This is a genomic window from Streptomyces sp. PA03-3a (assembly GCF_033792735.1).
GTDB lineage: Bacteria > Actinomycetota > Actinomycetes > Streptomycetales > Streptomycetaceae > Actinacidiphila.
In genome coordinates this window covers 55,997-111,635 of the sequence record NZ_JARAVM010000024.1, presented here as the reverse complement: position 1 = coordinate 111,635, position 55,639 = coordinate 55,997, and the positions used below count along the sequence as shown (strand labels likewise).

Here is a 55,639-nt window from a genome sequence, read left to right as displayed (position 1 = left end):
AGCCGGGTGAGCAAGCGCACGCCCGGGCCCGGGCGATCGCCCGCCCCGCGCGGGACACCGGCGCTAACCTGAGCGGCGCCGCGCCGACCGCAGGAGGCAACCGATGGCCGCGTCCGACCGCTCCGCCCTGCTGCTGGCCAGGCTGCTCGCCACCACGGGCACCGCGCACTTCGTGGCGCCCCGGCCCTTCGACGCGATCGTCCCGCGCGTCCTGCCCGGCGAGCCCCGCACCTGGACCTACATCAGCGGCGCGGTGGAGCTGGCACTCGCCGCGGGCATCGCCCTGCCCCGCACCCGCCGGGCGAGCGCCCTGCTGGCGGCCGGCTTCTTCACCGCCGTGCTCCCCGCCAACGTGAAGATGGCCCGCGACTGGCGCGAGCGGCCCGCACCCCTGCGAACGGCGGCCTACGCCCGGCTGCCGCTGCAGGCGCCGCTCGTGCTGTGGGCCCTGAAGGTGAGCCGCGACAACCGCCCCTGACCGGCCCGCGGGGCGATGTCGGTGCCTCGTTCTACTCTCGGACGGTGACCTCGTCCAGGAGCCCGTCCGTCGCCGTCGTCGCCGATCCCCTGGGGACCGGCGGGCGGCTGCAGGCGCTGCGCGAGGACGGCACCGCCGACGGGCCCCCGCAGGCCGTCGGCGACCTCGCGGCGGCCGTCGCCGAGCGCGAGGCCCGGCAGGCGCCCCGCTGGGTGTGGGCGGCGACCGACGAGATCTATCCGCCCCTGCTGGAACGGGTCCCGGTACGTCCGGCACGCTGCCACGACCTCAAGCTCGTCGAGGCACTGCTGCTGGGGTCCGAGGAACGCTGGGGCCTGCCCCGTTCGCTGGGCGCCGCCTGGGCCCGGCCGCGCGGGCTCCCCGTGCCGGAGGACGCGCGTGAAGGCGGCCCCGACGACCAGCCGGTGCTCTTCGCCGCCGACCGCCACCATCTGCCGACGGGCACCGACCCGCTTGAGGCTGTGGTCGCCGTCCACGCCGACCAGCAGCGTCGCATCGCCCTGTCCGAACATCCCGACCGGCTGCGCCTGCTGTGCGCCGCCGAGTCCGCCGGCGCCCTGGCCGCCGCCGAGATGACCTGGGACGGCCTGCCCTGGAGCGCCGCCGCCCACGACGCGGTGCTCATCGGGCTGCTGGGCCCCCGTCCGGCAGGCGGCATCCGCCCCAAGGTGCTCTCGGAGCTGGCCACCGGCATCCAGGAGGCCCTGGGCCGCCCGGTCAACCCCGACTCGCCCGCCCAGCTCCTGCCCGCCTTCGAGCGCGTGGGCGTGAAGATCGACTCCACCCGCTCCCATGTGCTGCGGGAGGTCGGGCACCCGGCCGCGGCGCTGCTGCTGCGCTACAAGGAGCTCTCCCGCATCCACAGCGCCCACGGCTGGGCGTGGCGCGAACAGTGGGCTCCCACCGGGCGGTTCCACCCCGAATACGTCGTCGGCGGTGTCGTCTCCGGCCGCTGGGCCACCCGCGGCGGCGGCGCCCTGCAGATCCCCCGGCAGATCCGCGCCGCCGTGGTCGCGGACCCCGGGCACCGGCTGGTCATCGCCGACGCGGGCCAGCTGGAACCCCGCGTCCTCGCCGCCCTCTCCGGTGATCCCGGGCTGATGGCGGCCGCCGCCGAGGGCGACCTCTACGCCGCCCTCGCGCGCACCGCGTTCGGCGGCGACCGCGCCCGGGCCAAACTCGGTCTGCTGGGTGCCATGTACGGCCAGACCAGCGGGGAGGTGGGGCCGCTGCTCGAGGTGCTGCGCCGCCGTTTCCCGGCCGCCATGCGCCTGGTGGAGTCCGCCGCCCGCACCGGGGAGGGCGGCGGCGTCGTCCGGTCCCACCTGGGGCGTACCTCACCGCCTCCGTCCGCCGACCGGCAGGACCTCACCGACGCGCAGGCCCGCTCCTGGGGGCGCTTCACCCGCAACTTCGTCATCCAGGCCACGGCCGCCGAATGGGCGCTGGCGGTGCTGGCCTCCCTGCGCCGCCGACTGGCGGCGCTCGGCGGAGGGCCGCGTCTGGTGTTCTTCCTGCACGACGAGGTCATCGTGCACACACCCCGGGAGCTGGCCCCCGAGGTGGAGCGCGCCGTCGCCGAGTCCGCGGAGGAGGCCCGGCGCCTGCTCTTCGGCCCGACGCCGGTGCCCTTCCCGCTGCAGACCCATGTCGTCGAGTGCTACGCGGACGCCAAATGAGCGGCGCGCGGTCAGTCCGTCACGAGGACGACCTCCAGGGTGCGCGGCCCGTGCACACCCTCGACGCGGTCCAGCTCGATGTCGCTGGTGGCCGAGGGCCCGGAGATCCACGTCAACGGCCGGACGGGATCGAGCCGTTCCAGTGCCTGCGGCACCGAGTCCACGACCTGTTCCGGGACGCGCACGACGACGACGTGGTGGTCCGGGACGAGGGTGATCCTGCGCCGCCCCTGGTCGGGCCCGGCGTCCAGCACGATGGTGCCGGTCTCGGCGATCGCCACCGCGCAGCCGGTGACGACGCTGTCGACGGCGTCGAGTTCGCGGGCCGTCAGCCCGGCCGAGTCGGGCACCTGTTCCACATCCTGCGCCGCCGAGAGCCACCGCTCCGGAAGGCCGGGCGGTACGACGACCCGCCGGGCGCCGCGCGCGGCCAGCAGGCCCGCGAGGCGGCCGGGGAGTTCGGCGCCGGTGGCGCGGTGGACGATCGCACGGTAGTCGGCGAGGTTCTCGCCCAGCAGATCCGCCGTCTGTGCGGCGTCCCGTTGTCCGTGGACGCGCAGATAGCCGCGGTCCACCGCGCCGCGTGCCGGCGCCGTTGCGTGCGGCGCGTCGGCCAGGGCGCGGCGGATCCGCCCCAGGACCTGGTCACGGGTGCTCACTTGGTGCCCTCCCTGCTCTCGGTGCCGGTGCCGGTGCCGGTGCCGGTGCCGGTGCCGGTACTGGTCTCCGCTGCGCCCGTCCCCCGGGTGCGCTGCCACCAGTCCCGGAAGGACTCCGCAGGCACCGCCGGGACCTCCCGGGTGTCGGTCCACGCCTTTCCGGGCCCCGGCAGCCGCCGCGGGTGGAACCTGCGGGTCCGCGCGGCCAGCCGCTGGCCGGCGCGCAGCGCCGCCGGGTGGTCCAGGGTCCAGCGCGCGGCGCGCATGGCCGCCCGCTCCGCCGCGTGGCCCTTGGCGGGCCGGAGCGTCACCCTGTTGCCCGCCCGGGTCACCTCACCGCCCTGCACCACGCGTTCCCGCAGGTGGACGAGGACCTCCGGGATGTCGATGGCGACCGGGCACACCTCGTAGCAGGCGCCGCACAGGGACGAGGCGTACGGCAGCGAGGCGTCGAGCGCGGTGTCCGTGCCGCGGAGCTGCGGGGTGAGGATGGCGCCGATCGGCCCCGGGTAGGCGGAGCCGTACGCGTGCCCGCCCGCCCGCTCGTACACCGGGCAGACGTTGAGGCAGGCCGAGCAGCGGATGCAGCGCAGGGCCTGCCGGCCCACCTCGTCGGCGAGGGTGTCGGTGCGGCCGTTGTCGACCAGGACGAGATGGAAGGCACGCGGCCCGTCCTCGTCGGTGGTCCCGGTCCAGGTGCTCGTGTACGGGTTCATCCGCTCGGCCGTGGAGGAGCGCGGCAGGAGCTGCAGGAACACCTCGAGGTCCTGCCAGCTCGGCAGCACCTTCTCGATGCCGACCACCGAGATCAGGGTCTCGGGCAGCGTCAGGCACATGCGGCCGTTGCCCTCGGACTCGACCACGACCAGGGTGCCGGTCTCGGCGATCATGAAGTTGGCGCCCGAGATGCCGACCTTGGCGCGCAGGAACTTCTCCCGGAGGTGGAGCCGTGCGGCCTCGGCCAGTTCGGCGGGGGAGTCCGACAGCCCCTCGGGCGCGGGACGGCCCCAGCGGCCCATGGCGTCGGTGAAGATGTCGCGGATCTCGGAGCGGTTGCGGTGGATCGCGGGCACCAGGATGTGACTCGGCAGGTCGTCGCCGAGCTGCACGATCAGCTCGGCGAGGTCCGTCTCGTAGGCGGCGATCCCGGCCTCCGCGAGCGCGTCGTTGAGGCCGATCTCCTGCGTCGCCATGGACTTGACCTTGACGACCTCGGTCTCGCCGGTGGCGCGCACCAGGTCCGTCACGATGCGGTTGGCCTCGTCCGCGTCGGCGGCCCAGTGGACGGTGCCGCCCGCGGTGGTGACCGCCTCCTCCAGCCGCACCAGGTAGTGGTCGAGATGGCGCAGCACATCGTCCTTGATCTGCTTGCCCGCCGCGCGCAGCTGCTGCCAGTCGTCGAGTTCGGCGACGGCGCGGGCCCGCTTGTCCCGGATGGTGTGGGTGGCGTGCCGCAGGTTGCCGCGCAGCGTCGTGTTGCGCACGGCCTCGCCGGCGGCGACGGGGAAGGCGGGCATGCCCAGGTAGGTGCCGCTCATCGGATGCCTCCGTAGGGCTGCTCCTCGGTCGACGCGAGGATCTCGGCGAGGTGGACCGGCCGGACCTCGGAGCCGAGCCGGGCGAGGGTACCGCCGATGTGCATCAGGCAGGAGTTGTCCACGGTGCACACGGCTCGTGCGCCGGTGGAGGTGATGTTGCGGGCCTTGTCCGCGCCCATGGCGGCGGAGACGGCCGCGTTCTTGACGGCGAAGGTGCCGCCGAACCCGCAGCACTCCTCGGCGCCGGGCAGCTCGACCAGCTCCAGCCCCTTTACATGGCTGAGCAGCTCCTGCGGGCGGCGACCCAGCCCCAGCATCCTCAGGCCATGACAGGTCGGATGATAGGTGACGGGATGGGGGAAGTAGGCGCCGACGTCCGTCACCTTGAGCACATCGGTGAGGAACTCGGTCAGCTCGTAGGTGCGCGGCACCACGGACGCGGCGACGGCGGCGAGGCCCTCCCCGCGCCCTTCCGCGCGGGCCCGCTCGCCGATCCGGGGGTAGTTGTCACGCACCATCGCGGCGCAGGAACCGGACGGGGTGACGATGTAGTCGTAGCCCTCGAAGGCCTTGGCGTACCGCTCCACCAGAGGCTCCGTCTCGTGGCGGTATCCGGTGTTGAACTGCGGCTGGCCGCAGCAGGTCTGTGCGGCGGGGAAGTCCACGGTCACCCCCAGCCGCTCCAGCAGGGTCACGACGGCCTTCCCCGTATCCGGGTACAGCGTGTCGTTCACGCAAGTGACGAACAGTGCTACGCGCATGCGGCCTCCTCACGGTCGGCACGGCCACCCGTGGGCTCATACTGCCGTATGTTCCCCGCGCCATGGGGCAGAGATCGGATGTCTGCGCGTCGCAGAAGGTGCCATTGACGAGCCATGTCGGGGTGTCCTAACGTCCCTGCCATCGATTGAAACCTTTCATATCAGACCCGAGAGGCCAGGGCCGACCGTGCAGCGCGTCTGTTTCCTGTTGAAGGTCCGCAAGGACCGGCTCGCCGAGTACCGTGAGCGCCACGCCGCCGTCTGGCCCGAGATGCTGGACGCCCTCTCCGCCACCGGCTGGCACAACTACTCGCTCTTCCTCCGCGAGGACGGCCTGCTCGTCGGCTACCTGGAGACCGAGGACTTCGCCGCCGCCCAGGAGGCCATGGCGGCGACCGATGTCAACGCCCGCTGGCAGGCCGAGATGGCCGACTTCTTCGAGGCGCTTGACGGGGCCCGGCCCGACGAGGCCATGCGGCCCCTCACCGAGGTCTTCCACCTGGCGTGACGGCGCGGCCCCGGCCCGCGCGGACGATCCGCCCCGCCCCAAAGGCCGCGATTCCACTCCGCCGCCCTTGTTCGGTCACCCGGACGCGGCGGTCGGACCTCCGATCAGCGTCTCCGACGGCACCCCTCGGGCCCGGCGACACCACCCCAGGTCATCCGCTCGACAGGGAACAGCCATGCCGGGCCCGGAGGCCAGCGGCTTTCTTGCAGGACCGCGACACATAACGGAAAACGGGTCCTAGGGTCGGAGCCGTGAGACGGCGGAGTCCCCTGTATATGTGTTCTGACCTGTGCTCTCTTTCGTTGTCAGTGGGGGCTGTTAGGTTCCGCAGCATGACGGCGACAGTGGTGACGGAGCGGGGGTCCGGGGGTGCCCGGTACACCTATCGGCTGCGTGTGTCGTCCAGCGAGTGCCGGGCTGGAGGCGGAGTGAGCGCGCTGCCGGTGGGTGTGGAACGAGTGCGTGGCGGTGTTCCGCAGGGTCCACGGCCTGAACAGGACCGCTGAGGAGAAGATCACGTGCGGCCCCGCGCAGCTCGACGAGATGCTGACCGAGGCGCGGCGGTCGATGGCGTGGCTGCGGGAGGGCAGTTCGGTGCCGCAGCAGCAGGTCATCCGGACTTCGCGAAGTCCCGTGCCAAAGCCTTGAAGGACATCGCGGCGCGGCCGCCGATGAGGGAGCGGGCCGGGATGCCCCGGATCAAGCGCAAGCGCGAGGCCGCCCCGTCGCTGACACCGCCCGGGGTTTCCGGCTCAAGGACGGACGCCTGCACGTGGCCGGTGGGATCGTGCTGTCGGTGGTGTGGTCCCATGACCTGCCGTCCGCACCATCCTCGGTGCGGGTGTACCGCGACGGCCTCGGCCACTGGTACGCCTCGTTCGTCGTTGCCGTCGAAAAACAGCCGCTGCCCGCCACCGGCGCAGTGATCGGTATCGACTGGGGCGTGCGTGAGACCGCGACCACCACCAGCGACGCCCACGACCTCCCGCACTATCAGAAGATGATGGCCCGTCGGCGTACCCCGAGGAACAAGCCCGACACCGGCGGTTACCGTGAGGCGCGCCGGGCCGCCGCGAAGGTGTCGAAGAAGATCGCCCGTCGGCGGCAGGACACCGCCCGCAAGTGGGCCGAGCGCGTCGTGCGCGATCACGATGCGATCGCGGTGGAGGACTTCCGGCCGAAGTTCCTCGCGAAGACCACCATGGCGCGCAAGGCGGCGGACGCCGCGATCGGCGCCACGAAGACGGCCTTGATCGAGATGGGTCGCAAGCATGGGCGGGACGTGCGCGTGGTGCATCCCGCGCACACCACCATGGACTGCGCGTCGTGCGGAGCGGGAACCAAGCACGCACGTCCGCTGTCGGAACGTACCTACACCTGCACCGCGTGCGGAGCCGTGTCCCCCAGGGACAAGGACTCCGCCCGCGTGATGCTGGTCCGGGCTGGTCTCGACCCGGCTGGTGCCGATCGTGTAAGCGCTGGTGGACCGCTGGTCCTCAGCCCACGTGAGCCAGGAATCCCCGTCCTCTAGGGCGGGGAGGATGTCAAGTATGCGTAGCATGAACCCGCGGCCTGCGGCGGGCCGGCGGCAGGAGGTAGGGCGGAGCTCGTGACACGCATGGTGGGGATCAAGGACGTCGCCCGGCAGGCAGGTGTTTCGGTCGGCACGGTGTCGAACGTGATCAACCGGCCCGACATGGTCTCCGAGGACACGCGTGCCCGCGTGCTGTCGGTCATCGAGCAACTCGGGTACGTGCGAAGTGAGTCCGCCCGGCAGTTGAGGGCGGGCCGCAGCAGGATCATCGCGCTGCTCGTGCTCGACATGGCCAACCCGTTCTTCGTGGACGTCGCCTCGGGGGCCGAGCGGGCCGCCCGGGAGACCGGACTGGGGGTGATGCTCTGCAACAGCGGTGAGAGCCCCTCGGAAGAGGCCGACTACCTCGGGCTCTTCGCCGAGCAGCGGGTACGCGGCGTCCTGGTGACGCCCGCGGACACCAGCGGCCGGAACATCGCCTCCTTCCGGCGGCACGGCATCCCCTTCGTCTTCGTCGACCGCGTCGTGCCGAGCGCCGAGGCCTGCTCGGTGTCCGTGGACGACATCGAGGGCGGCCGCCTCGCCGTCGACCACCTCATCGAGCGCGGCCACGAGCGCATCGTCTACGTCAGCGGTCCGATGCACCTCGCCCAGTGCCAGGACCGGCGCGCCGGCGCCCTGGAGGCGCTCGCCGCCGCCGGGCTCCCCGCGGACTCCCTGGCGCACATCGAGGCCGAGCGGCTCGACGTCCCCTCCGGACGCGACGCCGGCGCCCGTCTGCTGGGGATGGCCAACCGCCCGACCGCCGTCTTCTGCGCCAACGACCTGCTCGCGCTGGGCGTGCTCCAGGCGCTGTACGCCGCCGGCATCGCGGTGCCCGAGGAGATCGCGCTGGTCGGCTACGACGACATCGAGTTCGCGGCGGCCGCTGCGGTGCCGCTCACCTCCGTACGGCAGCCCGCGTACCGGATGGGCCGCGCGGCGGCCGATCTGCTCATCGAGGAGACCGGGGACGCGGCCGAGGAGCACGAGCACCGGCGCATCGTCTTCCAGCCCGAACTCGTCGTCCGCGCCTCCACCCTGGGCAAGAGCAGCCGCGCCGTCCGCTGAGCCCTCCGGGCAGCCCCGTCGCCCTCCCGGTATGTGCGCCAGGGGTCCCAGCGCCCGGGAGGACGCCGTCAGCCGGCCGCGGCCACCGGTTCCGGTGTGCGGGTCCCGTCCCGTCCCCGCAGGTGGGCGCGGATCTCGCGGACCGCGCTGCGGCCGGCCCGGTTCGCGCCGATCGTGCTCGCGGAGGGGCCGTAGCCGATGAGGTGGATCCGGGGGTCGGCGGCGACCCGGGTGAGCCCCTCCAGGCGGATGCCGCCGCCTGAGCCGCGCAGGTGCAGCGGGGCGAGGTGGTCGAGGGCCGCGCGGAAGCCGGTGGCCCACAGGATGACGTCGGCGGTGACATGGCGGCCGTCCGTCCAGCTCACGCCGTCCTCGGTGATCAGGTCGAACATGGGGAGGCGTTCGAGGATCCCGCGCTCACGGGCGCGTTCCATCGCCTCGGTCATGGGGAGCCCCGTCACGCTGACGACGCTCTGGGGCGGCAGACCGCGCTTGACGCGCTCCTCGACCAGCGCGACCGCGGCCCGGCCCTGCTCCTCCCCGAAGGGGCCGCTGTGGTAGACGGGAGGCCGCCGGGTGACCCAGGTCGTCGCGGCCGCGCCGCCCGGCTCATGGAGTTCCATCAGCAGCTGGACGGCGGAGGTGCCGCCGCCGACGACGATCACGTGCTTCCCGGCGAACTCCTCGCGCCCGCGGTAGCCGGCGGTGTGCAGCTGGCGGCCGCGGAAGACCTCCTGGCCCGGGTAGCGCGGCACGAAGGGACGGTCCCAGGTCCCGGTGGCGTTGATCAGCGCGCGGGCCGCCCAGGTGCCCGCGTCGGATTCGACGAGCAGCCGGCCCTCCGGGCCCTCACGGACCGTGGAGACGTCGACCGGGCGGTGCACGCGCAGGTCGAAGGTGCGCTCGTAGCGGTCGAAGTACTCCGCGACCACCTCGGCGGCCGGCCGTTCGGGGTCGGCCCCCTCCAGTTCCATTCCGGGCAGCGAGTGCACCCCGTGCGCCCTGCCGTACGTCAGCGTAGGCCAGCGGTACTGCCAGGCGCCTCCGGGGCCGGGGGAGTGGTCGAGGACGACGAAGTCCTCGTCGGGCCGCATCCCCGCCCTTCGCAGGAAGTACGCGCCGGACAGTCCGGCCTGCCCCGCACCGATGACGGCGACGTCCACATCCACATGGTTCACGCTTCCACCAACTACGCCCGTTCGCGGAAGCTTCCCGCGGACACCTCGCGGCGCAGCCGGGCCACCCGGGCGGCGGCCTCCTCCAGGCGGGACAGCGGCAGGTCGCCGTCGGCGACCGCCCTGGTGGCCGCGGTGCGGATGGCCTCCCGGACGCCCGTGCCGCAGCCGGGTCCGAGCTGGAGCAGGTCCACGCCCGAGAGCCAGGCGAGGACGGCGGCGCCCGGGACGCCCCAGCCCTCCACGACCTCGTCGGTGTCGAGCGGCTCGCTGATCACGACCGCGCCGTCGCCGAACTCGTCCCGCAGCAGCTCGGTGACCGCGGGCCCGCTGAGCGCGGCGGGGACGCCGATGGTGACCGCCCCGGCCCGTTCCAGTCCGCGCCGGAGCCATTCCGGCGGCCTGCGGGTCCGGCCGGCGGGCAGCAGGCAGACGTCGACCAGCGCGGCGACGCGGTGCGGTGCGTACACGTGGAAGTCCCCCTCTGACGCTCGGGCGGGCGCTGCCGACCCTATCCCGAGGGGCGGCAAGTGGTCCAGACCAATCGGAGGGCGGCCGCCCGGATCAGGACAGCCGCCCCCCGTCGCACGGCGACCGTCAGCGCCCTCCGGAGAGCAGCAGCGGCGCCCCGCCCGGTGCGGACGCCGGACGGCCGTGCGCCGCGGGGACGCCCGCGAGCGGCGCGTCGGGCACCCTGTCGAGCAGCCCCCGCGCGGCCAGTTCGGGCATGACGCCCTCCCCGAACCAATACGCCTCCTCCAGGTGCGGGTAGCCCGACAGCACGAAGTGGTCGATCCCCAGGGAGTGGTACTCCTCGATCCGGTCGGCGACCTCCGCGTGGCTGCCGACCAGCGCCGTCCCGGCCCCGCCGCGCACCAGGCCCACCCCGGCCCACAGGTTCGGCGAGATCTCGAGCCCGTCGCGCGAGCCGCCGTGCAGCGCCAGCATCCGCTGCTGGCCCACCGACTCGCTGCGCCCGAGAGCCTCCTGCGCGGCGGCGACGGTGTCCTCGTCGAGGTCGTCCAGCAGCCGTTCCGTCGCGGCCCACGCCTCCCTGGCGGAGTCGCGGGAGATCACATGGAGACGGATGCCGAAACGTACGGTGCGCCCCTGCGCCTCGGCGAGACCGCGGATCCAGTCGGTCTTCGCCCTCACCTGCTCCGGCGGCTCGCCCCAGGTCAGGTAGACGTCGGCGTGCCGGGCGGCGACGGGCCCGGCCGCCGGTGAGGAGCCCCCGAAGAAGATCTGCGGTACCGGGTCGGGCGGCAGCGCGGTCAGTCCGCCCTCGACCCGGTAGTGCTCCCCGTCGAAGTCGAAGGGCCGCCCGCCCCACACCCCGCGCACCACCGAGAGGAACTCGTCGGTGCGCGCGTAGCGGGAGTCGTGGTCCAGGTGGTCGCCGAAGCGGCGCTGTTCGACGGAGTCCCCGCCGGTGACGACGTTGAGCAGGAGCCGGCCCCGGGTGATCCGCTGGTATGTCGCCGCCATCTGCGCGGCCAGGACCGGCGAGACGACCCCCGGCCGGAACGCGACCAGGAACTTCAGCCGCTCGGTGTGCTGCGACAGCGCGACCGTGGTCAGCCACGCGTCCTCGCACCAGGTGCCGGTGGGCGTCAGGACGGCCTCGAAGCCCAGCCCGTCGGCCGCCCGGGCGATCTGCGCCAGGTACTCGATGTCGGGCGCGCGCACCCCGGAGACCGGCGTGACGCGCGAGCGTTTCACGCCGCCGTCGGTGTAGGCGTGACGGTCCACCAGGGTGCGGCCGTCGCCGCCGGTGGGCAGGAACCAGTGCAGGTGAACGGACATGTGCGGCCCTCTCAGCGGGTGCGTGCGGCGGTGGTGGAGGCGGGCAGGCCGGCGTTGAAGCGCCGGTCGACGAAGGCGGCGAAGTCCACGTGCCGCGGGATGAGCCCGAGGTCCTCGAAGGTGTCGGCGATCTTCTGCTCGGAGGCGACGGCGGCGTCGTCCACGGCCACCGAGACGCGGGTGCCGTTGGTGCGCTCCACCGCGTCCAGCGCCACCTCGTACGGCAGGCCGGTCTCCTTGGCCCACACCTTCGCCCACTGCTCCGGGTGTTCTGCGACCCACTCCTGGGCGCGCCGCAGGCGCTCCAGGTAGTCGCCGATGGCGGCCGACTTCGCCTTGTCCGCAAGGGCACCCGGTGCGGCGACCTGGAAGGCGAGCCCATTGACGCGCCCCGTGCCGGTGGTCAGGACGCGCGCGCCGTTGTTGCGCAGCACTTGGGAGGTGTACGGGTCCCAGATCGCCCAGGCGTCGACCTTGCCCCCGCTGAAAGCGGCGAGCGCGTCGGCGGGCTGCAGATAGCTGACGTCGACGTCCTCGAGCGAGAGTCCGGCGGACCGCAGCGAGGTGATCAGCTGGTAGTGCGCGGAACTGCCCTGGGCGACCGCGATACGCATGCCCTTCAGGTCGGCGAGACGCTTCAGCGCCGAGTCCCCGGGCACCACGACGGCCTCGCCCTCGGAGGAGCCGTGCGAGGCCGCCACGACCGTGATCTTCGATCCGGAACCGGCGGCGAAGACCGGCGGGGTGTTGCCCACCCCGCCGATGTCCACGGCTTTGGCGTTCACCGCCTCCAGCAGGGGTGGCCCGGAGGTGAAGGTCGACCATTTGATGCGGTAGGTGAGGTCGTCGAGTTCGCCCGCGGCCCTCAGGACGGCTTCGGAACCGCCCTTCTGGTCACCGACGTTCAAGGTGACCGCGCCCTTGCCGTCGGTGCCGTCGCCGGTGCCGCCCACGGAGGTGTCGGCGGTGGAGACGCCGCAGGCGGCGAGCAGGAGGGTGAGCGGGAGCAGCAGGGCGGGGGTGACGCGCCGGATGGTGTCCATGGTGGTCCGTCGTCCTTCTCGTGGGGGCGGGTCAGGCCGCTTCGCCCGACGCCGGCGTGTCCACGCCGAGTTCGGCCAGCAGCCGGGAGCGCAGGGCGGTGAAGCGGTGGTCGCCGGCGTCGCGGGGACGGGGCAGGGCGACCGGGGTGTCGTGGGCGATGATCCCGTCCCGCATGACCAGGGCGCGGTCGGCCAGGAGTAGGGCCTCGTCCACGTCGTGCGTGACGAGCAGGACCGCGCAGCCGCGGCGCTGCCACAGCTCGGCGACGAGGCGCTGCGCCTTGATGCGGGTCAGCGCGTCGAGCGCGCCGAACGGCTCGTCGAGCAGCAGCAGATCGGGCTCACGGACCAGGGCCCGGGCGAGCGAGGCGCGCTGGGCCTCACCGCCCGACAGCGTCTTCGGCCAGGCGCCGGACCGCTCCCGCAGGCCGACCTCCTCCAACGCGGCCTCCGCGAGTTCCCGTCGGGGCCGTCCCGGCAGCCCGAGCAGGACGTTGCGCCACACCCGCTTCCACGGCATGAGCCGCGGAGCCTGGAAGGCGACCGCACGCCTCTCCGGTACCAGTACGGTGCCCGCCATCTCCCGGTCGAGCCCGGCGAGGACGCGCAGCAGCGTGCTCTTGCCGCAGCCGCTGCGGCCGAGCAGCGCGGTGAACTCGCCCGGCCGCAGCGTGAGGTCGAGGCCGTCGATGACGGGCCGGCCGCCGAAGGAGCGGGTCAGCCCCGCCACGCGCACGGCCGCGGGACCGCCCGCGGCGGGCGGGATGTCGTGGCTCACTGGCCGGTGAAGGTCGGTCGCCATTGCAGCAGCAGCCTTTCGAGAGCACGGACGACGATGTCGGCGGTGAGGCCGAGGAAGGCGTAGACGACGAGGCAGACCACGATCACGTCGGTCCGCAGGAAGTCCCGCGCCTGGGTCATCAGGAAGCCGATCCCGTCGGAGGCGTTGATCTGCTCCCCGAAGACCAGGGCGAGCCATGCGGTCGCCAGCGAGTAGCGCAGCCCCGTCATCGCGCCGGGCAGCGCACCCGGCAGGACGACGTGCCGGACCAGCGCCGGGCGGGACAACCCGAGCGAGGTACCCGCCTCGATCAGTTGCTCGTCGACACCGCGGATCCCCGCGTAGACGTTGAGGTAGAGGTGGAAGGCGACGCCGAGCGCGATGAGGGTCACCTTCGGGGCCTCGCCGATCCCCAGCCAGATGATGAACAGCGGGATCAGCCCGACGAACGGCACTGCGCGCAGCATCTGCACGCTCGCGTCGACCAGGTCCTCGCCCAGACGGGACAGCCCGGACAGCAGAGCCAGCGTGATGCCGGCCGCGCCGCCGAGGAGCAGCCCGACCACCACGCGCTGGAGAGACACCGCCATGGCGGACCCGAGTTGACCGCTCGTCACGAGCTCGGCCGCCGTGCCGGCGATGGTGCCCGGCGAGGCCAGCACCTCGGGCCGCAGCACACCGGTCGCACTGAGCAGCTGCCACGCCGCGAGCAGCAGCAGCGGGCCCGTGGTGCGCCGCAGCCAGCGGGGCAGCGAGCGGCGCCGGGCGGAGACCGGGACCACGGGCCGCAGTTCGGGGGCGGCCGCGGACGGGACGGCAGAAGGGAGGTCCGGTGGGACGTCAGCCGATACAGGGGATATGTCCGGTGGCGCTTTGCTGATGCTCATGAGAAGGCTCCACATGGGGGAGGCGGCGAGCGGGCACGCACGCTCCTCCGACGCGCGACCGGTCAGGCGCAGGCGAGGGCGCTACGACTCGTCACGGGAACGCGTACGGGGGCGTTGCGGGAAGGGCGCACAGGCGCGGATGGCACGCGGGACGAAAGGCGTGCGAAAAGGTGGGGAAGCGTCAGCAGCCGCGGCGACAGGCGGCGGAGGCCACCCGCAGCAGGTCGATGTGACCGCGCGTGGTGAGAAGAACGGGACGCGACATGTGGACGACCGTAGCCAGGCCGTCCAGATGGCGTCAACGGCGTCTCGGCCCTCGGAACGCCTTCGGAACGCCTTGGGAACGTTTTAGGAACGCCTTCGGCCGCCCTCCGACCGCCTTGGGAACGCCGGCGGCCACCCCGGAACGCGCGGGCCCGCGGCGTGGGCCACCATGGTCACATGGCCGACGCATTCTCCACCCGCACCATCGACGTCACCACCGGCAGCCGGGAGACGGTCCACGATCTGACCGGCGCCTGCGCCGACTTCCTCGACGACGTCTCCCTCGGACGTGACGGGCTGCTGAACGTGTTCGTCCCGCACGCCACCGCCGGGATCGCCGTCATCGAGACCGGCGCGGGCAGCGACGACGACCTGCTGGCGGCCCTCCACGACCTGCTCCCCGCCGACGACCGCTGGCGCCACCGCCACGGCAGTCCCGGTCACGGCCGCGACCACGTGCTGCCCGCCGTCGTCCCGCCGCACGCCACGCTCCCGGTGGTCGGCGGCCGGCTCGAACTGGGCACCTGGCAGTCCGTCGTCCTGGTCGACACCAACCGCGACAACCCCCGGCGCCAGGTACGGCTGAGCTTCCTGGGGTGACCGCCGCGCGACCCGGCCGTCCGGCCGTCAGGCCGTCAGCCACTCCATGACCGCCCGCGCGTCGAAGGCGCTCTGCCCGCCGCGCACCAGCAGACCGGCCGTCGCGAAGGCGGGGTCGTCGGCCTGCACGGCCAGGTACGGGACGGCCACGCACCGCATGCCCGCCCGGTGCGCGGCCTCCGCGCCCGGCGGCGCGTCCTCGACGACCACGCAGTCCGCCGGGTTCACGTCGAGCCGGGCCGCCGCCTCCAGGAAGACGTCCGGGGCGGGCTTGCCGCGCTCGACCTCCTCCGCGGAGACCACGGTCGTCAGCAGGGCGTCCAGCCCGGTGCCGGCCAGCACCGCGCGTATCGCCTCCCGCGAGGAGCCCGAGGCCACCGCCATGGGGTGCCCGGCCTTCGCCAGCAGCTCGACGAACTCCCGCATCCGCGGGAACACCTCGGTGGCGCCGCGGGCCAGCCCCAGGTAGAGCCGGTTCTTGCCGTCCAGCAGCTCCTGGACGGACGCCGACAGGGCGTACTCCTCGCGCAGGGCCTCCAGCGTCTCCTTGGTGCCGATGCCGATGAAGCGCCGGTGCTGCTCCCAGGTGAAGTCGTCCACGCCGTGCGCGGCCAGCAGCCCGCGGCCCGCCTCGAAGTAGTTGGGCTCGCTGTCCACGAGGGTGCCGTCGAGGTCGAATATCACTGCGGGGAGCGTCATGCCACCAGCATGCCAAGCCGGTCGTCACGGCGTGCGCCCGGCCGCCGCGTCACGGCCGACCTCCCGCACCAGCGGCAGCATCCGCTGCGGGACCCGCTCGCGCAGCGCGACCTCCGTGCGGGTGCGCACCACACCCGGCACCTGGACCAGGCGCTGGATCACGTCCTCCAGGTGCGCGGCGTCCCGGGCGACCACCCGGGTGAGCAGGTCGCCGCCGCCGGTGATCGAGAACGCCTCGATGATCTCGGGTACCGCGGCCAGGGCCCGGCCCGTGGCGTCCAGATGGCCCTGCGTCACCTCCAGGTGGACGAAGGCCAGCACCCGGTACCCCAGGGCCTCCGGCGAGAGCCGCGGGCCGTACCCGGTGATCACCCCGTCCCGTTCCAGCCGGTCCAGCCGCGCCTGCAGGGTTCCGCGCGCCACACCCAGGATGCGGGCGTACTCGCGGACGCTGGTGCGCGGCTGTTCCAGCAGCAGGGCCAGGATCCGGGCGTCCAGCTCGTCGGCGGGCACGGGCCGCGGCCTCCTCGGGGTCCGGGGGCGGTGGGGAGGGCCCGACGCTGCCGACGGCCCGTGCGCGCCGCTCAGAGCAGGTCGTCGATGGTGATCGGCAGGTCGCGGATGCGCTTTCCGGTGGCGTGGTACACGGCGTTGGCGATGGCGGGCGCGATGCCCACCAGGCCGACCTCGCCGACGCCCTTGGTGCCGGTCGGCGTGCCGCGGTCGGGTTCACCGACGAAGATCACGTCCAGCTCCGGGATGTCGGCGTTCACGGCGACGAGGTAGTCGCCGAACGTCCCGTTGGCGATGCGGCCGGTGCGCGGGTCGGTGACGGTGTCCTCGAACAGGGCCATGCCGATCCCGCCGACCGTCCCGCCGATGATCTGGCTCCTGGCCGTCTTCTCGTTGAGGATGCGGCCGCCGTCGATCGCGGACACCACCCGGGCGACCCGGACGATGCCCAGGTCCGCGTCGACACGCACCTCCACGAACTTCGCGCCGTAGGCCCCGGCCGGGGACATGCCGATCTCCGCCGCGTCCGGCGGTTTGCTGCTCCCGGTCGCCGTGAGCTGCGCCAGGCCGTGCCGGGCCAGGATGTCGGCGTACGACTCCCCGCGGTCCGGGCGGCCGGCGAGGTGGACCCGGCCGCCGGAGGCCTCCACGTCCTCGGGCGAGGCGCCCAGCAGCGGCGAGTCGGCGTCCCCGCGGACGAGGTCCGCGAACAGCCCCACGAGCCTGCGGCACGCGTCGTGCACGGCGTTGCCGAGCGCACCGGTCAGCCCGGAGCCGCCCGCCATCATCGAGTCGGGCATGTCGGAGTCGCCGAGGTCGAAGCGGACCTTGTCCAGGGGAAGCCCGAGTTCCTCGGCGGACAGCTGAGCCATCACGGTGTACGTGCCCGTGCCGATGTCCGTCGCCGCGCTGCGCACGAACGCGCTCCCGTCGCGGTTGACGGTGGCCTCGGCCATGCACGGCGTCGCGAAGTACGGGAACATCGCGCTCGCCATGCCGTAGCCCACCAGCCAGTTGCCGTCGCGCATGGACCGCGGCTCCGGGTTCCGGTCGGCCCAGCCGAAGCGCCGCGCGCCGACCTCGTAGCACTCCAGGATCGCCTTGCCCGACCAGGGCAGCCCGTTGCGCGGGTCGACCTCGGTGTGGTTGTGGATCCGCAGCTCCAGCGGGTCCATGCGCAGGGTGTACGCCAGCTCGTCCATGGCCGACTCCAGCGCGAAGCTGCCCTGCGCCTCCGCCGGGGCGCGCATCGACGTCGGCACGGCGATGTTGAGCTTGGCCTGCTGGTCCCGGGTGATCACGTTGGGGCACCGGTAGGCGAAGGAGGTCCCGTGGGAGAACGGCTCGAAGTCGTTGTCCTCCATGCTCAGCGAGCTGAGGCTGCGGTGGTCGAGGGCCACCAGCGCGCCGTCGCGCGAGGCGCCCACGCTGAGCCACTGCACCCCGCTGGGCCGGTGCCCGATCGAGGTGAACATCTGCGGCCGGGTCAGTACGAGCTTCACCGGGCGCTTGGTCGTCCGGGCGGCCATTGCGGTGAGGATGACGTGCGGCCACGCCCGCAGCCCGGCGCCGAAGCCGCCGCCCACGTAGGGCACCAGCACCCGCACCGAGCTCTCGGGGATCCCGAAGACCATGGCGAGGGTGGTGCGCACCATCGACGGCCACTGGCTGGTGTCGTGGACGGTGAGGGTGTCCTCCTCCCACGCGGCGAGGGTGGCGAACAGCCCGAGCGGGTTGTTGGTGTTGTCCGCCGTGAAGTACGTGCCGCGCACGATGACGTCGGCGGCCTCCAGAGCGGCGGCGGCGTCGCCACGTGTGTGGTCCATCTTCCACGGGTCCACCAGGTGCTGCGCCCTCGGGTCCTGAAGGTCCAGCAGCGGCTCGGCGGCCTCGTACTCGGCGTGCACCAGCCGTGCCGCCGCGGCGGCCTGTTCCGGTGTCTCGGCCACCACGAAGGCGATGTGCTGGCCGTGGTGCATGACCCGGTCGTTGCGCAGCGGGGCGGGCGGTGCCTCGCCGAGCACCGTGGTGGGGCCGGTTCCGACCCGCGGGGCGTTCTCGTGGGTGAGCACCGAGATCACGCCGGGGGAGCGTTCCGCCTCCTCGGTGTCCATGCGGATGATCCGGCCCGCGGAGACGGTGCTCTGCACCAGGGCGCCGTAGGCCTGGCCGGGGACGCTGAAGTCCATCGGGTACGGCGCGGAGCCGGTGACCTTGCGCGGTCCGTCGACCCGGTTGACGCCCGCACCGACCAGCGGCCTGCTCTCGACCGTGCTCATGCCGTCACTCCTGACACTGTCTGCAGTTCGCGGACGAGGGTCCGGCGGGCCAGCGGCACCTTGAAGGCCGTGCCCGGCACGGTCCACGCGTCGCGCATCGTCGCCTCGGACGCGTCCTGGAACGTGGCCGACGTCGCGGGAGCGCCGGTCAGCACGTGCTCGGCCTCGTACGCCCGCCACGGTTTCGAGCCCACCCCGCCCAGCCCGACCCGGGCCTGACGGATCGTGCCGTCCTCCACCACCAGCACCACGGCGGCCGAGGTCAGCGCGAACTCGTACGACACCCGGTCGCGGACCTTGAGGTAACCCGAGCGGGCGGACGGCGGCGGGAGCGGGATCTCGACCTCGGTGATCAGCTCGGCGTGCTCCAGGACGTTCTCCCGCTCGGGGCTCTCGTCGGCCGTCACGTAGAACTCCGTCAGCGGGACGGTGCGCCGCCCCGACAGCCCCTGGATGTGCACGACCGCGTCCAGCGCCACGAGCGCGACGGCGAGGTCTGAGGCGTGCAGCGCGATGCAGTTCTCGTTCACGCCGAGCACGGCGTGCATCCTGGCCGCGCCCTGCACGGCCCCGCAGCCCGTGCCCGGTGCGCGCTTGTTGCACTCGAGGACCGTCGGGTCGCGGAAGTAGCGGCAGCGGGTCCGCTGCAGCAGGTTGCCGCCGATGGTGGCCATGTTCCGCAGCTGCACCGACGCGCCCAGCAGGAGGGCCTCGCGCACCACCGGAAGCCGCTCGGCGACCGTGGCGTCGGCGGCCAGCTCCTCCATCGTGGCCAGTGCCCCCACGTGCAGCGACTCGCCGCGCCGCTCGATGCCGTGCAGCGGTAGCCGGGTGATGTCGATCAGCGTCGGCGGCTCCAGGACCCCGTCCTTCATCAGGTCCAGCTGGGTCGTGCCGCCCGCGAGGCAGGACGCCGACGGGTCCTCCGCCAGCATCCGCACGACCTCCTGGGTGTCGGTGGCCCGTACGTAGTCAAAGGTGCGCATCGTAACCTCCGCCGGACGCCGCCTCGCGGACGGCGGCCACGATGTTGGGATAGGCGCCGCAGCGGCACAGGTTGCCGCTCATGAACTCCCGGATCTCCTCGTCGGAACCGGCCCGGCCCTCGGCCATCAGCGCCACCGCGGACATGATCTGCCCGGGGGTGCAGAAACCGCACTGGAAGCCGTCGTGGTCCATGAACGCCCGCTGCACCGGGTGCGGCCCCTCCGCGCCGGCGACACCCTCGATGGTGGTGATCGCCCGGCCCTCGGCCTGGGCGGCCAGTGTCAGGCAGGCCAGCACTCTCCTGCCGTCGAGATGGACCGTGCACGCTCCGCAGGCTCCCTGGTCGCATCCCTTCTTGGTGCCCGTCAGGCCCAGCCGGTCCCGCAGCGCGTCCAGCAGTGTGACCCGGGTGTCCAGGCGCAGGGTGTACGACCGGCCATTGACGTCGAGTGTCACGACCCTCTCGGTGGTTCCGGGACGGTCCACGTCCCGCTCGCTCGCCACGTCCCTCATCGCGTCCTCCTCCGGACGGGTCGGGTACGACTCGAGCCCCTCCTGGGGCGGATCCGGTGAGTTGGTTCGTCAGGCGCCTTTAAAGGCGGGATCGACTTTTCGCGTCAATACGTCCGCCTTTCTCCTCAATATACGCCGAATGGGTGTTTCGGCATGGGCCAGTGGCCCGGCCCCGCCGCGGCCGCGCGATCTCCGGGTGGGCCAATGGCCCAGTGGACTCGCGCTCGGTTGAGCCATGGGCACCGGGGATGTTTTCCTGGGGGCGACGATGGCGTTGCGGGAGGCACGAGGCCCCGCAGCGCCTTTTCCATGCGCGGACACACGCCGTGACACGAACGAGGGGGCGGACGGGCACGTGGTGAGGCGGATGTTCATCGCACCGGACCCGGGGCGCACGCGGCTGCGCAGCGCCTCGCGCGCGGTTCTGGGCATCACGGGGGCGGTCGCCGCCGTGGCCATGGCCGGGCTGCCGCTCCCCGCCGTCGTGGTCGCCGGGCTCGCCGCGCTGCTCGCGCTGTTCGTGGTCACCGACCGGGACCCCGGCCGCCAGGCCGTGACCACCGCGCTGATGCCCGCGGCGGGGTTTCCCGTCCTCGCGCTGGCCGCGTGGCTGCACCCGTACCCGGGCGCACGGGACGCGGCCTTCCTCGCGGTGGTCTTCGCCGGGGTCTACGCCCGCCGCTGGGGGCCGCGCGGCCACGCGCTGGGCGTCTTCGCCTTCATGATGTTCTTCATCGCCCAGTTCCTGCGGGCCGCTCCCGGACTGCTGCCGGAGCTGTACGGGGCCATGGGCCTCGGGCTCGGCTGCGCCGCCCTCGTCCGCTTCGGCCTGTGGTGCTACGAGCGCGGGGCCGTCCCGGCGCCGGCCGTCGCCCTGCCGCAGCCCCGGGGGCTGCGCCGCCCGACGACCCGGCAGGCGTTCCAGGCGGTGCTCGCGGGGGCCATCGCGGTGGCGGTGGGCCAGGTGCTGTCCGAGGACCGCTGGTACTGGGCCGTCGGCACGGCCTGGTGGATCTTCGTGAACACCACCTCGCGGGGCGAGACCCTCGTTCGCGGCTTCCGCCGCGTCCTGGGCACGGTCACCGGCATCGCCGCGGGGCTCGCCGTGGCGCTCCCGCTGCACGGGGCGCCCGCGCCGACGGCGGCGCTCGTCGCCGTCTGCGTCTTCGGGATCTTCTACACCGCCCCGGTCTCGTACAGCTGGATGATGTTCTTCGTGACGGTCATGGCGGGGCTGCTCTACGGCCTGCTCGGCATCCTCCACCCCGGACTGCTCGCCCTGCGGCTGGGGGAGACCGCCGTCGGTGCCCTGGGCGCGGTCGTCGCCGTCCTCGTGGTGCTGCCGGTGAGCACGCACGCGGCGACCGACGACTGGATCCGCCGCGCGCTCCACGCGGTCCGCGCGTTCGCCGGCGAGGCCGCCCGCCACCTCGCCGGCGGGCCCGGAGACGACCTCGCCCGCCACGTGACGGAACTCGACGTCCTCCTGGAGCGGGTACGGGCCACCGTCGCCCCGCTGGTGCACCCCCTCAGCCCGCTGCGCCGCCGCAAGGCCCGCGCCCGTACCGTCCTCGCCCTGCTCGACGAGTGCGCCCGCCAGGTCCGCGGCCTCGCGGAGGTCGTGGCGGACCCGCACGCCTGCCACGACGAACGCCTCACCGCGGCCTGCCTGCGTGTCGAGATCGCCGTGCGGCGACTGGTGCCCCCGGACGCGGCCGGGAGCGTGACCCCGGCGCCCGGTGCGGCCGTACGCGAGAGCGCGGGGCCGCATCCGCACGCCGACCGGGCGCTGGAGCACCTGCGCGGCCTCGAGACGGCCCTGGCCGGTCTGGCCGTTCCCCTGGGCGCCTCCGCGCGCCCGGAGCCGTCGGCCGGGACCGCCTGAGCCGCTGCGGGCCCGCCGCCGTGTCGCGACCGCCGTGCGGCGTCCGGTGCCGCGTGCGGGGAGCGTTCTCGCCGGGCGGAGACCCATCGGCGGCGCCGGGGCGTGCGTTCCGGGCTCATGTGCGCCCCCGGCCGATCGGGACCGGTCGCGGTCGTCATGTGACCGGATTGTGTCCGATCTGGGTCGTGATGTCGTCAATTCACCTGATGAGACGTCCTGTTCGGCCCGGCGTGCCAGGATGACTGACTCCGGACGAGCGGCGGGGCCGATCCCGTCTCGTGCCGTATCCGCGGGCCGTGAGGGAAACGGTTCGCCGTGAGGGAAACGGTTTGTGCAGGGCGGTCTTGGGGGTGCCAGGCGTGCTGAGATTTCTGCGCCGTACCGGGGGGAAGAACGAACGGCGTGCCGGGCCGGGCCGCGTCCCGCCCGCGGCGGAGCACGCGCGGATGGACGGCCCGGAGCCACTGGCCGGGTGCCCCGCGGGGCACCCGCAGGCCGTGGACGAGGGCGGCGAGACGCCGCGTCCCGATGAGGTGGCGGCGACCTGCCCGGTCGAAGGCGCCGCAGGTCGAGACGGGACGATGGCGAGCACCGTCCGGCACAAGGAGGTGGACGTCCGCGCGCTGGCCACCGACTTCCTGCGGCAGTACCACAGCGAGCTCCCCAGCGTCGCGGGCGACCCGCGGCAGCGGCTGGCCGCGGTGCTCGCCGAGATCGACGCGACGGGCACCTACCGGCACACGCACGAGGAACTCGTCTTCGGCGCGCGCGTCGCCTGGCGGAACAGCAACCGCTGCATAGGGCGGCTGTACTGGAACTCCCTGCAGGTCCGCGACCGCCGCCACGTCGCCACGGCGCGCGGGGTGGCACTGGAGGCCGCCGCCCACCTGAGGGTCGCGACCAACGGAGGGCGCATCCGCCCGGTGGTCACCGTCTTCGCCCCGGACACCCCGGACCGTCCCGGCCCGAGGATCTGGAACGACCAGCTCATCCGCTACGCCGGCTACGCCCGGCCCGACGGCGGGGTGCTGGGCGACCCGGGCAACACCGGCATCACCGAAGTGGCCCGGCGACTGGGCTGGTCCGGCGGTCCCGGCACGCCCTTCGACATCCTGCCGCTGGTCGTGCAGGGCGGGGCCGAGCCGCCGCGCCACTTCACGCTGCCCGCCGACGCCGTGCTGGAGGTGCCGATCGTGCACCCGGAGCTCGACTGGCTGGCGGAGTGGGGCCTGCGCTGGCACGCCGTCCCGGCCATCTCCTCCATGTGCCTGGAGATCGGTGGCGTCTGCTACCCGGCTGCCCCCTTCAACGGCTGGTACATGGGCACCGAGATAGGCGCCCGCAACTTCGCCGACACCGACCGCTACGACCTCCTGCCGCGCTTCGCCGACCGGCTCGGCCTGGACACCGGCAGCGACCGCTCGCTCTGGCGCGACCGCGCCCTGGTCGAGCTCAACCGGGCGGTGCTGCACTCCTTCGACCGCGTCGGCGCCAGTATCACCGACCACCACACCGAGTCCCGGCGCTTCCTCGCCCACATCGAACGGGAGGAGCGCAAGGGCCGTCCGGTGCCCGCCGACTGGTCGTGGATCGTGCCGCCCATCTCCGGCTCGGCCACCGGCGTCTTCCACCGCTACTACGACACCGGCGACCTGACGCCCGCCTACGTCCACCACCCCGAGTCGCTCGCCCTCGCCCGCGGCGAGACGCTGGTGTGACGGGGGCAACGGGATCGGTTTCCGGCCACTGCGTTACTCTCAGCCGCCGTACAGACAACCTGCGGAAGAGGTACGGCAGTGGCCGGGCACGTTTACATCGGGTCGTTCACCTCGGCGGGCGGCAAGGGACTGACCACCGCCGCCGTCGACCCCGATTCGGGAGCGCTGACGGTGCTGCGCACCGACTCCGCGGTGGGGGACCCGTCCTTCCTCGTGCTCTCCGAGGACCGCGGCCTGCTGTACACCGTCAGCGAGCACCCCGAGGACGGCGGCGCGGCCGTGTTCTCACTGGGCGACCCCGCCCGCCCCGAACCGCTGGGCGCCACAGTGCCGGTGGGCGGCGGCGCGCCCACCCACCTGTGCCTGCACCGGGGACACCTGCTCACCGCCAACTACGCCTCCGGCACCGTCAGCGTGCTGCCGGTCGACGAGCGCGGCGCGCTCGGCGGGCCGCGCCACGTCCTGGAGCACGAGGGCGACGGCCCCGACCCGGAGCGGCAGGAGGGCCCGCACGCCCACATGGTGCTGCCCGACCCCTCCGGGCGCTGGGTGCTGACCGTGGACCTCGGCACGGACTCCGTACGTGTCTGCGAACTCGACGCGGACAGCGGTGAGTTGGAGGTGGAACGCGAGATGGGCCTGCGCTCCGGCAGCGGACCGCGCCACCTGACCTTCCACCCGCGCGGGGACCGCGCCTACGTCATGAACGAGCTGGACTCCGTGGTGACGGTCTGTCACTGGGAAGCGGAGGCGGGCCGTCTGAAGCCCGTCGCCGAGGTCTGCGTGCTGCCCGCGGACGCCTCCGGCCCGAACTACCCCTCCGAGCTGGTCGTCTCCCCCGACGGCCGGTTCGCCTGGGCCGCCAACCGCGGGCACAACAGCATCGCCGTGCTGTCCGTCGACGCCGGCGGTGACCGGCTGGAACTGCTGGAGACCGTGGACTGCGGCGGCGACTGGCCGCGCCATCTGACCCTCGACCCCTCCGGGAAGCGGCTCTACGCGGCCAACGAGCGCTCCGGCGACGTCAGCTGGTTCGACGTGGACCCGGCCACCGGCACGCCGAAGCTCGCGGGCTCGGTTCCCGTGCCGGCCGCGTCCTGCGTGGTCTTCGGCTGACGGCGGCGGCATGCCCGTACGCGCAACGGCGTGGTGGCCGGCCCCGGGATGCCGGGGCGGCCACCACGCCGTCGTCGTCGAGGCCCGCGGGTTCAGCCCAGCGGAGCGCCCTGCGACGGCTGGGCGATGCCCAGGGACGCGGTGTACGTGGAGACGACCAGCTTGCCGATGGCCGGGTAGGGGCCCAGCGCGTCGGCCGCGGAGCAGTCGGCCTCCTTGGCGGCGTCGTGCAGCACCTCGGGGGCGACCTCGGGACCGACCACGTACGGCGCGAGCGCGAGCGTGGTCGAGCCGGAGGAGCGCAGCTGCTCGGCGGCCCCGGCGACCGAGCCCTCGATGTCCAGAGCGGCGGCCAGCACCGGCACCGCGAGACGCGCGGCCAGCAGCAGACCGGTCACCCCCGCAGCCTGGACGGCCTCCTCGCCACCCACGGTGGCCAGGATGATGCCGTCGGCGGCCGTGGCCACCGTGAACAGGCGGGCGCGGTCGGCGCGGGCCAGGCCGGCCTCGGAGAGACGCACGTGCAGCGCCTCCGCCAGCAGCGGGTGGGGGCCGAGCACGTCGGTCACCTCCGCCGCGGAACGGCTGTCCGCCACGGCCTGGCGCAGCCGGCGCATCACCGAGGCCTCGGGGCCTGCCAGCAGGGGGACCACGACGGCCGCGGGGGCCTGGTCACCGCGCTCGGTGGCGGCCTGGGCCAGCACGGACTCGAGAGTCGGGTACTCCTCGCCGTCGCCGTCGACGTAGCCGATACGCGGGTCGAGTCCGGAGAGCTCGATGCGGGCGATGCTGACGATCTCCTCCGCGAGACTGCGTATCGCGGAGGAGGGGGTGCCGGGCACGGCGAGGACTAGCGCGGGTGCACCCTCGGGCGCGGTCAGCGGTTCCGGCCGCCGGTGCCGCCCGGGCTGGCGGGGGCGGGGCATACGAACGGGCAGGCCGGGTGCGGGGCCTTCGGCAGTGCTCATGGCGAGGCATGCTAGTGCCTTTGCGCGCTCGGTTGTTCGGGCGGGTCCATCGCAGGGGTTACCTGTCCGGTTCTGTCCTGATACGGTGCCGGGTCCGCACGCCCCGGCACCGTATGCGTGCCACGATCAGCCGAGTCCGCGCGAGTCCTGCTTGAGGGCGGTGTCCACGGTCAGGGCGGAGGCGACGACCATGCTCAGCAGGGGGTCCGGCAGTTGCCGGTGGATCTGCAGCACGTAGTTGTCGGCGGTGGTGAACATCGTCTTCGCCAGGCCCTCCCAGGTCTTGGTGATCCGGGCGACCTCGGTGTCGGTGTGGTCGACGATGGCGAAGTTCCAGGCGCGCCAGTTCTCGGCCTTGATCGCCCCGATCTTCTGGCCGTTCACCTCGAAGGCGAAGTTGATCTTGCCGATGGCGTTCTGCTGGACGATCTCGCCGAGCGTCATGCCGTCGGCGCGCTGCACGATCACCTTGGACTTGATGAACTTCGCCGGACGCGTCAGCAGCAGCTGCGGCTGTCCGTGCGCGTCACGGACCTCCAAGCGCACCGACAGGAACTGGTCGACGCTCGCGACGAAGCGCAGCACCTTCCGCGCGGTGCTCTGGCCGACCTGGAGCACCGAGCCGAGCTGGCGCCCCTGCTGGTCGAAGACGCTGTACTCGTTGTTCAGCTCGATGAGCTTGGCTTTCTGGTTGACCACCAGGACGGGCTCGCTGAAGAGCGTTCCCCCACCCGGGCCGGTGGGGGCGACGCCCGCCTGCTGCTGCACCTGGCGCTGGATGCGCGAGGGGTCGGCGCCCCCGTCGACGCCCAGTTCCCAGGGGTTCTCCTTGGGCTGCGGCGGGACCTGCGCGCCGCCCGGGTGGGTGTGCTCCGTCCACTGGGAGCCGTCCCAGTAGCGCAGCAGGTTCTGCGTGCCGTGCGGGTCCGGGTACCAGCCCGCCGGAGTGTTCGATTGCGTCGTCACCCGGGCAGGGTAACGGCTGCCTCTGTCAGGGCAGCCGCCAGTCCACCGGATTCGCGCCCTGCCGCGCCAGGAGGTCGTTGGCCCGGCTGAACGGACGCGAACCGAAGAAGCCGCGGTCGGCCGACATGGGAGAGGGGTGGGCGGACTCGACCGCAGGAAGACTCCCCAGCAGCGGGCGAAGCTTGCGCGCGTCGGAGCCCCACAGGATGGACACCAGCGGCTTGCCGCGCGCGACGAGCGCGCGCATGGCCTGCTCGGTGACCTCCTCCCAGCCCCTGCCGCGGTGTCCTCCGGGCTTGCGGGGTGCGGTGGTGAGCGCCCTGTTGAGCAACAGGACGCCCTGCCGCGTCCAGGGGGTCAGGTCGCCGTTGGAGGGCCGGGGCAGGCCGAGGTCGGTGTTCAGCTCCCGGTAGATGTTCTCCAGGCTGCCGGGCAGCGGCCGCACCTCCGGGGCCACCGAGAACGACAGCCCGACGGCGTGCCCCGGGGTGGGATACGGGTCCTGGCCCACGATGAGCACCCTGACGTCGTCGAAGGGCTGCTGGAACGCGCGCAGCACGTTCGCCCCCGACGGCACGTAGGTGCGGCCCGCGGCTATCTCGGCGCGCAGGAAGTCGCCCATTTCGGCGATCTTCCCGGCGACCGGCTCCAGCGCCTTGGCCCAGCCCTCTTCGACGATCTCGTTCAACGGTCGTGCTGCCACGGGGAGTCACTCTAGTGGCTCGCACCGACAGTCAGACCACGGCCGCCCTCACGCACAGCACGTCAGGCAGGTGCGAGACCACGAGCCGCCAGCTGTCGCCCTCGTCGGAGCTGGCGTACACCTCGCCGTTGCGGTTGCCGAAGTACACGCCGACCGGGTCTGCGTCGTCGGTGCGCAGCGCGTCGCGCAGGACCACGCCGTAGTGGTCCTCCGCGGGCAGGCCGGCGGACAGGGCGGTCCACGAGGCCCCCGCGTCCTCGGTGCGGTAGACCCGGCAGCGGTAGTCGGGCTGGTAGCGGTCGCTGCCGTCGTTGACCGGGGAGACGTACGCGACACCGCCCCGGCGGGGGTGGGTGGTGACCGCGAAGCCGAAGTCCGCGGGCAGGCCCTTGCCGATCTCCGTCCACGCCGCGCCGGCGTCGTCGCTGCGGTAGACCCCGCCGTGGTTCTGCAGATACAGCCGGTCCGGGTCCTCCGCGTCGCGGGCGATCTTGTGCACGCACTGGCCGAACTCCGGGTAGGGGCCAGGCAGGAACTCCGCCTTGAGCCCGGTGTTGGACGACGTCCAGCTCGCGCCGCCGTCGGACGAGCGGTAGACGCCGCCGGAGGAGACGGCCGCGATCACCGCGTCGGCGTCGCGCGGATCGGTGACCACCGTGTGCACCGCCTGCCCGCCGAATCCGGCGCCCCACAGCTCCCGCTGCGGGTGCTCCCACAGGCTCCGCACGAACTCGAAGGTCACCCCGCCGTCGTCGGAGCGGAAGAGCGCGCCCGGTTCCGTGCCGGCCCACACCAGGTCCGGGGCGCCGGTGCCGGCGGGCTGGATCTGCCAGACGCGCTCCAGCGAGGTGTCCGTGTCCTTGGGGAACCGCACCGCGGGCCGCGCCGGCTCCTCCCAACTGCGCCCGAGGTCGTCGGAGCGGAAGACCGAGGGGCCCCAGTGCGAGCTGTCCGCGCCGACCAGCAGCCGGGGCACTGCCCGGCGCGTGTCGATGCCGACCGAGTACACCGCCTGCATGGGGAAGTGCGGTCCGGTCAGCTCCCACGTGCCGGCGCCGCCCCGCCGTCCCAGGAACAGTCCTTTGCGTGTGCCGATCGCGAGTACGACGTCGTCCATGACGCACCATCTCCGAACTACGGGAATGTGTCCTGTCTCACAGATTCTGCACCGCCCCACCGACAACGGGGACCGCGGCGCGCGTTTCCCCAGGGAAGGGGGGCCGCGCCCGGCCGCGGGCGGGCGGTGCCCCGTACGTGGAACGGGCGGCCAGGCGGTCACCGTCCGCGGACCCGTCGGCCTTATTCCGGCCCCCGGGATCCGGATGGCAGATCTGCGGTCGAGCCGGGAGAGTCCTCTTCCGGGTGCTCCGGGTGCTCCGGGGGGCCGGCGTGGTCACCCGGAATCACCGGGGCACGTCCAAGACGAACGCGCTGCGCCGCGCCGGCCTAGAGGCGCTCCTCCCCGGGCTCGTGGACGGCGTCCTCGCCGCCGCCGACCGGCAGGACGGGCGGCCCGGCGGGGTCGGCGGCCTCGTCCGCGCCTGAACCGGGGCCGCCGGGCAGGTGGTTGAAGAGCAGGTTCAGCGCGATCGCGGTGATGCACCCCGCGCTGATCCCGCTGTCCATCACCGTCTGGAACCAGTCGGGGAAGGCGTCGTACACATCCGGGACGCCGACCGGCAGCAGTCCGACCGCGACCGACACCGCCACCACGGTCAGATTGCCGTTGCCGTGGAAGTCGACGGTGGACAGGGTCCGCACCCCGCTCGCCGCCACCGTCCCGAACATCACCAGGCCCGCGCCGCCCAGCACCGGCGCCGGGATCGCCGCGACCACGGCGCCCAGTTTGGGCAGCAGCCCCAGCAGCACGAGGATGCCGCCCGCGGTCGCCACCACCCAGCGGCTGCGTACCCGGGTCATCCCCACCAGGCCCACGTTCTGGGCGTAGGCGGTGTACGGGAAGGTGTTGAAGACCCCGCCGAGCACGGTCGACACGCCGTCGGCGCGCAGCCCGTCCGCGAGCCGCCGCGGCTCCACGTGGCGGCCGGTCAGCTCGCCCACGGCGATGATGTCGCCGGTCGTCTCGGTCATCGTCACCAGGGCCACGACGAGCATGGAGGCGATCGCCGCGCCCTGGAAGTCGGGCGTGCCGAAGTGGAACGGCGTGCTGATCCCGACCCAGTCGGCGTCGCCGACCGCGCCGAAGTCGGTGAAGCCCAGCGGCACGGCCGCCAGGGTGCCCAGCACGATGCCCGCCAGGACCGCGATGCGTGCGACGGCAGGGGGCGCGAAGCGCTGCACCAGCAGGACGGCCACGAGCACCGCGGCAGCCAGCCCGATGTTCCGCGGCGCCCCGAAGTCGGCCGAACCCACCCCTCCCGCGGCCCAGTTGCCCGCCACCGGCAGCAGGCTGAGCCCGATGACCAGGATCACGGTGCCGGTCACCAGCGGTGGGAAGAACCGCAGCAGCCGCCCGAAGACCGGTGCCAGCAGGACCATCGCCACTCCCGAGGCGATGACGGCGCCGTAGATCGCGGGGAGTCCGCCGTCCTGTCCGATCAGCACCATGGGCGCGACCGCCGCGAAGGTGCAGCCCTGCATGATGGGCAGCCGGACACCGAACCGCCACCAGCCCACGCACTGCAGCAGCGTGGCGATGCCGCACACCAGCAGGTCCGCCGTGATCAGGTAGGCGAGGTCGGCGGGCGGCAGCTTCAGCGCACCGCCGACGATGAGCGGCACGGCCACCGCGCCGGCGTACATCGCCAGCACGTGCTGCAGCCCGAACGCCCCGAGCTGGACGGCGGGCAGGACCTCGTCGACGGGATGGACGGCGGGACGGTGCGGCGGCGTCGCCATGGGCAGCTCCTCGAACGCGGCGCGGGTGAGCGGGGGAACGACGAGGCAGTTGCCCGACGAGGCAGTTGCCCGGGACCCCGGTGGGCGTGAACGGCCTGTTGATCGCGGAGGGGCTTCATTCGCTCCCCGCGGGTCTCAGCCCGTGGGGCGTGCGGCCGCCAACAGCCCTTCCCAGTCGGGGATCTTCACGGTCGCGCGGTCCAGCGACCGGCCCAGCGCCGCCTCGGCGGCCTCGATGGCCTCCCACCCGGTCCACTCCACCGGGTCCTGCCCCAGTGCCCGAAGCCCCTCCAGCGGATCGGCGGCCGTGGTGCGGCGGGCCAGCAGTTCCCGCGCGTCGGCGACCAGGGCCGCCGCCGTCTGCTTGGCGCAGGGCCGGTTGGTGCCGATGACCCCGGTCGGCCCGCGCTTGATCCAGCCGGCGACGTACTCTCCGGGCGAGGGCACACCACCGCGCAGCACACGGCCCTCCTCGTTGGGCACGATGCCGAGCCGGTCGTCGAAGGGCAGCCCCTCCAGCGGGACGCCGCGGTAACCGACCGACCGCAGCACCAGTTGGGCGTCGATGTCCTCCAGGACACCGGTGCCCCGCACCCCGCCCCGCCCGTCCGGAGCGGTCCGCTCGAACCGCACCCCCGTCACCCCGTCCTCACCGAGCACCGCCACCGGTCGCAGGAAGAACCGCAGATGGATGCGGCGCCGCCGGCCCGCGGCCGGCCGGGAGGCCCAGCCGCGCAGCACCTCCACATTGCGCCGGGCGACCGGGACGAGCCCCTGCGGATCGGTGTACGCGGGGTCGAGCTCCAGCTCCTCGGGGCGTACGAGCACGTCGGCGTCGGGCAGGTCGCCGAGCTCGCGCAGCTCCTTGGTGGTGAATTTCGCCTGCGAGGGCCCGCGCCGCCCCACCATGTGGACGTCCGTGACGCGGCTGTCCGCCAGGGCCCGCAGTACTCCCTCGGGCACATCGGTGCGGCGCAGCTCCTCGGCGCCCCGGGCCAGGATGCGGGCCACGTCGACGGCGACGTTGCCGACCCCGACGACGACGGCGGAGCGGGCGTGCAGCGGGAAACCGTCGGGAGCCTCGTCGGGATGGGCGCTGTACCAGGAGACGAAGTGCGTGGCCGCGCAACTGCCGGGCAGGTCCTCCCCGGGCACGCCCAGCCGGCGGTCGGTCGCGGCGCCGAAGCAGTACACCACCGCGTGGTACAGCCCCAGCAGGGCCCGCGGGGACAGCCCCGGACCCCCGACGGTCACATCGCCCAGGAAGCGGATCCGGGGGTCCTCCAGGACGCGCCGCAGCGTGCCCTGCAGGGATTTGATCTTCTCGTGGTCGGGGGCCACCCCGTACCGGACCAGCCCGTAGGGGCAGGGCAGCCGGTCGAGAACGTCGACGGAGACGTCCGGCACCGCCTCCTGGCGGGTCAGCGCCTCGGCCGTATACACCCCGCTGGGACCTGAACCGACGACTGCCACACGCAGCACGGGCGCCTCCCCTTCGGCGAGGGTTGGGTTCACCTCGGCGGCCCGTGTGCCGCCCGGAGCGGGCGGGACGGGCGGCCACGTCCAGCATCGCACCGAGGGGCCGCCGGGGGGAGGGCACCGGAGCGTGTCGCGGTCCGGGATGTCAGCCCATGGCGCGCATCCGGGCGATCTCGGCGCTCTGCTGCGCGATCACGTCGTTCGCCCACTCGCCGACCTGGACGTTGCGGCCGTGCGTGAGCACGTCCGTGGCCATCGTCACCGCTCCGCGGTGGTGGGCGATCATCAGACGCAGGAACTGCCGGTCGAACTCGGCGCCGCGCGCCTCGCGCAGCGCGGCCAGCTGCGCCGCGGTCGCCATCCCGGGCATCGAGGCGTGGTCATGGTCGTGGGCGGTGCCGTGGGAGCCGCCGTTGGTCTTGAGCCAGGCCTCCATGACGTCGATCTCCGGGCCCTGCGCGGCGTCGATGCGTGCGGCGAGCGCCCGGACCTGCTCGCCCGAGGCGTGGCTGTCGGCGAGGGCGGTCATGACAAGCGCCTGCTGGTGGTGGGCGACCATGTTCGTCACATAGGTGAGGTCTGCCGGATTCGGGGAGTCGTCGGGCAGGGCCTTCGCCGCCTCGTCCCTGGAGAGCGTGGTGGCTTTCTCACCCGGTGCGCCCGGCGCGATGACCGAGGGCGCGGCGGACGCGGAATCGCTTCCGGAACCGCCATCGCAGCTGGTCAGGGCGAGTAGTAAGGAGGCGGTGAGGGCCAGCGCGGGCAGCGTCGCAACGCGATACGAGGAAAACACCAGTGCATTGTCATCTTTTGACGCGCACATGAGAAGGGCCATACTGCCGGGGTCCGCATGAAGTTCAATCGCGAACGGATACAAGGGAGGACGCGGTGAAGCGCTTACGTACAGCCCTCGCTCGCCCCGGACGACTGGCGACCCTGGCGGCCGCCGCCGTCACGTTGCTCGGACTGGCGGTCCCCGCCCCCGCCACGGCCGACGGGAGCATCCCGGGTGTCGACGAGGTCGTCACGAGCGCCAACGTCGAGCACCTGGTCAACATACCCAAGCAGTCCCTAGGGGGGTTCAACACCGACCTGGCGTTCCAGGGGAGATACGCCTTCGCGGGCAACTACGACGGCTTTGTCATCTACGACATCAGCCGTCCCACCAGCCCCAAGATGGTCAGCCAGGTCCTGTGCCCCGGATCCCAGAACGACATCTCGGTCTCGGGGAACCTGCTGGTTCTGTCCACCGACTCCTCGCGCTCCGACAACTCCTGCGCGAGCACGAGCCAGTCCGCCGCCGAGAAGTCCTCCTGGGAGGGCGTCAAGGTCTTCGACATCAGCGACAAGGCCAACCCGCGCTACGTCGCCGCCGTGGAGACCGCCTGCGGTTCCCACACCCACACCCTCGTGCCCGGCAAGCGCGACCTGTTCGTCTATGTGTCCTCCTACTCGCCCAGCGCCTCCTTCCCCGACTGCCAGCCGCCGCACGACGGCATCTCCGTGGTGAAGATCCCGCGCAACCACCCGGAGCAGGCTGCCGTCACGGCCTTCCCCGTCCTCTTCCCGGACGGCGGCAACCCGGGCGTCCCGCCCACCGACACCCAGGCCCGGGTCAGTGAGACCACCGGCTGCCACGACATCACCGCGTTCCCGAAGCTGAAGCTCGCCGCCGGCGCCTGCATGGGCGACGGCATCCTGATGGACATCTCCGACCCCGAGCGGCCGAAGGTCCTCGACCGTGTCCAGGACAACGTCAACTTCTCGTTCTGGCACTCGGCGACCTTCAACGAACGGGGCAACAAGGTCGTCTTCACCGACGAGCTGGGCGGTGGCGGCGGCGCCGAGTGCAACGCCGCGATCGGTCCGCAGCGCGGTGCCGACGGCATCTACGACATCGTCCGCAAGCACGGCAAGTCCAAGCTCGTCTTCCGCAACTACTACAAGATCCCGCGCCACCAGGCCGACACCGAGAACTGCGTCGCCCACAACGGGTCGCTCATCCCCGCCAAGGGCCGCGACATCATGGTCCAGGCCTGGTACCAGGGCGGCGTCTCCGTCTGGGACTTCACCGACTCCGCCCGACCCAAGGAGATCGGCTTCTTCGAGCGCGGCCCCATCTCGGCCGACACCCTGACGCTCGGCGGCTCCTGGAGCGCCTACTACTACAACGGTTACATCTACTCGAACGACATCGCCAAGGGCTTCGACGTCCTCAAGATCTCCGACCGGCGCACCGACAGCGCCCGGGGCATCCGGATCGCCGAGCTCAACGTCCAGACCCAGCCCGACTACCGCTGAGCGGTGCCGGGCAGCGGCGTTCCGCCGGGCGGCAGGTCGCCCGGCGGAACGCCGAGCTCCCAGGGCAGGCCGTACCGCTGGAACGCGTCGGCCCTCAGCCGCGCCAGCGGCATGGCCGCGCCGGGGATCAACTGCGCGAACACCCCGCCCATGAGCAGGGCCCGCAGCATCCGGTAGTCCTGCTCGGGGTCCGTCGAACCCCAGGCCCGTACGGCGCCCAGCAGCAGTTCGGCCAGGCGCTGCCGCTCCTCGCACTCGCTGAACCCCTCCGCCTGGAGGATCCCCGCCATGTGCGCCCGCATGACGACCGGATGGCGCACGGGCAGCGCCAGGATGGCGTCGATCGCCCGGGCCAGCACCTCGCGGCCGTCGGCGGGGGCGGGTTCCCGCCCCAGCGCCGCGGCCAGTTCGCAGTGCATCAGCCGGTGCGCGGCCGACTGCAGCAGCAACCGCTTGCCGGGGAAGTAGTACGACACCAGACCGCGTGCCGAGCCCGCGCGGTCGGCGATGTCCCCGAGCGTCGTGGCCTCGTACCCGCGTTCCTCCACCAGTTCGACGGTCGCCTGCAGAAGGCGCTCCCGTGAACGCCGGCGCATCGCTTCATTGACCGAAGGCCGCCGAGGGGACATGCTTTACTCCTGCGTTGACTGGCTCGGAGCCAATATACTCAGATCCGGCCCGGCGTGAGTGGCATGCTCATGCGGGTCACGGGGGTGAGGTGCATGTACCCGGCGGCGCGGGGGACCGCCGGGTACCGCATCTCCGCCGCCGGCTCACATTCCGTCAGGCGGTCAGGTCCAGCACCGGCAGCAGCCCCGACGGGCGTTGCTCCACGGGCAGGTGGTCCACCAGGTGCACCGCGCAGCCCAGCGCCGCCGCCCCGCCGTCCGCACGCCGGTCGTCCCCGACCATCGCGACGCGCTCCGGCGGCAGGCCCAGCCCCTCGCACGCGATGCGGAACAGCCGCGGATCCGGCTTCTTGACGCCGTGCTCGAAGCTCAGGACGAAGACGTCCACCAGCTCTTCCAGACCGTGGGCGCGGAACACCGGCCGCAGGTCCCAACCGATGTTGCTCACCACCGCCACCGGCACGCCCCGGTGCCGCAACTCCCCGAGCACCTCCCTCGCGTCCGGGTACGGCGACCAGGCGTCAGGCTCCATGTGCCGGTCGTACAGCGCCTCGTAGGCCTCCTCCCACGGCAGCTCCACCTGCCGCGCCAGCGCGGTGAACGCCGCGCGGTGGTGCTCCGCCGACAGATCCCGCTCCTGCCACAGCCGCTCCAGCCGCGCCGGCACGCGCTCCGGCGGCGCGCCGCCCGGAAGCCCGCCGGCCCGTTCCAGGCGCTCCGCGTAGGCCGCCAGTTCGCTCTCGCCGAGGGTGACCCCCAGCCGCTCCAGCACCGTGCCCAGCCAGCGCCGGGCGGGCTCGGCCCGCAGCAGCGTCCCGGAGAAGTCGAACATGTATCCCTTGATGGTCATGCCCGTCATCCTCCCCCGAACCGTCGGGCGGTACGGCGTCTCAGGCGGGCGGCCGGTCCGGTTCCCCGGTGCCCGTGCGCCAGGGTTCGCAGAGCGCGGCCGTGCCCGTGAGGACGGCCGCCGCGAGCAGCCAGCCGCCCAGGACGTCGGAGGGCCAGTGGACGCCGAGGTAGACGCGGGTGAAGCCGACGCCGACGACCGACACGAAGGCGACGGCGCAGGCGGCCACGAACCAAAGGGAGCGGGCCGGCACGCGCAGCAGCAGCCACAGCAGGGCGCCGCAGACGAGTGCGGCGGTCGTCGCGTGGCCGGAGGGGAAGGCGGCGAAGGCCGCCGAGTCGACGGGGTCGGGCCAGCGCGGGCGTTCCCGGCCGACGAGGGCCTTGGCGGCCTGCTGGATCACCCAGCCGAGGGTGCCGGCCAGCACCAGCCACAGGGCCTGGCGGTTCTCGCGCCGTACGAGCAGCCACACCACGGCCGCGAGCAGCAGCAGACGCATCGTCAGCGGATCCCAGACCCAGTCGGTGAGCACGCGGTTGAGCCGGGTCCAGCCGGAGTGCCGCACCGCGACGGCGTGCAGCTCCACCGTGAGGGCCCGGTCGGCGGCGAGCAGCGGCCCCCAGCGCGCCGCGACGAGCCCGAGCAGCAGCAGGAAGGCGGCGGAGGCCGCCGCGCACTGGCTCACACACGCGGTGCGCAGGGCGCGGTCGGGATCCCGGACGTCGGACGGTGCGGGAGGGGCGTGCATACAGCCGAGGCTACGTGAGCGCCCCGATTCCCGGGCCGAATGCCACGACCAACGGCACGACGGGGATCAGCAGCGCGCATGCGGAGGCATGGGCGCGGCCGAGGCGGGTGAGGCGGGGCGCCGGGTCCAGCAGCCGGTTGACGCGGACCGGGACCTGCGCGTCCGGCGCCGGACAGGGGCCGAACACACCGCGGTCCTCGTTGAGTTCGACCAGGGCCAGCGCGGTCGTGAGCCGCCCGAAGCGGCGTGAGGCGATGTCGTCGGCGGCGAGCTCGACGAGCCGGTGCACCTGGTCGCGGAACCCGGCGAAGACCGGCACCTGCGGGAACCCCGAGGCCAGTGCGCCGGCGCAGTGCAGCAGGACGTCGTGCCTGGCCCGCGCGTGGCCCTGCTCGTGGGCGAGTACCGAGTCGAGCTGACGCCCCTTCAGGCGGCGCAGCGCGGCCGTGGTGATGACCAGTTGCGGCCGGGGGCCGGTCAGCCACCAGGCGTCCGGACGCTCACTCTCCAGGACGACCAGCCGCTCGTCGGAGGCGGCGGCCTCACCGGGCAGCCGTGGCGAACGGGCCCGCAGTTCGGCGCGGCGTGCCCGCTGCCGGGCGCCGGCCCTGCGGATCTCGCGGGCGAGCATCGCCGCCGTCCAGACGCCGCCGCAGGCCAGCAGGACCGCCAGATAGCCCGCCCAGGGACCGTAGCCGGGCAGTTCGTAGGCGGCGACGACACCCCGGGGGGCGAAGGCGAACAGCCCCTCGCGCAGCCAGGTCCAGGTGGCGGAGGCGCTGAGGGCCATGGCCAGGAACAGGCACAGCAGAACCGCGCCGACCACGCACTGCCACACCCACAGGGCCAGCACCGGTTCCCGCTCGGGCCAGGCGGCGCGGGTGAGCAGGCGAGGGGCCATGGCGGCCGCCACCGCACCGAGCAGGAGCAGCACGAGCGGGACGGTCATGCCGCCACACTATGAGGGCGTCGCTCCGCACGGGTACGGTCTTCGAGGGGAAAGTGACGCGCCTCACTGCCGTCACAGGGTGAGGAGCATGGCGAACATCCCGATCGCCATGGACACGCGGCACGCCGAGGCCAGTTCGGGAGCGTGCGCCACCGGTACGGCGCCCCCCGCGGCCCCCGTACCCGCCGCGGCCACGGTGGCGGGGGCCGAGACCAGACGGACGCCCGCGGCCAGGACGTATATCGCGAAGTACGCCAGCAGCAGCCCGGTCGTAGCGGGCGTCCCGGCAGGGGCGTGGCCCGCGTGGGCCGCGCCGCCGACGGCGCCCGCCTCGGCCATGGCCACCGCCATGTAGACCATCGCCCCGGCGCCCACCGCGTGGTGCAGATGGTGCGCGTCGTGGCGGGCCAGCAGCAGCGCCCGTACCGCGGCGGCGCCGAAGACCAGGCCGAAGGCCGCGGCGGCCCACCGCGGCGGATCGAGGACCGACACCGGCACCGCCATCGCGGCCATGCCCATCCCCATCAGCGCCTCGGCGCGCGCCACCCGGCGCTCCTCGGGCCCGGTGCCGGGGCAGCCGAGCCGGGTGCGGAACAGGCAGTACGCCCCCGTGGCGGTGCCGAGCACCACGAGCAGCCAGGCCACCAGCGGTGGTCCGTGCATGAGCGGCCCTCCTTCGGCTCCTGCGCGGAGGATGCCCGGCCACGGCGGCGCATACTCCAGCGCACGGGCGTACCGGGGGAGCGCGGCGGGGCCGTACAGGGCCTCAGCTGCGGGCCCGCTGGGTGACGGCCACGCACACCAGGACCGCCAGCGCGGCCGGCCCGGTCAGCGCGCCCAGGTCCTCGCCGAGCAGCGCGGCCGCCCAGACGAGCGTCAGCAACGGCTGCGCGAGCTGCAACTGGCTGGCACGCGCGACGCCGATGGCGGCCATTCCCCGGTACCAGACCATCAGCCCGAGGAACTGGGATACCACCGAGACCCAGAGCAGCCCCGCCACCGCCTGCCCGCCGAGGTGCACCGGTTCGAGCGCGAGCGCGACCGCCGCCGCCGGCACCGTCAGGGGCAGCGCGCCGACCAGCGCCCACCCGATGACCTGCCAGCCCGGCATGACCGAGGCCAGCCGCCCGCCCTCGACGTAGCCGGCCGCGCAGACCAGCAGCGACGCGAAGAGGAAGAGGTCGCCCGTGGTCAGGGCTCCGCCGCCCTGCCAGAGGGCGAAGCCCACCACGACGGCACCGCCCGCGACGGCGGCGGACCAGAACGGCTTCGACGGGCGCGTCCATACGCGTACGGCGGCCAGCACCGCGGTCACCAGCGGCAGCGCGCCCACGACGACGGCGGCGTGCGAGGTGTCGGTGGTGCGCAGCGCCAGGGTGGTCAGCAGCGGGAAACCGAGGACGACACCGAGGGCCACGACCGCGAGCCCCGGCCAGTGCCGGCGGTCGGGCACCGGCACCCGCGCCGCGGTGAGACAGACGGCCGCCACGGCCGCGGCCAGCACGCCCCGGACGGTGGTGGCCGTCCAGGGGCCGAGCCCCGTGAGCGCCCAGTGCGTCGCGGGGAAGGTCAGGGAGAAGGCGGCGACGCCCAGTCCGGCGAGGGTGGTGCCGCCCGCACGGCTCCCGACCGCTATCGGCGGAACCGCAGTAGCGCTATTCTGTGCTGTCATGAATGACGGTAGCAGTTCTGGAAACCTCGCGGATACCCTGCGCGAGGAGCTTCACCGCTACTCACCGGGCGAGAAGCTGCCGTCGAGTCGTGTTCTCGTCGACCGCTTCGGCGTCAGCCCCGTCACGGTCTCCCGCGCCCTGGCCGCCCTCGCGGCCGAGGGGCTGGTCGTCACCCGGCCCGGCGCGGGCGCCTACCGTGCCCGCAGCGCCGCCGCCGGACCTCGGGCCGTCGACACCTCCTGGCAGCAGGTCGCCCTCACCGTCGAGGAGCAGCACGGCGAACCCGCGCCCAGGGTCGTCGACGCCTCCGGCGTGACCGCCAGCCTCGCCGTACCCCCGCCCGGGGTCATCGCCTTCAACGGCGGCTATCTGCATTCCTCGCTCCAGCCCGGCCAGGCCCTCGGTGCCGCCCTCGCCCGCGCCGCCCGCCGGCCCGGCGCCTGGGACATGCCGCCGCTGGAGGGGCTGACGGCACTGCGGGCCTGGTTCGCCCGCGAGGCGGGCGGCCCCGGCGGCGCCCTCGGCCCCGCCAACGTCCTCGTCACGGCGGGCGGCCAGGCCGCGCTCACCACCGCCCTGCGCGCGCTCGCCCCGCCCGGCTCGCCGGTGCTGGTCGAGTCGCCGACGTATCCCGGCGCCATGGCCGTCGCGCGCGCCGCCGGCCTGCGTCCCGTCCCCGTCCCCGTGGACGAGGACGGCGTGCGCCCCGAGCTGCTCGCCGACGCGTTCGCCGCCACCGGCGCCCGGGTCTTCTTCTGCCAGCCGCTCTTCCAGAACCCCACCGGGGCCGTCCTCGCCGCCGACCGCCGCCGCCGGATCACCGAGATCGCCCGCGCCGCCGGGGCCTTCCTCATCGAGGACGACTTCGCCCGGCGCCTCGGCCACGGCGCCGAACCGCCGCCGCCCCTGGTCGCGGACGACCCGCACGGCACCGTCGTGCACGTCACCTCGCTGACCAAGCCCACCTCGCCCAGCCTGCGCGTCGGCGCGCTCGTCGCCCGCGGCCCGGTCATGGAGCGGCTGCGTGCCATCCAGGTCGTGGACAGCTTCTTCGTGCCGCGCCCCCTCCAGGAGGCGACCCTCGAACTCGTCGGTGCCCCAGCCTGGCCCCGCCATCTGCGGGCCGTCTCCGCGGGCCTGCGCGACCGCCGTGACGCGATGTCCGCCGCCCTCCACCGCGAACTGCCGGGTCTGATGGCCGGGGTCCACGTCCCCGTCGGCGGCTACCAACTCTGGCTCCGGCTCCCCGACGGCGCGGACGAGTCCGCCCTGGCCGCCGCCTCGCTGCGTGCCGGCACCGCCGTCGCCCCCGGGCGCCCCTACTTCGCCGCCGAGGCCCCGGCCCCGTACGTCCGCCTGAGCTTCGCCGACACCAGCGGCACCGAGGAGATCGCCGAGGGCGTCCGCCGGTTCGCGGCGGCCTGCGCCGAGACGGGCGTGGACACGGCCTGAGCAGCAGGCCTAGGGACGGTAGCGCAGCGGGTGGTCGGCCGGCACCTCCACCACGCAGATCTCGATCCCGTCGGGATCCTCGAGCCACATCTCGACCAGCCCCCACGGCTCCCGGACGGGCTCCCGCACGATGCGCACCCCGCGCCCGGCGAACCGCCGGTGGCACTCCGCGACGTCCTCGACCTGGAGCCACAGCCGCAGCCCCGGGGCGGGCGGCCCGTCGGCCTGCCCCGAGACCTCCAGGAAGCCCCCGCCCAGGAAGAACACGGTGCCGCGCTCCTCCCAGGGCCCGAACTCGCGGTAGACCGCCAGCCCCAGGTCGTCGCGGTAGAAGGCGCGGGACCGCTCGAGATCCGTCGGCCGTAGCAGGATCCGGCTGCTCAGTACGTTCGTCACGGGCCCGAAGCTACCCACGCGCCGCCCGGAAATCCGGCTGACACGAGGTCCCCGGCTGCGCGAGGCTGCCCACCATGGACCACGGCCCCGGCGCGATCGCCCCGCTGCTCACGACCTGCACGCGCTGCGGCGCCGAGGCCGGCTACCACGCCGGTGTGTGCGTCATCGACGGCGTCCTGCGCTGGAGCGTGGAGGGCGGCTGCGAAGTATGCGGGGCCGGCGAGGTGGCGTGCGGACGCGGCGCGGTCCCCGGTCACGTCAGCGCCGCCCTGATCGCCGCCCACGGCGAGGTGGTGCTGCGCGCCGAGCCGCTGCCCGGCACCGCGGCCGCGCGTGCCTTCAAGACGGTGCGCGAGGTCTTCGGTGTGCCGCTCGCCGAGGTCCGCGGACGGCTGCGCGCGCTCGCCGCGGAGGGCGAGCGGGGGACGGAACCCGAGACGGCGCTGCTGGCCGCCCGCCTGCGGGAGGGCGGGTTCGCCGTCACGCTGGAGGCCGGTCGGCCGCCCACGGCCGACAAGCCCCTCGTGCCCACCATGCCCGGCGGCCACTGGCCCGCCAACCCGGCCGCCGACGGCCGACCGGTCCTCGCCGCCGCTCCCGCCCGTGTCGGCCGCGGCAGGGGCCGCGAGGTGCCCCTTGTCCCGGGAAGTCTGCCCGAGGAGTCGCGCGAACCGCTCGCCGACTACCTCGCGGCAGGCCGGGTACTCGTCGTCGCCGCGGGCCCCGCCCCGGATCCGCTGGCCGAGGGGCCGTACGAGTACGTCAGGGTCGGGCGGGCCACCGACGGCACGTGGGCGTGGGACCTGGCCTGGGAGCAGTGGGTGCGCCGGCGGGGGTGCGCGCCGCCCGAGGAGTTCGTGCGGCACGTAGAGGCCAGGGGTTTTGCGCCGCCTCCCGGCACGAACGGCTAGCCTCGGGACGAACCACCGCCGCCGAGAGGACGCCCCCGCCATGGAGACCGCACAGCCCGTCGCCCGCCCCGTCTTCCGTACCGCCACCCGTGAGGACGTCCCCGCGCTCGTCGCGCTGATCGAGTCGGCGTACCGCGGCGAGTCCAGCCGCACCGGGTGGACGACGGAGGCGGACCTGCTCGAAGGCCAGCGCACCGATCCCGAGGGCGTGGCGGCCGTCATCGACGGCGAGCGGAGCCTGATCCTCGCGGTCGAGTCGGACGGCGCCGTCGTGGCCTGCTGCCAGCTGGAGAACCGCGACGGGCACGCCTACTTCGGGATGTTCGCCGTGCGCCCGGCCCTCCAGGGCGGCGGCATGGGCAAGCTGGTGCTCGCCGAGGCGGAGCGGCTGGCCCGCGAGGAGTGGGCGGCGGACGAGATGCACATGACGGTGATCACCCAGCGCGCGGACCTGATCGCCTGGTACGTGCGCCGCGGCTACGTGCGGACCGGCCGCACCAGCCCGTTCCCGTACGGCGACGCGCGGTTCGGGCTGCCCACCCGCGACGACCTCGCCTTCGAGCTGCTGGTCAAGAAGCTCGCCTGAGCCGCCTCGCCTGGTCCCGCCCCGCCCGGCCCGGCCCGGGTAGGGTCACCAGTCGGTGAGGCCGCCCTCGACCGCGCGCTTGACCGCCGGCATGTCGGTGACGACGCCGTCCAGGCCGAGGGCCCGCGCCAGCGCGAGGTCGGCCGGGGTGTTCACGGTCCAGGAGATCACCGAGATCCCCGCGCGGTGGCACTCCTGCACCAGCGCCAGGCTGATCCGCCGCAGGCTCAGGCTGACCAGGCTCGCGCCGACCGCCTGGGCACGGGTGATGATCTCCGAGCCCATGGGGCCCTGGGCGACCAGCACGGTGCGAGCGTCGGGCAGCAGCTCGCGGATCTCGGCGAGCGCCTCGTCGTGGAAGGACAGCACGTCGACGCGCCCGGCCAGGTCGCGCTCGCGCATCACTGCCGCCAGCACCCGGGCCGCCGCGACGTCCTTGATCTCGGCCTGGATCGGCTTGGTGACCGCGTCCAGCACCTCCTCGAACACCGGGATCCGCTCGCCGTGGCCCGCGTCCAGATCGCGCAGCTCGTCCAGGGTGAAGTCGCCGATCAGACCGGAGCCGTCCGTGGTGCGGTCGACCTTCACGTCGTGCATGACGATCAGGGCGCCGTCCTTGCTCAGGTGCAGGTCGAGCTCGATCTGGTCCATGTCCTCGCGCTCGGCGCGGACGAAGGAGCGGAGGGTGTTCTCGGGCTCGACGCCCATGACACCGCGGTGGCCGACGGTGAGAAAGCTCAAAGGGGATCGCTTCCGTGCTGGGTGCTGCGCGTGATCGACGGACAGTCGGCAGCCTAGCGGGCCCTTGCGGCGCAAGGCCTAACGCGGGATGAACGGCGCGGCCGCCCACCGGAAGATCCACGGTCCGGGGCCCGCTCCGCGGAAGAATCTCCTCCGCCTCCACTTGAACGGGAGAAGCTGGCGTATATACGGTGAGCCGACAAGAGGTTCTTCAGCGAAGGAGGGGTCATGACGGAAATTCTGTCGCCGGTAGCGGCCTCGATGGACAGCACAGCCACCAGCGAGACCGGTGCGCCCGGCGGCGGCATTGTCCGGCACCCGGCGTGGGCGGTCCTGAAGCAGGCGGTGGAGGAGATCCGCCCCTGGCAGAGCAAGGACGGCTCGATCGACTTCTCCGCGGAGGGCGCGCCCGAGCGCGCCGTTGCCGAGGGCGCCCTGGACCGGGTGGTCCGCGCCGTCGAGGCCCTCTCCCCGCTCGTACCGCACGACAAGGCCTACCACGACGCCCTGGTCGTGGACCTGCGCCGCTGGGCCGAGAACGGCTTCGCGGTGCCCGACTTCCTCGACTCGCTGCTGGCCTTCCACCCCGCGGCCGACCGCCAGGACGGCCTGGAGCACCTCGTGGTGTTCCCGATGTACACGCAGAACGGCAACCCGGACCGCAACCTGGAGGCCGTCGCGCTGCGCGTCGTCTGGCCGGAGTGGCTGTCCGAGCTGGAGCGCACCCGCTACGACAACCCCCTCTTCGTGCCGATCACCTTCGAGGACTTCACCCCCGGGTACGACACGAACTCCGCCGTGCTCTTCCCGGAGACCGTCGCCGTCCGCGAGGCGCCCGAGCGCTTCACCTGGGGCGGCATCTTCTGCGACCGCGAGGCCGCCCGCTTCCGCGCCGTGAGCCGCGCCGCCGTGGACACCCTCGGCCTGGAACTCCCCGAGGACGCCCTCGAGCTCCTCGGCGACCAGGACCTCAGCCAGCAGACCTTCACGCTGTGGGACATGATCCACGACCGCACGCACAGCCACGGCGACCTGCCCTTCGACCCCTTCATGATCAAGCAGCGGCAGCCGTTCTGGATGTACGGACTGGAGGAGCTGCGCTGCGACCTCACGACCTTCAAGGAGGCCGTGCAGCTGGAGGCCGAGGGCCACGGCATGGGCCGCTACGTCCAGTATGCGATCCTCTTCGACCGCCTCTTCCGCTTCCCGGTCACCGGCGACCGCGTCCGCAACTACGACGGCCTGGGCGGCCAGCTGCTCTTCGCCTACCTGCACAAGCACGACGCCGTACGCTGGACGGACAACAGGCTCCACATCGACTGGCAGCGCGCCCCGCAGGTGACCAACCAGCTGTGCGCCGACATCGAGAAGCTGTACCGGGACGGCATCGACCGCCCCAAGCTGGTGCACTGGTTCGCCGCCTACGACCTCGTCGCGGACTACCTCTCGCCGCACCCCGGTTCGGTCTGGGCGAAGGGGCCGGAGGCCCTGGACCTCGACCAGCCGCCGCGGAAGCTCGTGGACGACGTGCTGCCGGACGAGTTTCCGCTCAGCATGTTCTACGAGGCCCTGGCGAAGAAGCTGCGTGATGTGATCGCCTCGACGAAGGGCATCACGGCCCACGGCACCGGCCAGGTGGCCGCGTGACCGATTCAGGCGAGGAGGCGGCGGAGATGACGGAAGCCAACGAGGCGGCCAGGGGACCCCTGGCCGGAGCCGTGATCGCGGTGGCGGGGGCCGGCGGCCCCGCCGGACGCGCGACGCTGCAGCGACTCGCCCGTGCCGGCGCCTGGGTCATCGCCGCCGACGCCAATCCGGAGCGGCTCGCCGAGGCCGTGGACCTGGCCCGCTTCGACGCCGGAGGCGCCGGGATCACCGGCGACATCGTCGACCTGCTCGACCTGGACGCCACCCGCGAGTGGGCGGGCCGCATCGAGAAGGAGCACGGCCGGATCGACGGCATGGTCCACCTGGTCGGCGGCTGGCGCGGTTCGGCCTCCTTCCCGGAGACCGACCTCGCGGACTGGGACTTCCTGGAGAAGCTGCTGATCCGCACCGTCCAGCACACCTCGCTGGCCTTCCACGACGGACTGCTGTCCAGCCCCGTCGGTCGCTACGTGCTGATCAGCGCCGCCGGTGCCACCCAGCCCACCGCCGGCAACGCGGCGTACGCCGCGGCCAAGGCCGCCGCCGAGGCGTGGACGCTGGCGATGGGCGACTCGTTCCGCAAGCTCGCGGGGGAGCAGGGCCCGTCCGCCGCCGCCACCGTCCTGGTGATCAAGGCGCTGGTGCACGAGCAGATGCGCAAGGAGCGCCCGAACGCCAAGTTCGCGGGCTTCACCGATGTGACCGACCTGGCCGACGCCATCGCGGACGTGTGGAACCGGCCCGCCGAAGAAGTGAACGGAACCCGCCAGTGGCTGACACCCCGCCCGTGACCGCACCCCGGACCGACGCGGTCCGGCACCACGACCCCCGCGTCCGGGGCTTCGCCAGCGACAACTACGCGGGCGTCCACCCCGAGGTGCTGGCGGCGATCGCCCTCGCCAACGGCGGCCACCAGGTCGCCTACGGCGAGGACGACTACACCGCCCACCTGCAGGACGTCTTCCGCGGCCACTTCGGCCCGCGGGCCGAGGCCTTCCCGGTCTTCAACGGCACCGGCGCCAACGTCGTGGCCCTGCAGGCGCTCACCGAGCGCTGGGGCGCGGTCGTCTGCGCCGCCTCCGCCCACATCCACGTGGACGAGGGCGGCGCCCCGGAGCGGATGGGCGGCCTGAAGCTGCTCACCGTGCCCACCCCGGACGGCAAGCTCACCCCTGAGCTGATCGACAGGGAGGCCTGGGGCTTCGACGACGAGCACCGCGCGCAACCGCAGGTCGTCTCGATCACGCAGTCCACCGAACTGGGCACCTGCTACACGCCCGAGGAGATCCGCGCGATCTGCGAGCACGCCCACGAGCGGGGTCTGGCCGTCCACCTCGACGGCTCGCGGATCGCCAACGCCGCGGCCACCCTCGGGGTGCCGCTGCGCGCGTTCACCACGGACGCGGGTGTGGACGTGCTGTCCTTCGGCGGCACCAAGAACGGGCTGCTGCTGGGCGAGTGCGTCGTGGTGCTGAACCCGGAGCGGGTGCGGGCGATGAAGCACCTGCGGAAGCTGTCCATGCAGCTCGCCTCCAAGATGCGCTTCGTGTCGGTGCAGTTCGAGGCGCTGCTCGCCGGCGACCTGTGGCTGCGCAGCGCCGGTCACGCCAACGCGATGGCCCGGCGCCTGGAGTCGGCCGTCCGTGCCGTCGAGGGTGTCACCGTCGTCCGCCCCGTACAGGCCAACGCGGTCTTCGCGCTGCTGCCGCGCGAGGTCAGCGAACGGCTGCAGAAGCGCTACCGCTTCTATTTCTGGGACGAGTCGACCGGCGAGGTCCGCTGGATGTGCTCGTTCGACACCACCGAGGAGGACGTGGATTCCTTCGCGGCGGCGCTGGCCGAGGAAATGGCCGTGCACTCCGCCTGAATCGCAAAGCCCGAGGGGCGTACGGGATTTCCCGTACGCCCCTCGGTGCGTCATTCCGCGCCCCTCGTAGGGGCGCCGGATCACGCGTTGACGCAGACGTTGCCGGCCGCGGGGTTGAGCAGCCCGACGATGTTGATGGTGTTGCCGCACAGGTTGATCGGCACGCTCACCGGGATCTGGATGACGTTGCCGCTGGCGACACCGGGCGAGCCGACGGCGGCGGCCTGGGCCGAGGCACCGCCGTGGTCGTAGCCGCGACCGTGGTCGGACGCGGTGGCGGCACCGGCGGCACCGAGCACGGTGGCGCCGGCGACGGCGGTCATGGCCGCGGCCTTCGCGATGCGCATCATTCGTTCTCCTTATGGAAGATCACTCTGTGGACCCTGCTCAACGACCCGTCGTGGGGCCGGATGTGGGAATCCACCCGTTCGGCCCTTGCGTCAACCGTGTAAACGTCACCGACTCGTACGGGGAGGTGATTCCGGTCTCGTAGAGCAGGCCGACCGTGCCGTCGGCGAGTTCGACGAGGTCGGAGTAGGCCGCGGGACGGTCGCTGACGGGGGGTCCCGACGTCCACGACGCGCCCTGGTCGCCGCTGACCCGGAGGGTCATCAGGCGGCGCTCGGCGGGATCGGCCGGGCCCGAGTACACCAGGGCCCCTGTTCGGGTGCGCAGTACGCTGCCCTGCACCTCGGGGCCCTCCAAGGCACCCTGAGGCCGGAAGACGCCGGTGAGGGTGAGCCCGCCGTCCGGACTGTAGGCGTCGGCGCGGGTGGGGGCGGAGAACCCGCGGTCGTCACGGCTGTTGACGTAGACCCGGCCGTCCGGGAGTTCGGCCATGGTGCTCTCGTTGAGGTTGAGCCAGTCCCCGGGAAGCGCCTGGACGAATCCGACGTGCCAGTTCTGCCCGCCGTCGTCGCTGTACAGGGCGTGGGCGCCGTGCAGCGTCTCGCCGGCCAGGACGGAGGTGTGGTTCGCGGGTACCAGCAGCCGTCCGGCGTGCGGGCCGCTCCTGAGGGCGATGGCGTGCCCCGGACCGGTCGCGTACCAGCGCCAGCCGGGGGGTTTGACCGTGGACGTGATGTCGCGGGGCGCGGACCAGGTCAGGCCGCCGGAGTCGCTGTGCAGTTCGTGCACGAGCCGTTCCCTGCCGGTGCCGCGGCAGATCAGCAGGACGACGCGGCCGGTGCGGGGATCGACCACCGGGGCGGGGTTGCCGAAGGTCTGGGTGCCGGCGTCGGCGATCACCTGGAGGGGTTCCCAGGTGCAGCCTCCGTCGTAGGAGCGCCGGAGCACGACGTCGATGTCACCGTCGTCCGCCGCCGAGTTGCGCCGGCCCTCGGCGAAGGCGAGGACGGTGGTCCCGCCGACGCGTACGACCGCCGGGATCCGGAAGGTGTGGTAGCCCTGCGTCCCGGACCGGAAGGGCACCGAGGTCGTGCAGGCCGCGGGAAGCGGCGTCGCCGCCTCGCCCACGGACGCGTGCCATCCGGTGGCGCCGGTGAACAGCAGGGCGAGGCCGGCCAGCGTGTGCCGGCGTCCGGCGGCGGCGAATGTCATCGGGCGGTTCCTCCGGGGCGGCGTGCGGTCGGCCGGCGGCGCCACATTCTCATCGGTCTGTCCCGGTTGCGCTATGACACTCCGTTCGATGTTTATCCGGTAGTTCAATATGAGGAATTACGCCGAAACGGGCAGGGATATGCTTGACGATTCGCCGGGCCCCGCCTTTCCCTGTGTCAGAGGTATCGACCAATGAATGTGCCCGGATTCTTTCGGGGGTGCTGGTCGAAAGGCCCGCGTGGAGCGATAGTTGTGCACCTGTCGTCCATGCCCATGACAGGGGGACCCCCGCCATGACCCGACCGACCCCGCGTCGAACGGTGCTGGCCGCCGCCATCGCGGCAGCCACCGCGGCGGCGACCGCCCCGCGGGCCCTCGCCGCGTCCGACGCGGACGCGTGCGACCTCGCCGACGACGTGGTGGGCATGCCGGGCGCCCACGACGGCGACGCGGCCCCCGTGGACTACCGCGCCTGGAGGCGCTGGGCCGACTGGCACCGCGGGCGGGGCTCGGGCACCTGTGTCGTGCCCGGCCCGCGCCCCGGCGTGGCCATCCTGCGCCCCACGGGCACGATCGAGTACACCGACCCGCACACTCGGATCACCGCCCCCTGGGAGACCGCCACCTGGACCTCTCCCGAGCACACCCCGCGGCACCCGGCGACCGAGATCGTGGCCTCCTGGAACGCCCGCACGCCTCCCGGCACGTGGATCCAGGTCGAGTTGCGGGCCGCCTACACCGACGGCAGTCGCTCGCCGTGGTACGTGATGGGCCGCTGGGCCTCGGGTGACGCGGACATCAGGCGCACCTCCGTCGACGACCAGAGCGACGGCAGGAGCAGCGTCTGGACCGACACGCTCTCCGTCGACGATCCCGCCTCGGGCCTGCGGCTCGCCTCCTACCGGCTGCGGCTCACCCTGCTGCGGACCCCCGGCTCGCGGGTCACCCCCACCGTGTGGCGGCTCGGTGCCATGGCCTCCGACATCCCCGACCGGTTCACCGTGCCGGCCTCCGTGCCGGGCGTGGGACGGGGGATCGAACTGCCCGTGCCGCGCTACTCGCAGGAGATCCACAAGGGCCAGTACCCGCAGTACGACAACGGTGGCGAGGCCTGGTGCAGCCCGACGGGCTCGCAGATGGTGATCGAGTACTGGGGCCGCGAGCCGACCGCCGCCGACCTGGCCTGGGTCGACCCCTCCTACGCCGACCCCCAGGTCGACCACGCCGCCCGCCAGACCTACGACAGCCAGTACGAGGGCTGCGGCAACTGGCCGTTCAACGCGGCCTATGCCGCGACCTACCGCGACATGGTGGGCGTCATCACCCGGCTCCGGGGCATGGGCGACGTCGAACTGCTCATCAGGGCGGGCATCCCGGTGATAACGTCCCAGTCCTTCCTCGCCACCGAACTCGACGGCGCGGGGTACGGGACCTCCGGGCATCTGATGTGCGTCATCGGCTTCACCGCCGACGGCGACGTCATCGCCAACGACCCCGCGAGCCCCGACGACGCCTCGGTGCGCCGCGTCTACAAGCGGGCGCAGTTCGAGACGATCTGGCTCAGGACGAAGCGCTACACCGCTGACGGGCAGCTGCGCAGCGGCACGGGCGGCGTCTGCTACCTGTACTGGCCCCTGCGGCCCTCCGGCCGTCAGGCGCGGGCACTGCAGCGGATCGGGGTCCTGTAGGCGCGGAGCCCCGGCCGCGTTCAGCGGGTGGGGGCGGGCCTGATCGGCACCACCAGGTCGGACACGTCGGGGAGCGGACGCAGCGGGAGACTGAGGCTCGGCAGCGGCAACAGGGAGGGGACGTACGTCGGCTGGTAGGAGGGGAAGGCCGTCCGCCAGTCCAGGGCCGGGTAGTCGGTCGCTCCGGGTATCCGCGGGCCGCAGTCCAGTGTCCCGTCGACGATGCGGCAGAGTGTCACGGCGGGTGACGGTGTCTGCGTGTCGTCGTTGCCGCCGGCCGTCGCGATGATGGTCAGGACGAGGGCGGCCGCGCCCATCGTCACCAGCGTGGCACGGGTCTGGCGCTTCTTCCGCTCCTCCGCTTCGGGGTCCACGACGGTCGTGAACTCCCATCCACGGAAGGACGGCTCCCTCGCGTCGCCCGGTATCTCCTCCACCCACGGATTCGCCGGGTCGGGCGGCCCCGACCGGTCGGGGTCCACGTCCAGCAGCGTGAGGTGGAGTCGCAGCCGGTCGAGGACCGGCGGCTCGGAGAGCGCCTCCGCGACGAGCACGCGCAGCCCGTCGTCGGCGAGGCCGTCGCACACCAGGCGCGTGCCGCCGCCCCAGAGCGGGATCCAGGAGGCCCGTCCCTCCCTGAGCAGGGTGTGGCCCACCAGCGCGTACAGCGCCTCCGCCAGCTCCTCCCGGGTGCCGTCGAACTCCCGGACCAGCGGCGCCGGTCCGTCGTCGGCGAGCAGACGCAGCACCGTGTCCAGCCCCGGTAGCCGCTCCCCGCTCGCGCGGGACGCGGCACGCAGCAGGTCCCAGGCGCGGGTGCCCGCGACGCGGTTGGCGGAGAGCTCGATCCAGCGCTCCCACGGGACGGTCGTCAGGCCGCGGCCCGATGGACCCCGCAGCTCCTCGAGCACCCCTCCGAGGTCCTCGGGCAGCAGCCGGAGCGCCCCCGTGCCGTCGTCCTCCCCGGGCGGGACGTCGAGTTCCCCGAGGCGGCGCAGCCTGAGGCCGAGCGGGGGATGGGAGTCGCGCCGGTGCGAGCGGGTGCGCTCGTCGTCCACCGGCACGCGACGGACGCCCAGCTCGCCGAGGAGCGAACGGAACGCCAGGTAGGGATTGTCCGGGTGCATCCCCGCGAGGGCGGACGGACCGAGCCACTCCCGCCGGAACCTCTGCCACGCCGACGCGGTGCCGTGCGTCGCGCGCAGCGCCGAGGCCGTCACCTCTCGTCCTGCCAGACGCGCGGCCGTACGGTCCGCCTCCAGTTCCTGATGGCGGCGGACCGCGAAGGTGAGCCACCGGAAGGCCAGCGTGTACAGCCGGACCGAGCCGCGGACCACGAGGTGCGGGAGGGAGAACCACCGTCTCCCGGTGTCCCACTGACCGAGCGTCGTGGCCAGTGCCACGTCGCACCGGTAGGCGACCGCGCCGAACCGGGTGTGCTGGTGGGAGAAGTGGCCGAACTCGTGGGCCAGCACGGCCCTCAGCTCCGCGTGGGTGAGACTCGCCAGCAGGGGCAGTCCCAGGTGGAGCCGCCGCTGCCCGGACAGCAGGCCCAGGGCTGCCCCGTCCTCGGACACGGAGGCGTTGGCGTCCCCGGTCAGCAGCAGCACGTCCGGCGGGCGCGCCCCGACCCGCCAGGCGATGCCCGTGGCCAACTCCCACAGCGCGGGCGCCTCTTCGCGGGACACCTGCACCGCGTCCGGACGCAGGGGCGTCGACCGGGTTATCGCGCCCAGCCCCTGGGCCATGCTCAGCAGCAGCGGGACGGCGGCCGCCGCGATGAGGACACCGCGCAGCGCGAGGTCCGTCTGGCCGTCACGGGCCGCGAGCAGGAAGAGGCCCAGCAGCCCCAGGATGCCGAGGCCGAGCCCGCCGATCAGCACGACGAGCCCCGCCAGCAGCACGATCGCCAGCAGCGCCCGTAACGACGCCCACACCGTGTTCACCGCCCACCCCCTCGCGTCCCCCGTGTTCCTCGATGATGCCCTCTCGCGGACGCCGCGGACCACTTGTCCACAGGCTCCTCAGCCGGTCGGCACGCGCGCGTAACGGCCCGCCACGCGCAGGTCGTCGCCGATGCGCGCGGCGGCGGCGAGGAGCGGGGGCAGCAGTTCGGAGCGCGACTCCTCCACGGAGCGGCGGCTGGCGTGCATGGAGACGTTGATCGCCGCCACCACCCGGCCGTCGCGGTCGCGGACGGGGACGGCGATGGACCGCAGGCCCTCCTCCAGCTCCTCGCTGACCAGGGCGTGCCCGTCGGCGGCGACCTCCTCGAGGACCCGGGCCAGGTGCGGTGCGTCCGTGACGGTGTACGGGGTCAGCCGCGTGAAGTCGGTGCGCCCGAGGTGTGCCGCGCGTTCCCGCTCGGGCAGCCCCGCCAGCAGTACGCGCCCCATCGCGGTCGCGTACGCGGGGAAGCGGGTGCCGAGAGTGATGTTGACGCTCATGATGCGGACGGTGGGGACGCGCGCCACGTACTGGATGTCCTCGCCGGACAGCACCGCCATCGACGCGGAGTCGTGCACCGTCTCGACCAGTTCGATCAGGTGGGGCTGGGCGATCTCGGGGAGCGTCAGCCGCGACAGGTGGGCGCAGCCCAGCTCCAGCACATGCGGGGTGAGCCGGAACAGGCGCCCCGAGGAGGCGACGTAGCCCAGGTGCTCCAGGGTGATCAGGGAGCGCCGCGCGGTGGCGCGGGCCAGTCCGGTGGCCTCGGCGACGGCGGTCAGGGGGAGTTCGCCCCGGCCCTCGCCGAAGGCGGTGAGCACGGTGAGCCCGCGGGCCAGCGACTCCACGAACTCCGGCCCGAGTTCCTGCTTGGAGGCCCGCGTCCAGGTGGCGGGGGACGCGCCGCCCGGTGAGGGGGCGGGTGCGGCGGCCGGCCGGGAGAGGGCGTCCTCCATGGCCGCGACCGTCTCCCGCAGCCGGGGCAGGACGGCCTCGCGCAGCGAACCGGCGCTGTGCCTGCTGGTGTGGCTGACCACGCTGACCGCGCACACCGGCCGCCCGGCGCCGTCCCGTACGGGCACGGCGACGGCGATCAGTCCCGGTTCGATGAGCTGGTCGTCGGCGGACCAGCCGTGGGCACCGGCGGCGGCGACCCGCTCCGTGAAGGAGGCGGCGGCGTCGCCGTGCCCCCGTGGCAGCGCGGGGAAGCCGGTGTCCTGCGGGTCCGCCGCGCGGCGGCGGCGCCAGCGCTCCCAGTCGGCGTCGTCCCAGTCGCCCGCGAAGAGCGCCCCGGGGGCGCCGCGCTCGGCGGGCAGCTGGTCGCCGATGCGGAAGGTCAGCGACATCGCGCGGCGCCGGGTCGCCTGGTGGACGAAGCGGACCCCGTCGCCGTCCGGCACGGCGATGGACACGGACTCGTCCAGGCCGTCCGCGAGGGCGTCGGCGAGCGGTCCCAGCAGGTCGGGGAAGCGGCTGGCGGCGAGGTAGGCGTTGCCGAGCTCCATCAGCCGCGGGGCGAGAACGGCGTCGCGGCCCTCGACCCGCAGGTACCCGGTCCTGACGAGGGTGCTGACCACCCGGTCCACCGTGGAGCGCGCAAGGCCGGTGGAGCGCACGAGGTCGCCGACCGAGCGGCGGCCGTCCGCCGCGGCGAGCTCGCGCAGCACCGCAAGTCCCCGGACCAGGGGGCCGACGACCTCCTGCGGAGGGGGAGCGGTCGCGGTGGTCAGCGGTGTCATCAGCACTCCAGCGTGGCGAAATGTCGTCGAAACCGTACCGCCCCGGAACGTTGACAGAGCGGGCGCCCAAGGATCAGACTCGGCACGAGTATTGTGAACTTAAGTTCACTGGACGAACAAGACTAACGAGAAAGTGGGCGCAGGATGGACAAGGTGGTCGCCTCGGCCGCTGAGGCCGTAGCGGACGTCCAGGACGGCGCTTCGCTGGCGGTCGGCGGCTTCGGCCTGAGCGGCGTGCCGAACACGCTGATCCAGGCCGTGTACGAAGCCGGGGTCGGCGGCCTCGCCGTCGTCTCCAACAACTGCGGCGCCCTCGACTCGGGCCTCGCGGTCCTGCTGGCCGCGCACCGCATCGCCCGCGTCACCGGCAGCTACATCGGGGCCAACAAGGAGTTCGCCCGCCAGTACCTCGCCGGCGAGCTGGAACTCGAGCTGATCCCGCAGGGCACCCTGGCCGAGCGCCTGCGCGCGGGCGGCTGCGGCATCCCCGCCTTCTACACCCCGGCGGGCGTCGGCACCCAGGTCGCCGAGGGCGGCCTGCCCTGGCGCTACCACGGGGACGGAGGCGTGGCGCTGGCCTCCCCGCCCAAGGAGGTGCGCGCCTTCGACGGCGCCGAGTACGTCCTGGAGCGCGGCATCACCACCGACTTCGCCCTCGTGCGCGCCGCCAAGGGCGACCGCCACGGCAACCTGGTCTTCAACAAGGCCTCCCGCAACTTCAACCCGCTCGCCGCGATGGCCGGCCGGATCACCGTCGCCGAGGTCGAGGAACTCGTCGAGCCCGGCGCGATCGACCCCGACCAGGTGCACCTGCCCGGCATCTTCGTCCAGCGCGTGGTCGCGCTCACCCCGGAGCAGGCCGCCGACAAGAAGATCGAATTCCGTACCGTCACCGCCAGGGAGGTGCGGGCCTGATGGCCTGGACACGCGACGAGATGGCCGCCCGCGCGGCCCGGGAACTGCGCGACGGCGAGTACGTCAACCTCGGCATCGGCCTGCCGACGCTGATCCCCAACCACCTTCCCGAAGGCGTCGAGGTCGTCCTCGAGTCGGAGAACGGCATCCTCGGCACCGGCCCCTTCCCGTACGAGGAGGAGGTCGACCCCGACCTGATCAACGCCGGCAAGGAGACCGTCACCGTGCTGCCCGGCGCGGCCTTCTTCGACTCCGCGCTGTCCTTCGGGATGATCCGCGGCGGTCACATCGACACCGCCGTGCTCGGCGCCATGCAGGTCTCCGCCCGAGGCGACCTGGCCAACTGGGCCATCCCCGGCAAGCTCGTCACCGGCATCGGCGGCGCCATGGACCTGGTGCACGGCGCCCGGCGGGTCATCGTCACCATGACGCACACCGCCAAGGACGGCAGTCCCAAGATCCTCCGGGAGTGCGCGCTGCCGCTCACCGGCAAGGCGTGCGTGGACCGGATCATCACCGACCTGGGCGTCCTGGACGTCACCGACCGGGGACTCGTCCTCGTGGAGACCGCACCCGGCGTCACCACGCAGGAGATCCTGGAGAAGACCGCGGCTCCGGTGCACGTCGCCGTCGCCGCAGAAGGGAGCGCCCGATGAGCGGGCAGCTGCGTGAGGTGTACATCGTCGACGCCGTCCGTACCCCGGTCGGCAAGTACGGCGGCGCCCTGTCGGGAGTGCGCCCCGACGACCTCGCGGCGCACGTCGTGGCCTCCCTGGTGGCCCGTACGCCCGAGCTCGACCCGGCCAGGATCGACGACGTCTTCTTCGGCGACGCCAACGGCGCCGGCGAGGACAACCGCAACGTCGCCCGGATGGCCGCACTGCTCGCCGGGCTGCCCGTCACCGTCCCCGGCACCACGGTCAACCGGCTCTGTGGCTCCGGCATGGAGGCCGTGATCCAGGCCGCCCGCGCCGTGGCCGTCGGCGACGTCTCCGTCGCCGTCGCCGGCGGCGTGGAGTCGATGAGCCGCGCCCCGTGGGTGCTGCCCAAGCCGGAACGCGCCTTCCCGGCGGGTCACCAGGAGTTGTACTCCACCACCCTCGGATGGCGCATGGTCAACCCGAGGATGGACCCGCGGTGGACCATCCCGCTGGGCGAGAGCGCCGAGCTGATCGCCGACCGGCACGGCATCACCAGGGAGCAGCAGGACGCCTTCGCCGTGGCCAGCCACGAGAAGGCCGCCCGCGCCTGGAAGGACGGCCTGTACGAGGCCGAGGTCGTCCCGGTCGAGGGCGTGGACCTGCCGCGCGACGAGACGATCCGCGACAACACCTCCATGGAGGCGCTCGCCCGGCTGAAGCCCGCCTTCCGCAAGGACGGCGGCACCGTCACGGCGGGCAACTCCTCGCCCCTCAACGACGGAGCGGCGGCCCTGCTCATCGTCGACGAGGAGGGCCTGAAGGCCACCGGGCGCGAGCCGCTGGCCCGCATCCGCGCCTCGGCCGTCACCG

54 protein-coding genes and 1 pseudogene (2 of these 55 cut by a window edge) are annotated in these 55,639 nt (G+C 73.3%); 21 read left to right on the top strand and 34 right to left on the bottom strand.

Annotation, left to right across the window (positions count from 1 at the left end):
• The 3 genes from PV342_RS26990 to PV342_RS26980 form a co-directional block, all read left to right on the top strand.
• A protein-coding gene (locus PV342_RS26990; protein ID WP_018562324.1) for a hypothetical protein crosses the window boundary here: on the top strand, position 1 shows a 1-nt sliver of it. 611 nt of this gene lie to the left of the window's left edge; a 1-nt sliver of its 612-nt coding sequence is all that appears in the window; the start codon falls outside the window, past its left edge; the stop codon is cut by the window's left edge — 1 of its three bases falls inside, at position 1.
• Between the two features lie 102 nt (positions 2-103).
• Entirely contained in the window at positions 104-478 is a 375-nt protein-coding gene (locus tag PV342_RS26985; protein WP_500318938.1) for a DoxX family protein, read from the top strand.
• A gap of 44 nt (positions 479-522) precedes the next feature.
• Positions 523-2,178, top strand: coding sequence for a bifunctional 3'-5' exonuclease/DNA polymerase (locus PV342_RS26980; RefSeq protein WP_500318936.1), 1,656 nt, complete (start codon positions 523-525; stop codon positions 2,176-2,178).
• A gap of 11 nt (positions 2,179-2,189) precedes the next feature.
• Here PV342_RS26980 and PV342_RS26975 read toward each other — a convergent pair whose 3' ends face one another.
• From PV342_RS26975 to PV342_RS26965, 3 genes are read right to left on the bottom strand one after another with little or no spacing between them, the layout of a single operon-like run.
• Complete coding sequence (locus PV342_RS26975; RefSeq protein ID WP_500318934.1) at positions 2,190-2,837, bottom strand: LutC/YkgG family protein; 648 nt, start codon at positions 2,835-2,837, stop codon at positions 2,190-2,192.
• Complete coding sequence (locus PV342_RS26970) at positions 2,834-4,375, bottom strand: lactate utilization protein B (protein ID WP_500318932.1); 1,542 nt, start codon at positions 4,373-4,375, stop codon at positions 2,834-2,836. The genes PV342_RS26975 and PV342_RS26970 overlap by 4 nt, the downstream gene beginning before the upstream one ends.
• Positions 4,372-5,136, bottom strand: coding sequence for a (Fe-S)-binding protein (locus PV342_RS26965; protein ID WP_400797989.1), 765 nt, complete (start codon positions 5,134-5,136; stop codon positions 4,372-4,374). The genes PV342_RS26970 and PV342_RS26965 overlap by 4 nt, the downstream gene beginning before the upstream one ends.
• A 187-nt stretch (positions 5,137-5,323) precedes the next feature.
• On the opposite strand from PV342_RS26965, the gene PV342_RS26960 reads away from it, so the two are divergent.
• The 3 genes and pseudogenes from PV342_RS26960 (at position 5,324) to PV342_RS26950 (ending at position 8,288) form a co-directional block, all read left to right on the top strand.
• On the top strand, positions 5,324-5,644 hold the full coding sequence (locus PV342_RS26960) for an L-rhamnose mutarotase (protein ID WP_386992943.1): 321 nt from the start codon (positions 5,324-5,326) through the stop codon (positions 5,642-5,644).
• Positions 5,645-5,976: 332 nt separating this feature from the next.
• A pseudogene (locus tag PV342_RS26955) lies at positions 5,977-7,175 on the top strand (RNA-guided endonuclease InsQ/TnpB family protein).
• A gap of 87 nt (positions 7,176-7,262) precedes the next feature.
• Positions 7,263-8,288 carry a LacI family DNA-binding transcriptional regulator gene (locus PV342_RS26950; protein ID WP_329190937.1) on the top strand — a complete coding sequence of 342 codons (1,026 nt, stop codon included), beginning with the start codon at positions 7,263-7,265 and terminating at the stop codon, positions 8,286-8,288.
• Positions 8,289-8,356: 68 nt separating this feature from the next.
• Here the strand turns inward: PV342_RS26950 and PV342_RS26945 are convergent, their stop codons facing one another.
• The 7 genes from PV342_RS26945 to PV342_RS26915 all read right to left on the bottom strand — a co-directional run bounded on the left by PV342_RS26945 (position 8,357) and on the right by PV342_RS26915 (position 14,245).
• On the bottom strand, positions 8,357-9,457 hold the full coding sequence (locus tag PV342_RS26945; RefSeq protein WP_500318964.1) for an NAD(P)-binding domain-containing protein: 1,101 nt from the start codon (positions 9,455-9,457) through the stop codon (positions 8,357-8,359).
• 20 nt (positions 9,458-9,477) lie between these two features.
• Positions 9,478-9,933 carry a hypothetical protein gene (locus PV342_RS26940; RefSeq protein ID WP_392605151.1) on the bottom strand — a complete coding sequence of 152 codons (456 nt, stop codon included), beginning with the start codon at positions 9,931-9,933 and terminating at the stop codon, positions 9,478-9,480.
• Between the two features lie 127 nt (positions 9,934-10,060).
• Positions 10,061-11,269 carry an LLM class flavin-dependent oxidoreductase gene (locus PV342_RS26935; protein ID WP_500318929.1) on the bottom strand — a complete coding sequence of 403 codons (1,209 nt, stop codon included), beginning with the start codon at positions 11,267-11,269 and terminating at the stop codon, positions 10,061-10,063.
• 11 nt (positions 11,270-11,280) lie between these two features.
• The gene (locus PV342_RS26930) at positions 11,281-12,312 is read right to left on the bottom strand and encodes an ABC transporter substrate-binding protein (RefSeq protein ID WP_400797996.1); all 1,032 of its coding nucleotides are present in this window, start codon (positions 12,310-12,312) and stop codon (positions 11,281-11,283) included.
• Between the two features lie 31 nt (positions 12,313-12,343).
• Positions 12,344-13,114, bottom strand: coding sequence for an ABC transporter ATP-binding protein (locus PV342_RS26925; RefSeq protein ID WP_400797999.1), 771 nt, complete (start codon positions 13,112-13,114; stop codon positions 12,344-12,346).
• Entirely contained in the window at positions 13,087-13,980 is an 894-nt protein-coding gene (locus PV342_RS26920; RefSeq protein ID WP_400798002.1) for an ABC transporter permease, read from the bottom strand. The genes PV342_RS26925 and PV342_RS26920 overlap by 28 nt, the downstream gene beginning before the upstream one ends.
• Before the next feature lie 181 nt (positions 13,981-14,161).
• Positions 14,162-14,245, bottom strand: coding sequence for a putative leader peptide (locus PV342_RS26915; RefSeq protein WP_354795648.1), 84 nt, complete (start codon positions 14,243-14,245; stop codon positions 14,162-14,164).
• 176 nt (positions 14,246-14,421) lie between these two features.
• Here PV342_RS26915 and PV342_RS26910 point away from each other — a divergent pair, with 176 nt between their 5' ends.
• Positions 14,422-14,844, top strand: coding sequence for a secondary thiamine-phosphate synthase enzyme YjbQ (locus PV342_RS26910; RefSeq protein WP_400798004.1), 423 nt, complete (start codon positions 14,422-14,424; stop codon positions 14,842-14,844).
• A 27-nt stretch (positions 14,845-14,871) separates the two neighbouring features.
• Here PV342_RS26910 and PV342_RS26905 read toward each other — a convergent pair whose 3' ends face one another.
• From PV342_RS26905 to PV342_RS26885, 5 genes are all read right to left on the bottom strand, one after another.
• A complete protein-coding gene (locus PV342_RS26905; RefSeq protein ID WP_500318926.1) occupies positions 14,872-15,543 on the bottom strand; it encodes an HAD family hydrolase in 672 nt (223 codons plus the stop codon).
• Between the two features lie 24 nt (positions 15,544-15,567).
• Entirely contained in the window at positions 15,568-16,056 is a 489-nt protein-coding gene (locus PV342_RS26900; RefSeq protein ID WP_391576065.1) for an Lrp/AsnC family transcriptional regulator, read from the bottom strand.
• Between the two features lie 71 nt (positions 16,057-16,127).
• On the bottom strand, positions 16,128-18,335 hold the full coding sequence (locus PV342_RS26895) for a xanthine dehydrogenase family protein molybdopterin-binding subunit (protein ID WP_500318925.1): 2,208 nt from the start codon (positions 18,333-18,335) through the stop codon (positions 16,128-16,130).
• Entirely contained in the window at positions 18,332-19,321 is a 990-nt protein-coding gene (locus PV342_RS26890) for an FAD binding domain-containing protein (protein ID WP_018562342.1), read from the bottom strand. Before PV342_RS26890 ends, PV342_RS26895 begins: the two co-directional genes overlap by 4 nt.
• The gene (locus tag PV342_RS26885) at positions 19,308-19,835 is read right to left on the bottom strand and encodes a (2Fe-2S)-binding protein (RefSeq protein ID WP_018562343.1); all 528 of its coding nucleotides are present in this window, start codon (positions 19,833-19,835) and stop codon (positions 19,308-19,310) included. Before PV342_RS26885 ends, PV342_RS26890 begins: the two co-directional genes overlap by 14 nt.
• Positions 19,836-20,202: 367 nt before the next feature.
• Here PV342_RS26885 and PV342_RS26880 point away from each other — a divergent pair, with 367 nt between their 5' ends.
• The 3 genes from PV342_RS26880 (at position 20,203) to PV342_RS26870 (ending at position 24,554) form a co-directional block, all read left to right on the top strand.
• Positions 20,203-21,720 (top strand): FUSC family protein, encoded by a 1,518-nt coding sequence (locus PV342_RS26880; RefSeq protein ID WP_500318922.1) that lies wholly within the window; start codon positions 20,203-20,205, stop codon positions 21,718-21,720.
• A gap of 581 nt (positions 21,721-22,301) precedes the next feature.
• Positions 22,302-23,438 carry a nitric oxide synthase oxygenase gene (locus PV342_RS26875; protein ID WP_400798470.1) on the top strand — a complete coding sequence of 379 codons (1,137 nt, stop codon included), beginning with the start codon at positions 22,302-22,304 and terminating at the stop codon, positions 23,436-23,438.
• Positions 23,439-23,516: 78 nt separating this feature from the next.
• Positions 23,517-24,554 carry a lactonase family protein gene (locus PV342_RS26870; protein ID WP_500318920.1) on the top strand — a complete coding sequence of 346 codons (1,038 nt, stop codon included), beginning with the start codon at positions 23,517-23,519 and terminating at the stop codon, positions 24,552-24,554.
• 92 nt (positions 24,555-24,646) lie between these two features.
• Here the strand turns inward: PV342_RS26870 and PV342_RS26865 are convergent, their stop codons facing one another.
• The 7 genes from PV342_RS26865 to PV342_RS26835 all read right to left on the bottom strand — a co-directional run bounded on the left by PV342_RS26865 (position 24,647) and on the right by PV342_RS26835 (position 32,352).
• Positions 24,647-25,522 carry a sirohydrochlorin chelatase gene (locus tag PV342_RS26865; RefSeq protein ID WP_329184022.1) on the bottom strand — a complete coding sequence of 292 codons (876 nt, stop codon included), beginning with the start codon at positions 25,520-25,522 and terminating at the stop codon, positions 24,647-24,649.
• 126 nt (positions 25,523-25,648) lie between these two features.
• Entirely contained in the window at positions 25,649-26,488 is an 840-nt protein-coding gene (locus PV342_RS26860) for an LURP-one-related family protein (protein WP_361004563.1), read from the bottom strand.
• A gap of 25 nt (positions 26,489-26,513) precedes the next feature.
• Positions 26,514-27,191, bottom strand: coding sequence for a uracil-DNA glycosylase (locus tag PV342_RS26855; RefSeq protein WP_386992968.1), 678 nt, complete (start codon positions 27,189-27,191; stop codon positions 26,514-26,516).
• A gap of 31 nt (positions 27,192-27,222) precedes the next feature.
• Positions 27,223-28,308 carry a sialidase family protein gene (locus tag PV342_RS26850; protein WP_500318917.1) on the bottom strand — a complete coding sequence of 362 codons (1,086 nt, stop codon included), beginning with the start codon at positions 28,306-28,308 and terminating at the stop codon, positions 27,223-27,225.
• Between the two features lie 329 nt (positions 28,309-28,637).
• The gene (locus PV342_RS26845) at positions 28,638-30,050 is read right to left on the bottom strand and encodes a nucleobase:cation symporter-2 family protein (protein WP_433428841.1); all 1,413 of its coding nucleotides are present in this window, start codon (positions 30,048-30,050) and stop codon (positions 28,638-28,640) included.
• Between the two features lie 135 nt (positions 30,051-30,185).
• Entirely contained in the window at positions 30,186-31,532 is a 1,347-nt protein-coding gene (locus PV342_RS26840) for an FAD-dependent oxidoreductase (protein ID WP_500318915.1), read from the bottom strand.
• Between the two features lie 142 nt (positions 31,533-31,674).
• Positions 31,675-32,352 carry a DUF305 domain-containing protein gene (locus tag PV342_RS26835; protein WP_400798035.1) on the bottom strand — a complete coding sequence of 226 codons (678 nt, stop codon included), beginning with the start codon at positions 32,350-32,352 and terminating at the stop codon, positions 31,675-31,677.
• 104 nt (positions 32,353-32,456) lie between these two features.
• Between PV342_RS26835 and PV342_RS26830 the strand changes: the two genes are divergently transcribed.
• Positions 32,457-33,830 (top strand): LVIVD repeat-containing protein, encoded by a 1,374-nt coding sequence (locus PV342_RS26830; RefSeq protein ID WP_202470593.1) that lies wholly within the window; start codon positions 32,457-32,459, stop codon positions 33,828-33,830.
• On the opposite strand, the gene PV342_RS26825 is transcribed toward PV342_RS26830, so the two are convergent.
• From PV342_RS26825 to PV342_RS26800, 6 genes are all read right to left on the bottom strand, one after another.
• Positions 33,821-34,459 carry a TetR/AcrR family transcriptional regulator gene (locus PV342_RS26825; protein ID WP_500318913.1) on the bottom strand — a complete coding sequence of 213 codons (639 nt, stop codon included), beginning with the start codon at positions 34,457-34,459 and terminating at the stop codon, positions 33,821-33,823. The genes PV342_RS26830 and PV342_RS26825 overlap by 10 nt on opposite strands.
• Positions 34,460-34,613: 154 nt before the next feature.
• The gene (locus tag PV342_RS26820; RefSeq protein ID WP_361014372.1) at positions 34,614-35,309 is read right to left on the bottom strand and encodes an HAD family hydrolase; all 696 of its coding nucleotides are present in this window, start codon (positions 35,307-35,309) and stop codon (positions 34,614-34,616) included.
• Between the two features lie 40 nt (positions 35,310-35,349).
• Entirely contained in the window at positions 35,350-36,057 is a 708-nt protein-coding gene (locus tag PV342_RS26815; protein WP_500318911.1) for a phosphatase PAP2 family protein, read from the bottom strand.
• Between the two features lie 10 nt (positions 36,058-36,067).
• Positions 36,068-37,006, bottom strand: coding sequence for a M56 family metallopeptidase (locus PV342_RS26810; RefSeq protein ID WP_400798043.1), 939 nt, complete (start codon positions 37,004-37,006; stop codon positions 36,068-36,070).
• Positions 37,007-37,078: 72 nt separating this feature from the next.
• The gene (locus PV342_RS26805) at positions 37,079-37,669 is read right to left on the bottom strand and encodes a DUF5134 domain-containing protein (RefSeq protein ID WP_386992984.1); all 591 of its coding nucleotides are present in this window, start codon (positions 37,667-37,669) and stop codon (positions 37,079-37,081) included.
• Between the two features lie 103 nt (positions 37,670-37,772).
• Entirely contained in the window at positions 37,773-38,678 is a 906-nt protein-coding gene (locus PV342_RS26800; protein ID WP_500318909.1) for a DMT family transporter, read from the bottom strand.
• Here PV342_RS26800 and PV342_RS26795 point away from each other — a divergent pair.
• Complete coding sequence (locus PV342_RS26795) at positions 38,677-40,131, top strand: aminotransferase-like domain-containing protein (protein WP_400798049.1); 1,455 nt, start codon at positions 38,677-38,679, stop codon at positions 40,129-40,131. The two genes, PV342_RS26800 and PV342_RS26795, sit on opposite strands and share 2 nt — an antisense overlap.
• A 9-nt stretch (positions 40,132-40,140) precedes the next feature.
• On the opposite strand, the gene PV342_RS26790 is transcribed toward PV342_RS26795, so the two are convergent.
• On the bottom strand, positions 40,141-40,527 hold the full coding sequence (locus PV342_RS26790) for a VOC family protein (protein WP_089223367.1): 387 nt from the start codon (positions 40,525-40,527) through the stop codon (positions 40,141-40,143).
• Between the two features lie 74 nt (positions 40,528-40,601).
• Between PV342_RS26790 and PV342_RS26785 the strand changes: the two genes are divergently transcribed.
• Positions 40,602-41,438, top strand: a complete 837-nt coding sequence (locus PV342_RS26785) for a hypothetical protein (RefSeq protein WP_500318907.1) — start codon at positions 40,602-40,604, stop codon at positions 41,436-41,438.
• Between the two features lie 40 nt (positions 41,439-41,478).
• Positions 41,479-42,024, top strand: a complete 546-nt coding sequence (locus PV342_RS26780; RefSeq protein ID WP_391576079.1) for a GNAT family N-acetyltransferase — start codon at positions 41,479-41,481, stop codon at positions 42,022-42,024.
• A 45-nt stretch (positions 42,025-42,069) separates the two neighbouring features.
• Here PV342_RS26780 and PV342_RS26775 read toward each other — a convergent pair whose 3' ends face one another.
• The gene (locus tag PV342_RS26775) at positions 42,070-42,765 is read right to left on the bottom strand and encodes a glycerophosphodiester phosphodiesterase (protein WP_500318905.1); all 696 of its coding nucleotides are present in this window, start codon (positions 42,763-42,765) and stop codon (positions 42,070-42,072) included.
• 228 nt (positions 42,766-42,993) lie between these two features.
• On the opposite strand from PV342_RS26775, the gene PV342_RS26770 reads away from it, so the two are divergent.
• From PV342_RS26770 to PV342_RS26760, 3 genes are read left to right on the top strand one after another with little or no spacing between them, the layout of a single operon-like run.
• The gene (locus tag PV342_RS26770) at positions 42,994-44,412 is read left to right on the top strand and encodes a DUF6421 family protein (protein WP_500318903.1); all 1,419 of its coding nucleotides are present in this window, start codon (positions 42,994-42,996) and stop codon (positions 44,410-44,412) included.
• Positions 44,413-44,438: 26 nt separating this feature from the next.
• On the top strand, positions 44,439-45,203 hold the full coding sequence (locus tag PV342_RS26765; RefSeq protein WP_026251602.1) for an SDR family oxidoreductase: 765 nt from the start codon (positions 44,439-44,441) through the stop codon (positions 45,201-45,203).
• Positions 45,182-46,279, top strand: coding sequence for a threonine aldolase family protein (locus tag PV342_RS26760; protein ID WP_500318901.1), 1,098 nt, complete (start codon positions 45,182-45,184; stop codon positions 46,277-46,279). Before PV342_RS26765 ends, PV342_RS26760 begins: the two co-directional genes overlap by 22 nt.
• An 80-nt stretch (positions 46,280-46,359) precedes the next feature.
• Here the strand turns inward: PV342_RS26760 and PV342_RS26755 are convergent, their stop codons facing one another.
• Positions 46,360-46,629: a chaplin gene (locus PV342_RS26755; RefSeq protein ID WP_400798061.1), complete on the bottom strand. Its 270-nt coding sequence runs from the start codon at positions 46,627-46,629 to the stop codon at positions 46,360-46,362.
• A gap of 37 nt (positions 46,630-46,666) precedes the next feature.
• Positions 46,667-47,839: a sialidase family protein gene (locus PV342_RS26750; RefSeq protein ID WP_500318899.1), complete on the bottom strand. Its 1,173-nt coding sequence runs from the start codon at positions 47,837-47,839 to the stop codon at positions 46,667-46,669.
• Between the two features lie 293 nt (positions 47,840-48,132).
• Between PV342_RS26750 and PV342_RS26745 the strand changes: the two genes are divergently transcribed.
• A complete protein-coding gene (locus tag PV342_RS26745) occupies positions 48,133-49,527 on the top strand; it encodes a C39 family peptidase (protein WP_500318897.1) in 1,395 nt (464 codons plus the stop codon).
• Positions 49,528-49,547: 20 nt separating this feature from the next.
• On the opposite strand, the gene PV342_RS26740 is transcribed toward PV342_RS26745, so the two are convergent.
• Positions 49,548-51,473, bottom strand: a complete 1,926-nt coding sequence (locus tag PV342_RS26740) for a M48 family metallopeptidase (RefSeq protein WP_500318895.1) — start codon at positions 51,471-51,473, stop codon at positions 49,548-49,550.
• A 78-nt stretch (positions 51,474-51,551) separates the two neighbouring features.
• Complete coding sequence (locus PV342_RS26735; protein ID WP_400798070.1) at positions 51,552-53,213, bottom strand: IclR family transcriptional regulator domain-containing protein; 1,662 nt, start codon at positions 53,211-53,213, stop codon at positions 51,552-51,554.
• A 144-nt stretch (positions 53,214-53,357) separates the two neighbouring features.
• Here PV342_RS26735 and PV342_RS26730 point away from each other — a divergent pair, with 144 nt between their 5' ends.
• The 3 genes in view from PV342_RS26730 to PV342_RS26720 are tightly spaced (each overlapping or abutting the next) and all read left to right on the top strand, a layout consistent with a single transcriptional unit that may run on beyond the window.
• Positions 53,358-54,128, top strand: coding sequence for a CoA transferase subunit A (locus tag PV342_RS26730; protein ID WP_400798073.1), 771 nt, complete (start codon positions 53,358-53,360; stop codon positions 54,126-54,128).
• Complete coding sequence (locus tag PV342_RS26725) at positions 54,128-54,784, top strand: CoA transferase subunit B (RefSeq protein ID WP_018562376.1); 657 nt, start codon at positions 54,128-54,130, stop codon at positions 54,782-54,784. Before PV342_RS26730 ends, PV342_RS26725 begins: the two co-directional genes overlap by 1 nt.
• Positions 54,781-55,639, top strand: the 5' portion of a protein-coding gene (locus PV342_RS26720) for a thiolase family protein (RefSeq protein WP_386993011.1). It continues 335 nt past the right edge of the window; only the first 859 of its 1,194 coding nucleotides appear in the window; its start codon is at positions 54,781-54,783; the stop codon falls past the right edge of the window. The genes PV342_RS26725 and PV342_RS26720 overlap by 4 nt, the downstream gene beginning before the upstream one ends.

What these genes read in the sequence shown, in the direction of transcription:
- PV342_RS26985 (WP_500318938.1), top strand. Translation starts at nt 104, where the DNA reads ATGGCCGCGTCCGACCGCTCCGCCCTGCTGCTGGCCAGGCTGCTCGCC.
- PV342_RS26970 (WP_500318932.1), bottom strand. Translation starts at nt 4,375, where the DNA reads ATGAGCGGCACCTACCTGGGCATGCCCGCCTTCCCCGTCGCCGCCGGC.
- PV342_RS26965 (WP_400797989.1), bottom strand. Translation starts at nt 5,136, where the DNA reads ATGCGCGTAGCACTGTTCGTCACTTGCGTGAACGACACGCTGTACCCG.
- PV342_RS26950 (WP_329190937.1), top strand. Translation starts at nt 7,263, where the DNA reads ATGGTGGGGATCAAGGACGTCGCCCGGCAGGCAGGTGTTTCGGTCGGC.
- PV342_RS26935 (WP_500318929.1), bottom strand. Translation starts at nt 11,269, where the DNA reads ATGTCCGTTCACCTGCACTGGTTCCTGCCCACCGGCGGCGACGGCCGC.
- PV342_RS26930 (WP_400797996.1), bottom strand. Translation starts at nt 12,312, where the DNA reads ATGGACACCATCCGGCGCGTCACCCCCGCCCTGCTGCTCCCGCTCACC.
- PV342_RS26925 (WP_400797999.1), bottom strand. Translation starts at nt 13,114, where the DNA reads ATGGCGACCGACCTTCACCGGCCAGTGAGCCACGACATCCCGCCCGCC.
- PV342_RS26920 (WP_400798002.1), bottom strand. Translation starts at nt 13,980, where the DNA reads ATGAGCATCAGCAAAGCGCCACCGGACATATCCCCTGTATCGGCTGAC.
- PV342_RS26915 (WP_354795648.1), bottom strand. Translation starts at nt 14,245, where the DNA reads ATGTCGCGTCCCGTTCTTCTCACCACGCGCGGTCACATCGACCTGCTG.
- PV342_RS26910 (WP_400798004.1), top strand. Translation starts at nt 14,422, where the DNA reads ATGGCCGACGCATTCTCCACCCGCACCATCGACGTCACCACCGGCAGC.
- PV342_RS26905 (WP_500318926.1), bottom strand. Translation starts at nt 15,543, where the DNA reads ATGACGCTCCCCGCAGTGATATTCGACCTCGACGGCACCCTCGTGGAC.
- PV342_RS26895 (WP_500318925.1), bottom strand. Translation starts at nt 18,335, where the DNA reads ATGAGCACGGTCGAGAGCAGGCCGCTGGTCGGTGCGGGCGTCAACCGG.
- PV342_RS26890 (WP_018562342.1), bottom strand. Translation starts at nt 19,321, where the DNA reads ATGCGCACCTTTGACTACGTACGGGCCACCGACACCCAGGAGGTCGTG.
- PV342_RS26885 (WP_018562343.1), bottom strand. Translation starts at nt 19,835, where the DNA reads ATGAGGGACGTGGCGAGCGAGCGGGACGTGGACCGTCCCGGAACCACC.
- PV342_RS26880 (WP_500318922.1), top strand. Translation starts at nt 20,203, where the DNA reads ATGTTCATCGCACCGGACCCGGGGCGCACGCGGCTGCGCAGCGCCTCG.
- PV342_RS26875 (WP_400798470.1), top strand. Translation starts at nt 22,302, where the DNA reads ATGGCGAGCACCGTCCGGCACAAGGAGGTGGACGTCCGCGCGCTGGCC.
- PV342_RS26865 (WP_329184022.1), bottom strand. Translation starts at nt 25,522, where the DNA reads ATGAGCACTGCCGAAGGCCCCGCACCCGGCCTGCCCGTTCGTATGCCC.
- PV342_RS26850 (WP_500318917.1), bottom strand. Translation starts at nt 28,308, where the DNA reads ATGGACGACGTCGTACTCGCGATCGGCACACGCAAAGGACTGTTCCTG.
- PV342_RS26845 (WP_433428841.1), bottom strand. Translation starts at nt 30,050, where the DNA reads ATGGCGACGCCGCCGCACCGTCCCGCCGTCCATCCCGTCGACGAGGTC.
- PV342_RS26835 (WP_400798035.1), bottom strand. Translation starts at nt 32,352, where the DNA reads ATGTGCGCGTCAAAAGATGACAATGCACTGGTGTTTTCCTCGTATCGC.
- PV342_RS26825 (WP_500318913.1), bottom strand. Translation starts at nt 34,459, where the DNA reads ATGTCCCCTCGGCGGCCTTCGGTCAATGAAGCGATGCGCCGGCGTTCA.
- PV342_RS26820 (WP_361014372.1), bottom strand. Translation starts at nt 35,309, where the DNA reads ATGACCATCAAGGGATACATGTTCGACTTCTCCGGGACGCTGCTGCGG.
- PV342_RS26815 (WP_500318911.1), bottom strand. Translation starts at nt 36,057, where the DNA reads ATGCACGCCCCTCCCGCACCGTCCGACGTCCGGGATCCCGACCGCGCC.
- PV342_RS26810 (WP_400798043.1), bottom strand. Translation starts at nt 37,006, where the DNA reads ATGACCGTCCCGCTCGTGCTGCTCCTGCTCGGTGCGGTGGCGGCCGCC.
- PV342_RS26805 (WP_386992984.1), bottom strand. Translation starts at nt 37,669, where the DNA reads ATGCACGGACCACCGCTGGTGGCCTGGCTGCTCGTGGTGCTCGGCACC.
- PV342_RS26795 (WP_400798049.1), top strand. Translation starts at nt 38,677, where the DNA reads ATGAATGACGGTAGCAGTTCTGGAAACCTCGCGGATACCCTGCGCGAG.
- PV342_RS26800 (WP_500318909.1), bottom strand. Translation starts at nt 38,678, where the DNA reads ATGACAGCACAGAATAGCGCTACTGCGGTTCCGCCGATAGCGGTCGGG.
- PV342_RS26785 (WP_500318907.1), top strand. Translation starts at nt 40,602, where the DNA reads ATGGACCACGGCCCCGGCGCGATCGCCCCGCTGCTCACGACCTGCACG.
- PV342_RS26780 (WP_391576079.1), top strand. Translation starts at nt 41,479, where the DNA reads ATGGAGACCGCACAGCCCGTCGCCCGCCCCGTCTTCCGTACCGCCACC.
- PV342_RS26770 (WP_500318903.1), top strand. Translation starts at nt 42,994, where the DNA reads ATGACGGAAATTCTGTCGCCGGTAGCGGCCTCGATGGACAGCACAGCC.
- PV342_RS26765 (WP_026251602.1), top strand. Translation starts at nt 44,439, where the DNA reads ATGACGGAAGCCAACGAGGCGGCCAGGGGACCCCTGGCCGGAGCCGTG.
- PV342_RS26755 (WP_400798061.1), bottom strand. Translation starts at nt 46,629, where the DNA reads ATGATGCGCATCGCGAAGGCCGCGGCCATGACCGCCGTCGCCGGCGCC.
- PV342_RS26750 (WP_500318899.1), bottom strand. Translation starts at nt 47,839, where the DNA reads ATGACATTCGCCGCCGCCGGACGCCGGCACACGCTGGCCGGCCTCGCC.
- PV342_RS26745 (WP_500318897.1), top strand. Translation starts at nt 48,133, where the DNA reads ATGACCCGACCGACCCCGCGTCGAACGGTGCTGGCCGCCGCCATCGCG.
- PV342_RS26735 (WP_400798070.1), bottom strand. Translation starts at nt 53,213, where the DNA reads ATGACACCGCTGACCACCGCGACCGCTCCCCCTCCGCAGGAGGTCGTC.
- PV342_RS26730 (WP_400798073.1), top strand. Translation starts at nt 53,358, where the DNA reads ATGGACAAGGTGGTCGCCTCGGCCGCTGAGGCCGTAGCGGACGTCCAG.
- PV342_RS26725 (WP_018562376.1), top strand. Translation starts at nt 54,128, where the DNA reads ATGGCCTGGACACGCGACGAGATGGCCGCCCGCGCGGCCCGGGAACTG.